This window comes from Cryobacterium sp. HLT2-28 (assembly GCF_004402495.1).
Classification (GTDB): domain Bacteria; phylum Actinomycetota; class Actinomycetes; order Actinomycetales; family Microbacteriaceae; genus Cryobacterium; species Cryobacterium mannosilyticum.
Genome location: NZ_SOFH01000007.1, coordinates 1 through 57,092 on the forward strand (window position 1 = coordinate 1; position 57,092 = coordinate 57,092).

Annotated in this window: 51 protein-coding genes and 1 pseudogene (1 of these 52 running past the window's edge); 33 read left to right on the plus strand and 19 right to left on the minus strand. The window is 68.8% G+C overall.

The genetic code is table 11. The features are described from left to right. Positions 1-185 precede the first annotated feature (185 nt). Positions 186-1,031, minus strand: coding sequence for a hypothetical protein (locus tag E3O48_RS02450; protein ID WP_134537187.1), 846 nt, complete (start codon positions 1,029-1,031; stop codon positions 186-188). Between the two features lie 451 nt (positions 1,032-1,482). After that, positions 1,483-2,094 (minus strand): MarR family winged helix-turn-helix transcriptional regulator, encoded by a 612-nt coding sequence (locus E3O48_RS02455; protein WP_134537188.1) that lies wholly within the window; start codon positions 2,092-2,094, stop codon positions 1,483-1,485. A gap of 143 nt (positions 2,095-2,237) precedes the next feature. Here E3O48_RS02455 and E3O48_RS02460 point away from each other — a divergent pair, with 143 nt between their 5' ends. Further along, on the plus strand, positions 2,238-2,822 hold the full coding sequence (locus E3O48_RS02460) for a protoglobin domain-containing protein (RefSeq protein ID WP_134537189.1): 585 nt from the start codon (positions 2,238-2,240) through the stop codon (positions 2,820-2,822). A 64-nt stretch (positions 2,823-2,886) separates the two neighbouring features. Further along, the gene (locus E3O48_RS02465; RefSeq protein WP_134537190.1) at positions 2,887-3,066 is read left to right on the plus strand and encodes a hypothetical protein; all 180 of its coding nucleotides are present in this window, start codon (positions 2,887-2,889) and stop codon (positions 3,064-3,066) included. A 160-nt stretch (positions 3,067-3,226) separates the two neighbouring features. On the opposite strand, the gene E3O48_RS02470 is transcribed toward E3O48_RS02465, so the two are convergent. From E3O48_RS02470 to E3O48_RS02485, 4 genes are read right to left on the minus strand one after another with little or no spacing between them, the layout of a single operon-like run. Then, entirely contained in the window at positions 3,227-4,207 is a 981-nt protein-coding gene (locus tag E3O48_RS02470; protein ID WP_134537191.1) for a C-terminal binding protein, read from the minus strand. Next, the gene (locus tag E3O48_RS02475) at positions 4,208-4,972 is read right to left on the minus strand and encodes an amino acid ABC transporter ATP-binding protein (protein ID WP_277612770.1); all 765 of its coding nucleotides are present in this window, start codon (positions 4,970-4,972) and stop codon (positions 4,208-4,210) included. It abuts the gene before it with no gap. Beyond that, positions 4,969-5,922, minus strand: coding sequence for an amino acid ABC transporter permease (locus E3O48_RS02480; RefSeq protein WP_134537192.1), 954 nt, complete (start codon positions 5,920-5,922; stop codon positions 4,969-4,971). Before E3O48_RS02480 ends, E3O48_RS02475 begins: the two co-directional genes overlap by 4 nt. Further along, positions 5,922-6,839, minus strand: coding sequence for an ABC transporter substrate-binding protein (locus tag E3O48_RS02485; RefSeq protein WP_134537193.1), 918 nt, complete (start codon positions 6,837-6,839; stop codon positions 5,922-5,924). Before E3O48_RS02485 ends, E3O48_RS02480 begins: the two co-directional genes overlap by 1 nt. Before the next feature lie 116 nt (positions 6,840-6,955). Here E3O48_RS02485 and E3O48_RS02490 point away from each other — a divergent pair, with 116 nt between their 5' ends. After that, the gene (locus tag E3O48_RS02490; RefSeq protein ID WP_241982368.1) at positions 6,956-8,569 is read left to right on the plus strand and encodes a thiamine pyrophosphate-binding protein; all 1,614 of its coding nucleotides are present in this window, start codon (positions 6,956-6,958) and stop codon (positions 8,567-8,569) included. Between the two features lie 44 nt (positions 8,570-8,613). Here E3O48_RS02490 and E3O48_RS02495 read toward each other — a convergent pair whose 3' ends face one another. The 4 genes from E3O48_RS02495 to E3O48_RS02510 form a co-directional block, all read right to left on the minus strand. Next, positions 8,614-9,288, minus strand: a complete 675-nt coding sequence (locus tag E3O48_RS02495) for a GntR family transcriptional regulator (protein ID WP_134508895.1) — start codon at positions 9,286-9,288, stop codon at positions 8,614-8,616. Between the two features lie 114 nt (positions 9,289-9,402). Next, positions 9,403-10,290, minus strand: a complete 888-nt coding sequence (locus tag E3O48_RS02500; RefSeq protein WP_134537194.1) for a hypothetical protein — start codon at positions 10,288-10,290, stop codon at positions 9,403-9,405. 43 nt (positions 10,291-10,333) lie between these two features. Beyond that, on the minus strand, positions 10,334-10,801 hold the full coding sequence (locus tag E3O48_RS02505) for a hypothetical protein (RefSeq protein WP_134537195.1): 468 nt from the start codon (positions 10,799-10,801) through the stop codon (positions 10,334-10,336). Beyond that, positions 10,798-11,019, minus strand: a complete 222-nt coding sequence (locus E3O48_RS02510) for a PLDc N-terminal domain-containing protein (protein WP_166788590.1) — start codon at positions 11,017-11,019, stop codon at positions 10,798-10,800. The genes E3O48_RS02505 and E3O48_RS02510 overlap by 4 nt, the downstream gene beginning before the upstream one ends. Positions 11,020-11,189: 170 nt before the next feature. Here E3O48_RS02510 and E3O48_RS02515 point away from each other — a divergent pair, with 170 nt between their 5' ends. Beyond that, entirely contained in the window at positions 11,190-11,849 is a 660-nt protein-coding gene (locus E3O48_RS02515) for a ScbR family autoregulator-binding transcription factor (protein ID WP_134537197.1), read from the plus strand. Here the strand turns inward: E3O48_RS02515 and E3O48_RS02520 are convergent. Then, positions 11,846-12,310 (minus strand): organic hydroperoxide resistance protein, encoded by a 465-nt coding sequence (locus tag E3O48_RS02520; RefSeq protein WP_134537198.1) that lies wholly within the window; start codon positions 12,308-12,310, stop codon positions 11,846-11,848. The genes E3O48_RS02515 and E3O48_RS02520 overlap by 4 nt on opposite strands. Before the next feature lie 87 nt (positions 12,311-12,397). Between E3O48_RS02520 and E3O48_RS02525 the strand changes: the two genes are divergently transcribed. Continuing rightward, positions 12,398-12,922, plus strand: a complete 525-nt coding sequence (locus tag E3O48_RS02525) for a MarR family winged helix-turn-helix transcriptional regulator (RefSeq protein ID WP_134508883.1) — start codon at positions 12,398-12,400, stop codon at positions 12,920-12,922. Here E3O48_RS02525 and E3O48_RS02530 read toward each other — a convergent pair. After that, positions 12,919-13,287: a TIGR02611 family protein gene (locus E3O48_RS02530; protein ID WP_134537199.1), complete on the minus strand. Its 369-nt coding sequence runs from the start codon at positions 13,285-13,287 to the stop codon at positions 12,919-12,921. The two genes, E3O48_RS02525 and E3O48_RS02530, sit on opposite strands and share 4 nt — an antisense overlap. 177 nt (positions 13,288-13,464) lie before the next feature. Here E3O48_RS02530 and E3O48_RS02535 point away from each other — a divergent pair, with 177 nt between their 5' ends. Further along, positions 13,465-15,549 carry a hypothetical protein gene (locus E3O48_RS02535; protein WP_134537200.1) on the plus strand — a complete coding sequence of 695 codons (2,085 nt, stop codon included), beginning with the start codon at positions 13,465-13,467 and terminating at the stop codon, positions 15,547-15,549. 191 nt (positions 15,550-15,740) lie between these two features. Here E3O48_RS02535 and arsB read toward each other — a convergent pair whose 3' ends face one another. Next, a complete protein-coding gene (gene arsB / locus E3O48_RS02540) occupies positions 15,741-16,865 on the minus strand; it encodes an ACR3 family arsenite efflux transporter (protein WP_134537201.1) in 1,125 nt (374 codons plus the stop codon). Positions 16,866-16,963: 98 nt separating this feature from the next. On the opposite strand from arsB, the gene E3O48_RS02545 reads away from it, so the two are divergent. Continuing rightward, on the plus strand, positions 16,964-17,323 hold the full coding sequence (locus E3O48_RS02545; RefSeq protein WP_134508875.1) for a metalloregulator ArsR/SmtB family transcription factor: 360 nt from the start codon (positions 16,964-16,966) through the stop codon (positions 17,321-17,323). 352 nt (positions 17,324-17,675) lie between these two features. Next, on the plus strand, positions 17,676-18,368 hold the full coding sequence (locus E3O48_RS02550; protein WP_134537202.1) for a M23 family metallopeptidase: 693 nt from the start codon (positions 17,676-17,678) through the stop codon (positions 18,366-18,368). Positions 18,369-18,393: 25 nt separating this feature from the next. Here the strand turns inward: E3O48_RS02550 and E3O48_RS02555 are convergent, their stop codons facing one another. Genes E3O48_RS02555 through E3O48_RS02565 form a run of 3 tightly spaced genes read right to left on the minus strand, consistent with a single transcriptional unit; the run spans position 18,394 to position 20,384 of the window. Further along, positions 18,394-18,720, minus strand: coding sequence for a CHY zinc finger protein (locus E3O48_RS02555; protein WP_134537203.1), 327 nt, complete (start codon positions 18,718-18,720; stop codon positions 18,394-18,396). 8 nt (positions 18,721-18,728) lie between these two features. After that, entirely contained in the window at positions 18,729-19,604 is an 876-nt protein-coding gene (locus E3O48_RS02560) for a thioredoxin domain-containing protein (protein WP_134537204.1), read from the minus strand. A 57-nt stretch (positions 19,605-19,661) separates the two neighbouring features. Next, positions 19,662-20,384, minus strand: a complete 723-nt coding sequence (locus E3O48_RS02565) for a TetR/AcrR family transcriptional regulator (RefSeq protein ID WP_134537205.1) — start codon at positions 20,382-20,384, stop codon at positions 19,662-19,664. A gap of 112 nt (positions 20,385-20,496) precedes the next feature. On the opposite strand from E3O48_RS02565, the gene E3O48_RS02570 reads away from it, so the two are divergent. Continuing rightward, complete coding sequence (locus E3O48_RS02570; RefSeq protein WP_134537206.1) at positions 20,497-21,525, plus strand: NAD(P)-dependent alcohol dehydrogenase; 1,029 nt, start codon at positions 20,497-20,499, stop codon at positions 21,523-21,525. Between the two features lie 39 nt (positions 21,526-21,564). On the opposite strand, the gene E3O48_RS02575 is transcribed toward E3O48_RS02570, so the two are convergent. Further along, entirely contained in the window at positions 21,565-22,890 is a 1,326-nt protein-coding gene (locus E3O48_RS02575) for a GNAT family N-acetyltransferase (RefSeq protein WP_134537207.1), read from the minus strand. 91 nt (positions 22,891-22,981) lie between these two features. Here E3O48_RS02575 and E3O48_RS02580 point away from each other — a divergent pair, with 91 nt between their 5' ends. The 7 genes from E3O48_RS02580 (at position 22,982) to E3O48_RS02610 (ending at position 31,456) form a co-directional block, all read left to right on the plus strand. Continuing rightward, a complete protein-coding gene (locus tag E3O48_RS02580; protein WP_241982369.1) occupies positions 22,982-24,232 on the plus strand; it encodes a glycerate kinase in 1,251 nt (416 codons plus the stop codon). A 52-nt stretch (positions 24,233-24,284) separates the two neighbouring features. Further along, positions 24,285-25,304 (plus strand): LacI family DNA-binding transcriptional regulator, encoded by a 1,020-nt coding sequence (locus E3O48_RS02585; RefSeq protein ID WP_134508860.1) that lies wholly within the window; start codon positions 24,285-24,287, stop codon positions 25,302-25,304. 233 nt (positions 25,305-25,537) lie between these two features. Then, complete coding sequence (locus E3O48_RS02590; RefSeq protein ID WP_134537209.1) at positions 25,538-26,878, plus strand: ABC transporter substrate-binding protein; 1,341 nt, start codon at positions 25,538-25,540, stop codon at positions 26,876-26,878. A 100-nt stretch (positions 26,879-26,978) separates the two neighbouring features. Continuing rightward, positions 26,979-27,935, plus strand: coding sequence for a carbohydrate ABC transporter permease (locus E3O48_RS02595; protein ID WP_231382741.1), 957 nt, complete (start codon positions 26,979-26,981; stop codon positions 27,933-27,935). Beyond that, positions 27,935-28,873 (plus strand): carbohydrate ABC transporter permease, encoded by a 939-nt coding sequence (locus tag E3O48_RS02600; protein WP_134537210.1) that lies wholly within the window; start codon positions 27,935-27,937, stop codon positions 28,871-28,873. Before E3O48_RS02595 ends, E3O48_RS02600 begins: the two co-directional genes overlap by 1 nt. Positions 28,874-28,943: 70 nt before the next feature. Continuing rightward, entirely contained in the window at positions 28,944-30,461 is a 1,518-nt protein-coding gene (locus tag E3O48_RS02605) for an alpha-N-arabinofuranosidase (protein WP_134537211.1), read from the plus strand. Then, entirely contained in the window at positions 30,458-31,456 is a 999-nt protein-coding gene (locus tag E3O48_RS02610) for an aldose 1-epimerase family protein (RefSeq protein ID WP_241982370.1), read from the plus strand. Before E3O48_RS02605 ends, E3O48_RS02610 begins: the two co-directional genes overlap by 4 nt. Positions 31,457-31,487: 31 nt before the next feature. On the opposite strand, the gene E3O48_RS02615 is transcribed toward E3O48_RS02610, so the two are convergent. Further along, entirely contained in the window at positions 31,488-33,008 is a 1,521-nt protein-coding gene (locus E3O48_RS02615; protein WP_134537212.1) for a xylulokinase, read from the minus strand. A 357-nt stretch (positions 33,009-33,365) separates the two neighbouring features. Then, positions 33,366-34,496, minus strand: a pseudogene (gene xylA / locus E3O48_RS02620) (xylose isomerase); the annotation flags it as partial. A 439-nt stretch (positions 34,497-34,935) separates the two neighbouring features. Between xylA and chvE the strand changes: the two are divergent. From chvE to E3O48_RS02705, 17 genes are all read left to right on the plus strand, one after another. Then, positions 34,936-36,057, plus strand: a complete 1,122-nt coding sequence (chvE, locus tag E3O48_RS02625; protein ID WP_134537213.1) for a multiple monosaccharide ABC transporter substrate-binding protein — start codon at positions 34,936-34,938, stop codon at positions 36,055-36,057. Positions 36,058-36,147: 90 nt separating this feature from the next. Further along, positions 36,148-37,677, plus strand: a complete 1,530-nt coding sequence (gene mmsA / locus E3O48_RS02630) for a multiple monosaccharide ABC transporter ATP-binding protein (RefSeq protein WP_134508846.1) — start codon at positions 36,148-36,150, stop codon at positions 37,675-37,677. Positions 37,678-37,683: 6 nt separating this feature from the next. After that, complete coding sequence (mmsB, locus tag E3O48_RS02635; protein WP_134522815.1) at positions 37,684-38,871, plus strand: multiple monosaccharide ABC transporter permease; 1,188 nt, start codon at positions 37,684-37,686, stop codon at positions 38,869-38,871. 31 nt (positions 38,872-38,902) lie between these two features. Then, positions 38,903-39,565, plus strand: coding sequence for a sugar O-acetyltransferase (locus tag E3O48_RS02640; protein ID WP_198413015.1), 663 nt, complete (start codon positions 38,903-38,905; stop codon positions 39,563-39,565). A gap of 72 nt (positions 39,566-39,637) precedes the next feature. After that, the gene (locus tag E3O48_RS02645) at positions 39,638-40,654 is read left to right on the plus strand and encodes a LacI family DNA-binding transcriptional regulator (protein ID WP_134537214.1); all 1,017 of its coding nucleotides are present in this window, start codon (positions 39,638-39,640) and stop codon (positions 40,652-40,654) included. A gap of 246 nt (positions 40,655-40,900) precedes the next feature. Next, on the plus strand, positions 40,901-42,169 hold the full coding sequence (locus tag E3O48_RS02650; RefSeq protein ID WP_134537280.1) for an extracellular solute-binding protein: 1,269 nt from the start codon (positions 40,901-40,903) through the stop codon (positions 42,167-42,169). 150 nt (positions 42,170-42,319) lie between these two features. Beyond that, positions 42,320-43,303: a carbohydrate ABC transporter permease gene (locus tag E3O48_RS02655; RefSeq protein WP_134537215.1), complete on the plus strand. Its 984-nt coding sequence runs from the start codon at positions 42,320-42,322 to the stop codon at positions 43,301-43,303. Between the two features lie 2 nt (positions 43,304-43,305). Then, positions 43,306-44,205: a carbohydrate ABC transporter permease gene (locus E3O48_RS02660; RefSeq protein ID WP_134537216.1), complete on the plus strand. Its 900-nt coding sequence runs from the start codon at positions 43,306-43,308 to the stop codon at positions 44,203-44,205. 2 nt (positions 44,206-44,207) lie between these two features. Then, positions 44,208-46,562: an alpha-xylosidase gene (yicI, locus tag E3O48_RS02665; RefSeq protein WP_134537217.1), complete on the plus strand. Its 2,355-nt coding sequence runs from the start codon at positions 44,208-44,210 to the stop codon at positions 46,560-46,562. Continuing rightward, positions 46,559-48,004: a GH1 family beta-glucosidase gene (locus tag E3O48_RS02670; RefSeq protein WP_134537218.1), complete on the plus strand. Its 1,446-nt coding sequence runs from the start codon at positions 46,559-46,561 to the stop codon at positions 48,002-48,004. Before yicI ends, E3O48_RS02670 begins: the two co-directional genes overlap by 4 nt. A gap of 46 nt (positions 48,005-48,050) precedes the next feature. Further along, on the plus strand, positions 48,051-49,220 hold the full coding sequence (locus E3O48_RS02675) for an ROK family transcriptional regulator (RefSeq protein WP_241982372.1): 1,170 nt from the start codon (positions 48,051-48,053) through the stop codon (positions 49,218-49,220). Between the two features lie 249 nt (positions 49,221-49,469). Further along, complete coding sequence (locus E3O48_RS02680; protein ID WP_241982373.1) at positions 49,470-50,747, plus strand: multidrug effflux MFS transporter; 1,278 nt, start codon at positions 49,470-49,472, stop codon at positions 50,745-50,747. A gap of 205 nt (positions 50,748-50,952) precedes the next feature. Then, a complete protein-coding gene (locus E3O48_RS02685) occupies positions 50,953-51,675 on the plus strand; it encodes a phosphatase PAP2 family protein (protein ID WP_134537220.1) in 723 nt (240 codons plus the stop codon). Positions 51,676-51,769: 94 nt separating this feature from the next. Then, positions 51,770-53,053 (plus strand): saccharopine dehydrogenase family protein, encoded by a 1,284-nt coding sequence (locus E3O48_RS02690; RefSeq protein WP_134537221.1) that lies wholly within the window; start codon positions 51,770-51,772, stop codon positions 53,051-53,053. Then, positions 53,050-54,423, plus strand: a complete 1,374-nt coding sequence (locus tag E3O48_RS02695; RefSeq protein WP_134537222.1) for an FAD-binding oxidoreductase — start codon at positions 53,050-53,052, stop codon at positions 54,421-54,423. Before E3O48_RS02690 ends, E3O48_RS02695 begins: the two co-directional genes overlap by 4 nt. Before the next feature lie 144 nt (positions 54,424-54,567). After that, on the plus strand, positions 54,568-55,386 hold the full coding sequence (locus E3O48_RS02700) for a GNAT family N-acetyltransferase (protein WP_134537223.1): 819 nt from the start codon (positions 54,568-54,570) through the stop codon (positions 55,384-55,386). A 67-nt stretch (positions 55,387-55,453) separates the two neighbouring features. After that, positions 55,454-57,092 carry the 5' portion of a helicase HerA-like domain-containing protein gene (locus E3O48_RS02705; protein ID WP_134537224.1) on the plus strand. The gene runs 221 nt beyond the window's last position, so 1,639 of the gene's 1,860 nt are visible here — the first part of the coding sequence; the start codon lies at positions 55,454-55,456; its stop codon lies off the right edge, out of view.

Sequence of the window (57,092 nt, forward strand, 5' to 3'; positions counted from 1 at the left end):
TACTCGCCCTCGCCGCCGGAATCTGGCACAACTGGCTCCTCGGAACACCCAACAAACGATCCCTCATCGCCTACGACCATTAGGACTCACTCATCTAGGTCCGGACCAGGTTCTGACGGGCCAAGGCCGACGGCCGGAAGCGCATTCGCGCTTCCGGCCGTCGGTGGTGTGTCGCGTCGGGAGGGCTAGTTCCCGGCCTTGGCGTGAACCCCGGTGTCGGCGCTGCCCGACTCGGTGTCGGTGTGCGCGTCGGCTCCGGCTTCGCCCTTGCCCTGCGAGTGCGACTCGGCGCCGGCCTGGATGCGCTCGACGATCTTCTGGATGTCCTTGCCGTAGTCGCCGTTGAGTGCGGCCTTCTCGATGGCCTGGGCGGCGGCATCCTGCTCAGCGGCCGGAGCGTTCTTCAGGTCGGTCAGGGCGGACTGCAGCTCGACTGGGAGCTTCTGGAACAGCGCCGGGTTGTCGGCGAGACCGAGGGCCAGCTTCGTCACCGCGGGGGCGGCATCCGTGCCCGTTGCGGTCTCCTCGCCGAGTGCGCTGTGGAGCGCGGCGGCGAGCGGGTGCTTCGGGTCGTTCTGCACGGCTGTGGCGACCTGGGCGATCTGGTCGCCGTAGCCGCCGTCAAGGGCGGTGGTCTGGATGGTCTGCACGGCGGCGGCCCGGTCGGCCGCTGATGCGTCCTTGAGGGTGGTCAGGTCGGACTGCAGGTTCGCCGGCAGGCTCGCGAACAGCTCGGCGTGGTCGACGAGCGTGGCCGCGAGCTTCTGCGCCTTCTCGTTCACATCATGCCCGTGGGAGAGGGCGGCGCGGAGTTCCTTCTGTACCGAAGCGAGGAATGTATCGCCCGAGGTGGACTCGGCGGATGCGCTGGAGCTGGCCGTGTGCTCCGGCGTCGGGGTGAGCGGGGCGGCGCTCGCACCCTGCACGCCGGCACCGAGCAGGGCCCCGGCGGCCAGGACGGATGCTGCGCCGATGGTGAGACGCTTCGAGCGGGAGGCGCGAGGCGTCTGGAAGATCTTGTTCTCGTTCATGGTGGTTCCTTTCGATTGCGGCGGCCGTTTCGGCGAAAAACCCGGGCGGGCCGCACGTAGTCACCGGGCGAGTCTAGGCAGGCGGCTTGTGCGGTCCGTCACTGCGGGCTGGGAACCGGGCTGCAGGGCGGCGGAGGATTCTCGGCCGAGTTGGCGGAGGCGCGGCGCACAGATGCGTCGCTCCGGAGGCCGAGAATCGGCTCTGACCGGGGAATGCACCTGGCGGCCGGGTCTGGAGAGCGGGAAGACGCACCGCGCACCTCGGCAGGCGCGCCGATCGGGGATTACGCTCTGCGCTGAGCGCCGGGCTGGCGTGTCGGTCGGGGAGTCCGTTCGGACCCGACGCGGGAATGCGACTCGAGGCCGCGTTTGCGGTCGATCACCCGAACGTGGGTGCTGTCCCAGGCGAGCGGGTCCGAGTCGCCTCCGGCGCACCTCAGGGATCAGGGCGTCATAGCCCCTTCGGCACGCCCCCCTCGTGCTCCGGGCAGTTGACGCGCAAGGCGTCTGTCGGCAGCGACAGGCCGAGCAACGCGCACCGGTGCTCGCCGCCGGCGACCTCATGGAACCGGCAGCTCGGGCACGTGCGGGCAACACCGACGACACCGGAATCGGCGAGACGGCCGATCACGGCCAGGAGCAGGTGGAGGGTCTCCGCCTGCGCCCGGGCGGGGAGGGCGGCGATGGCTTCGGCCAGCGGGTCGCCCTCCGACTCCAGCCGCGACGCGATTTCCCGGCCGAACGGGGTGAGTCGGAGTGTCAACGCGCGTCGATCTGCGGGGTCAGGGGCGCCGTCGACCAGGCCCTTCGCCTTGAGCGAGCCGATGGCCTCGCTCAATGTCGGCTCTGAGACACCGAGTTCGTGGCTGAGCGCGCTGGCCCGCGGCTTCGGCGGTGCGCCCGCGGCCAGGAGCAGGAGGGTCTGGGTCTGCAGCGAGCTCAGGCCGTGCCGCGAGGCCAGGTCCTGCACCACCCGGCGTTGCGCGTTCGCGAGGCGCTCGATCGCGGCGGCCACCCGCTGGGCGAGGGTGCGTCCGCCGTTGTCATGGGGGAACTCCTCCATCGCTTCTCCTTCGCCTGCGTGGATCGGACCCGTTGACAGCGAACCGTGAGTGCGCCACCCTATTGCTTAGGAGTCCCAACTAATCTCATGGTAGTCGTCGCGCCTGCTGAACACCGGGCACGCCTGCCGGAATGGAGCCACCAATGAACACCGACACGATTCCCGGCTACGGCTACGACACAGCCGCGCCTTCCCCGGTCAGCCCTGCAGAGCTCGCTGAACTCAAGCAGAGCCTCCTCTTCACCGACGACGACGCCGCGGCGCTCCTGCAGGCCGGCGATGTGCTGGAGGGCCAGGTCGACGCCATCCTCGACGTCTGGTACGGCTTCGTCGGCTCCCATCCGCATCTCCTTCGCTACTTCTCCACCCCGGACGGCGACCCGCTGCCCGACTATCTCGACCGGGTCCGAGCCCGGTTCGGGCAGTGGATTCTCGACACCTGCCGCCGCCCCTACGACGCCCGGTGGCTCGCCTACGCCGACGAGATCGGCCGGCGACATGTCAGGCCGCACAAGAATGAAACAGATGCGGCACCCTCCGTCCCGCTCGTTCCCCTCCGCCACATGATCGCGTTCATCTACCCGATCACCGCGACGATTGGCCCGTTCTTGGCCGGAGGCGGGCACTCCGACGCGGAGGTGGAGCGGATGCACCAGGCCTGGTTCAAGGCGGTGACCCTGCAGCTGGCGCTGTGGGCACGCCCCTACGCGGTGGACGGCACCTGGTAGCCCGGTTCGAGCCGGCCGGTTCGAGCGGGTCAGGGTCCGGGTCGGAGTTCCATGCTGCGGCACGGTGGGCGCCGTCTCGCTGAATCCGGATGCGATCACCCCGCACGAAGAGACACCCCGCTCGGAGGCCCTCAATCGGGCCATGACCCGGGATGCCGGTACCCGGTTCGAGCCGTTGGCGGCCACCGACAACGTGGGCCGGTACACCGGCCTGGTGCGGCTCGAACGACTGGTGCAGGTGTGAGGACCGCGCCTAGCCGATCGAGGCCCGGAGACTCCCGGGCGCATCATCGGCGTGCGATTGCTCGGCGTGGTCGCCCTGCCCGAAAACCTGCGTGGCATCCGCGTGACGTGGTCGCCGGCGGCGACCATCCCTGCGAAGAATTCGGGCCGGCCGCACGAAGTCAGCGCGGGTCGACCACCGGAACCGTCTCGGGCTCGCCCGTCTCCGAGAGAGAAATGACATTCTGGGCCTGGATGCGGACGTACTCCGCGAGCGTGTGGTCGGAGAGGAATCCGACGTGGGGCGTGACGATCGTGCGTTCGTGGGCGAGGAGCGGATGATCGGCGGGAGCCGGCTCGGCGTCGAGCACATCGAGTCCCGCCCCGCGGATCTGCCCGCTGTCCAGCGCGTGGGCGAGGGCGGGCGTGTCGATCAACTGGCCTCGGCTGACGTTGACCAGGTAGCTGCCGGGTTTCATCCGCGCGAGCGACTCGGCATTGATGATCCCGCGCGTTTCGGGCGTCAGCGGCAGGTGAAGGGAGAGCACGTCGGCGGAGGCGAGCACCTCCTCGAAGCCGGCCAGGCGCACGCCGAGCGACTCCAGGCGCGCAACAGCCTCCGGGTTCTGCGCGAGGTAAGGGTCGTAGCCGACGATCTCGCCGAACAGCGATGATGCGAACCCGGCCAGCTTCGCGCCTATTCGGCCCAGCCCCATCAGGCCGAGCGTCTTCTTGCTGAGGCGGGGCGGGGTCACGGCCGGACGCGCGTTCCAATCGACGCCGACGGCCCGCTCGAAGAACGGGAAATCCCGGGTCGTCGCCAGGATGAGTCCGAGCGCATGGGTGGCGACTTCTTCCGTCGCGACACCGGGCAGGTTGGTCACCCACACGCCGGCCGAGCGCGCCGCGTCGAGGTCGACGTGGTCGAATCCCATCGAGATGAGCGAGATGATCCGCAGGTCCGGCAGCCCGGCGATCACCCAGTCCGGAATCGGCGCGTAGCCGACCAGCAAGGCCTGGGCGCCTCGCGACTCCGCCAGTATCCGCTCGGGGTCGAGCGTTTCCAGGAAGCGCACCGTGAAGCCGCTCTGTTCCAGAAGGCGGATGCCCGGGGTCGGATCGATGTCCTCGTTGTCGGTGTAGATCGCCAGGGGCTTCGTCATCTACAGGACCTTCGACAGGAACGTCTGGGTGCGCTTGTGCTGCGGGTTCGAGAGAACGTCCCGTGGGGCACCCTGCTCGACGACGACGCCGCTATCCATGAAAACGAGGTGGTCGCCGACCTCGCGGGCAAAGGCGATCTCATGGGTGACGACGATCATCGTCATGCCGCTTGCGGCGAGGTCCCGCATGACGTCGAGCACCTCGCCGACGAGTTCCGGGTCCAGCGCGCTCGTCGGCTCGTCGAAGAGCATGAGCTTGGGTTTCATGGCGAGGGCCCGGGCGATCGCGACGCGCTGCTGCTGTCCGCCGGAGAGCTGCGACGGATATTTCTGAGCCTGGTCTGCGAGGCCGACGCGTTCGAGGAGCTGCATGGCGTGCTCACGAACCTCCGCCTTCGGCAGGCGCCGGACATCCACCGGCGCCAGCATCACGTTCTGCAACGCGGTCATGTGGGCGAAGAGGTTGAAGCGTTGGAACACCATTCCGATGTCGCGTCGCTGGTCCGCGACTTCGTTCTCGTTCAGCTCGTAGAGCTTGCCCGACCGCTCGCGGTACCCGACGAGCTGGCCGTCAACGGACAGTCGGCCCGCGTCGATGCGCTCGAGGTGGTTGATGCAGCGCAGCAAGGTGGACTTTCCCGAGCCCGACGGTCCGAGCAGGCAGAAGACCTGACCCGTGCGAACCTCAAGGTCGATGCCCTTGAGTACTTCAACGTGGCCGAAGGACTTGTGCACGTTTTCTGCTGTGACCATGGGAGTGCTCATGAGCCCGCTCCACCTTTCGCGTAGACGACGGGCCGGTCGCCCGGCGTGATCACCGGAGAGGTGGCCCGGCCTGGCTTGAGATTGAGCAGGATTCGACGACGGCGAGGCGCGACTCCGGCGACCCCCCTGGCGAACCGTTTCTCCAGTCGCATCTGGATCAGCGTGGAGATCGTCGTCAGGGCGAGGTACCAGATGCTGGCGACGATGAGCAGCTCGAAAATGTAGAAGTTGCGGGACGAAATGACTTGCGCTCGGTTGAGCAGGTCCGGCGCCGCGATCACGGTGACGAGCGAGGTCATCTTCAGCATGGTGATGAGCTCATTGCCCATCGGCGGAATGATGACCCGCATGGCCTGTGGCAGCACGATCTTGAACATGGTCGACCGGCGGCGCATCCCCAGTGCCATGGCGGCTTCGCTCTGGCCGTGGTCTACCGAGAGGATGCCGCCGCGAACGATCTCCGCCATGTAGGCGCCCTCGTTGAGGCCGAGCCCCAGCAGCGCGGCCACGAAAGCCGTGATGACCGTGTTCGTGTCGAGGCTGAATTCGCCCAGCCCGAGCCGCGGAAAGAACAGGGCGAGGTTGAACCAGAGCAGAAGCTGGACGAGCACAGGGGTGCCGCGGAAGGCCCAGATGTAGCCTCCCGCGACGGAGTTCAGCACCCGGTTCGGCGACAGGCGCATGACCGCCACGGTGACGCCGAGGGCGACACCGATGATCATAGACAGCACGGTCAGGGAAATGGTGACCCACAGCCCGCTCAGGATCGTCGGACCGAACAGGTTCGCCGCGATGATGGACCAGTCCAGGTTCTCATTCGTGGCGACGGCGTAGATGAAGGCAACCAGCGCGGCGAGCACGATGACGCCCGAGACCTGCTGTCCCCAATGTCGGACCGGGATGGCACGAATCGGAGTCTTCGCGTCAGTGGGCGCCGGCTGGTCGCTCATTACAGGGTGCCGCCGTTGACCATTACCTCGGTGACCGCGCCCGAGCCCAGGTCATGCTTGTCGAGGATGGACTGGTACGTGCCGTCGGCGATCAGTTTTTCGACGGTCGCCTTGACTGCGTCCCGAAGGTCGGAGTCTTCCTTGGTGAACATCGGCCCCATGACGACGGGCAGGAGTGGCTGGTCGTTGCCGATTTCAAACTTGCCCTTGCCGCCGTCCGCCGCGGCGTTGTAGCGCGCGACGGCATCCTGGGAGAAGGAGGCGTCGGCACGGCCGCTGTGCACTTGCAGCATCGCGTCCGCGTCGGTGGCCAACGCCGTGACGGTGATCGCGTTGCCGGCGCACTCTGCGGTGTTGAACTTCTCCAGCAGGCTGACCTGGGTCGAGCCCTCCAGCACCGCCACCTTCAGGCCGCACAGGCCTTCGACGCCCGTGATGGCCTTGGGGTTGCCGGCCGGGACGACGATGCCCTGCCCGGTGAGGAAGTAGTCGACGAAGTCGTACTTCACCTGGCGCGCCTTCGTGTCGGTCATGGCCGCAACGACGACGTCGATCCGTTTGGCGTCGAGGGCCGGGAGCAGGCCGTCGAAGGCCATGTTCGTAACGTCGACCTTGAGGCCGAGTTCGGCGCCGATCGCGTGGAAGAGGGCCATGTCGAGCCCGACGACGGTGCTGTTGTCGGCGTCCAGGTACTCGAACGGCGGGTAGAAGGCCTCGGTGCCGATCTTGAGCACACCCGCCTCCTTGATGTCCGCGGGGAGCATGGCGCGGAGGGTTGAGTCCGCCGTGGGGGACGGGTCAGTACCGGCCGCCTTGCCGTCTTCCGCCGAGCATCCGGCCAGCAGGGTCGCGGAAACCGCAAGGGTCACCCCGAGAACAATTGCCTTTCGCGTACCGCGCATTTTCCTGGACAGCATGGCTCCTCCTTGAGCGTGAAATCGGGATGATGATCAGACGATCATTGCATGAATGTAGAACATTATGACGTCTTTGCCGATAATTGTCCTACGATGGAGCAATGTTGACGACAATGATGACTGACGCACCCCCGACTACCCTTCACCACAACGGCGGGGCGGCGGTCGCTGAGACCCTGCAGGCGCACGGGGTCGATACGATCTTCGGCATCCCGGGCACCCACAACCTCGAGATCTACCGGCATCTCGTGCGCCTGGGCATCAGGCCGGTCACCCATCGCCACGAGCAGGGCGCCGGCTACGCCGCTGACGGCTACAGCCAGGTCGCAGGCAAGCCGGGCGTTGTCATCACGACCAGCGGCCCTGGCACGCTGAACGCCATGGTCGCCGCGGGCACGTCCTACGCGGAATCCCGTCCGGTTCTCATCATCTCATCGGGACTACCCTCCGGCACGGAGCACCTCGACGGCGGCGAGCTCCACGACACGAAGGACACCCTCGCCGCCATGGCGAGTATGACAGAGTGGAGCACCCGGGCGAGGACGCCGCGGGAAGCGACCGAGGCGATCGCCCACGCCTTCGAGGTCATGCGCACGGGGCGTCCGCGGCCGGTCTACGTGGAGATCCCGAGCGATGTGCTCGGCCAGGACTGGGACGGCGGGATCGCCAGAGCCGGTTCCACGCCCACCCCGTCGCTGGACGACGCGCTCGTGCATCGGGCTGCCCAGCTGCTCGGCGGCGCCAGCCACCCGGCGATCATCGTCGGCGGCGGCTCTCGCGGAGCCGACGCGCAGGTGCGCCGGCTTGCCGAGGCGCTCTCGGCACCCGTGATCTCCACCTGTAACGGCAAGGGGGTGCTGCCGGAGGATCACCCTCTCTCGCTGGGGGCGCAGATTCGCCTGAAGTCGGCCCAGGACTGGCTGAATGACAGCGACGCGCTGCTGGTCATCGGAAGCGAACTGGGTGACTCCGATCTGTGGGAGGGCAAGATCACGTCGCCCAATGTCATCCGCATCGACATCGCCCAGAGCCAGCTGGCCCTCAACGCGCCGGCGCGGATTGCCCTCCACGCGGATGCCGCCGAAGCGCTGACCGCGATCCAGGCGGCTCTCGACCAGCAGGGCGCCCTCGCTGAACCTTCCGATGCAGCGGCCGGCGATCTGGCCGAGCTCAAGGTGGCCCTCGCGGCCGAAGCTCGTTCCGACGGCGAACTCTGGTTTGACATCAACAATGAGCTCCGCCTGGCCCTGCCCGAGAACACAATCGTCACGGGCGATTCCTCGCAGGTGACCTACTTCGGAACCGTGCACTTCTTCCCGGTTCCGTCGAAGAACTCGTTCCTCTATATGCCGCGCGTCGCCACACTCGGTTACGCCCTCCCCGCCGCGATCGGCGCGAAGGTGGCCAGGCCCGACGCGCCGGTCGTCGCGCTCCTCGGGGACGGGGCGCTCATGTTCTCCATCCAGGAGCTGATCACCGCCGTCGAGCAGGGTCTGACGATAGTGGTCGTTGTCGCGAACAACGGCGGATACCGCGAGATCCGCGACCAGCAGGCGGCACGCGGCATCGCCCCGGTGGGCGTGGACCTGCATGTGCCTGACCTGGTGGCCCTGGCGAACGCGATCGGGGCGACCGGCGAGCGCGCCGCGAATGCCCAGGATGCTGCGGCCCGTGCCCGCGCGGCCCTCGGGCGCCCGGGTCCCACCGTCATCACCCTCGACTTTCCGTAACGGTGCGTCGTTCTTCCCGGGCGGTGGGGGTCCGGGAGGAACGGCTAGGCTTCGGCGGCGTCGAGCCGGGCGCGGAGCCGGCGTATGGTTTCGTTTATGTGATCCTGGACGAAGCGCGCGGCGCCCGCCCTGTCCCCGGCGGCTATCGCCTCGGAGATGCGCCGGTGTTCGTCCAGGAAAGACTCGTCCTCTGCGTAGTCGAGACGCGAGGCGGCGAGGGCGTTGAGGAAGAAGGAGAGTTCCACCGCGATCTGGGCGTAGAAGGCGTCGATGCGCTCGCTGCGGAAATTGCGAACCGTGGCGGCATGGAACGCGAGGTCCTTCGCGACGATCTCGCGGTCGTCGCCCTCCGTGGCGGCGCGCTCCAGGTCGTCGAGTGCTGACTTGATCCCGGCGATGATCTCGGCGTCGGCGGGGAGGGAGACCGCGCCCACCTCGAGTCCGCGGCGAGCGTCGTAGAGGTTGATCAGCGCATCCTTGGTCGGCTCGGCGACGATCGCCCCATGGTGCATCTCGTGACGGATGAGACGGCTTTGGCCGAGCAGCAACACGGCTTCGCGAACGGTGTTGCGGGACACGCCGAGAGTGGTGGCGATCGCGTTTTCCCGCAGGGGAGTGCCGGGTTTCAGCTCGCCTGCGAGGATCAGCGTCGTGATGTGGTCTCGCACGTGTTCCGCGGTGCTGACGCGCTGAACGGACATCTTCGTCAAACCTTGCATGCGCGCCAGTCTATTGCTCCTGCCCACATTGTTGTACGGTCCGACATTGGGACGCTTGGAGTGGGCTCCCGGTCCAGGCCGCACCGGCCATGCCCGAAGGGCGAGCGTGCTGCCTCAGCGCGGCCAGTACTCCTGCGCGCGGCACGGCTGGCCGCCGACCAGGTTCAGGCAGGACCCGAAGACGGTGGGATAGCCCTCCGTCTGCGCGGGGCCGAACCAGGCCGTGTAGAACAGCCAGAAATTCAGGTTGCCGTGGGTGGAGCATCCGTCGCCGTCGTCTCCCGGCTGGGCCAGGGCAGCCTTGTTGGGCTGGTACGGCGTGTAGTTGTAGAGGTTGGCCGTGGCCTGGTTGCGGATGCGCACCGGTGTCGCCCCACAGGTGGGGTCAGGGTTGTAGCCGACATCGACGACGCCCACCTTGTAGGCACGGTCCGGTTCCTGGGTGTACTGCCGGAACTGCCAGGCCGCCCGGTAGACCTGGTTGAAGAAGCCGAAATACTCCGTGTCACAGTCGGCGGTGTCGGGGCAGCCGTACCCGGTCGCGCGCAGGTAGCCGGATGCGCTGGGCCGGGTCAGCAGGGACTGCTCCTTCTGCAGGAGCACCAGAAGCACCCGCGGGCTGATGGTGCACGCCTCGGCGACCTTGGCGATGATGCGGCTCGCGCGTTCGTCGGCGGCCGGGCGGTAGGCCGCGCAATGGCCGGCGCCCTGGGCGGGCTGGGCCGTGGTGGCCTCCCTGTACTCCCAGAGGCACGGCGCGTCCGCCCGGGCGATGCAGTCGCGGTGCTCCAGGAACGACTGGATGCCGGCCTCGGTCATCGCGTCGGGGTTGAAGAAGTTGTAGTCGCTGATGATGGCGCCCGGGTCGAAGGCCGCCGGCGCCGCGATCGTCTCGATCCGGCGGATCGATCCGCCCAGAGCGAAGCCGGAACCCACGACGACCACGGCGATCGCGGTCACCAGCGCGAGCAGTTTCCGGCGCGGTGTGCCCAGGTGCGTCATGGGCAAACCCTATCGGCACCCGGCGGGAGAGTGCTGGGAGGAATCAGTCACCATCCCGCACGACGAGCTCGTCGCTGACCCGCACCCAGCGGCCCGGGATCATCTCCTCGTCGCCGCCCGGCTCCACGTACCGCACGGCCCCGCCGTGCGGGGTCGAAATCGTCAACGGGAACAAGGCGCCGCAGCCGAGGTTCGACTCGCCGGAGTCGGCGCGGAAGACGACGATGCAGACCCCGTCGGGACCGTCATCTCCGGTAAAGGCGGTGAGGAAGAAGTCGGCGCCGTTCCGGGACCCCACCAGACGAGAGGACTCGGCGTCCGCCCCGTGCGGCAGGGCGATCGCGACCGGCAGCCGGTCACGCTCCGCCTGGGCCGTGGCGCCGGTGGCGAACGGAGAATCCGGAGAACACGCGGAGAGCAGGAACAGCATCGACACGGCCGCGCCGAGCGCCGCCGCGCGCCGCGCAGGCGCTGCCCGGACCGGTGCGGTCGGCGCTGACGGCAGGGTCATTCCGTGTCCAGCCGGTTGCCGATGGCGAACCAGGCGATCGCGCCGAACAGGGGCGCGCAGACCACGGCCAGCACCCAGTTCGTGCGCGCTCCCGCCCGAAGGTGCACCGCTCGGGCGATCTGCACCAGGGCCGCCCCGATCAGGCCTACTGCGCCCACCGCGGCCAGGCCGGCCAGAGCCATGGCCGCCCACTCGATTGTGTCTGCACTGACTTGCACGTGCGGCCCCGCTAACGCTCGATACCCCCGGTGATGCAGTCGGCGAATCGATGGTGCCGCCAGGCAGCGCATCAACCTTCCCCCGCGAAAGCATCTTGTCCCTAAACCATACCAATTAGTATTCTTCTTGTGGGGAATGAGACCATACCGTTGTCGACCCGAGGAGTGGCATGCCGAAACAGCAACGGGCGATCGGAACGCGGGCGGCCATCCTGCGGGGCGCCGCGGAGGCGTTCGGCCGGAACGGCTACGGCAGCACCTCGCTCGCAGACGTCGCCACGGAAGCGGGGGTGACCAAGGGTGCGCTCTATTTCCACTTCGATTCCAAGGAGGCGATCGCGCTCGCCGTGATCGGCGCCCAGCACGAAGCTTCGATCGCGCTGGGCCACCGGATGCTCGACGGCTCCCTTCCCGGGCTGGAGGCCATCATCACGATGTCACTGGAGCTGGCGACACAGCTGTGCACCGACCCGGTCGTGGCCGCGGGCATCCGCCTCACCATGGAATCGTCGGTTTTCTCGTCGCCGATCGTCGGCCCCTACCGCGACTGGATGGCCGTCTGCGAGGAACTCCTGGGCCGCGGGATCGCCGAGGGGGACGTCGCCGTCGGCACGGATGTCGCGGCGGCCGCCCATTTCATCAGCCCGGCCTTCACCGGGGTGCAGCTCGTGTCCGAGGCGCTCACCAAGCGGGAAGACCTCGACCGCCGGGTCGACGAGATGTGGGCGCTGATCCTCCCGGCACTCGTGGCGCCGGACCGGCGCGAACGACTGCTCGGCCTGCCGACCCGGCTGCGCGCCGCCCGCGCCGCCGCCGCGTCCCGTTCCTAGTCCTCGTCGTCGACGACGACGAGGGTGACGGCGATGTTGCCCCGGGTCGCCCGGGAGTACGGGCAGACCTGGTGGGCGGCCTCGAGCAGTTCCCGGGCTACCGGGGCGTCGATTCCGGGCAGCTGGGCCTCGATGGTGACCTCGAAGTCGAATCCGGTGGCCATGCCTCCGACGAGGTGCACGGTGAGCGTGACCGCCGAATCGGCCACGTTCAGCTTCCGCTGCCGGGCGACCCCCTTGAGCGCGTTGTGGAAGCAGGCCGCCCAGCCGCTGGCGAACAGTTGCTCCGGGTTCGTGCCCGGCCCGCCGTCGCCGCCCATCTCGGCCGGCATCGACAGGTCGAGGTCGAGCTTGCTGTCGCTCGTGACGACCTTGCCGGTGCGCCCGCCCCAGGACGTGGCGGAGGCGGTGTAGACGGCGGTCGTCGGGGCTGCCGTGCCCAGTGCGGTGGGGATGCTCATAGTGGTCCTCTTTCAGTCGGGGGAGAGGGACACTAGGAACAGGCCCTCGAGGAAGTGCTTCGTATTCGAAACAACTAGGAGTGACCGATGAGTATTCCCCCGGATGAGCTCCAGCCGGCGGTGACCCCGGATGAGATGCGCGCCTGGGCGGCGATCTTCGAGACCTCCAACATCGTGCAATACGCCGCCGACCGGCAGCTGCGGGATGCCGTCGGCCTCACCCTGGCCCAGTTCGAGATCCTCGCCCGCATCGGCCAGGGGGCGGAGGACGGCCGGAGGATGACCGACATCGCCGACGATCTCACCGTGTCCCGCAGCGGCCTGACCTACCAGGTCGACCAGTTGGAGAGGAAGGGGCTGGTCATCCGCCGCCCGGCACGGGACGACGAACGGTCGGTCGTCGCAGAGCTCACCCCGGAGGGCGCCGAGTGCCTGGCCGCCGGCAGCCCCGGCTACGTGCGGCTCGTGCGCGAGATGCTCTTCGACCGGATCAGCCGGGCCGACCTCCTCGCGGTCACGGACATCCTCGACTCGGTGCGCACCCAACTCAAGTCCCAGCCGAAGCGGTCCACCCTCCGGCGGCCGCGCCGGCAGGCGGGACCGCCCGCCTAATCGGTGCTGGCCGTGCCGCGGGTCGCGCGGCCGGCCGGCCGAGTGGCGGCGCCCCGATTGCGCCACCAGGCCCAGAGCCGGGTCAGGATGCGCTTGAGGAAGGCACCGACCCGATGGGCCGCCGGGAATTCCGTGCCGAGGACCGCGAGCCCGAGGAAGACGATGAGCCAGCCGGGGCCTGGCAGGGGAACGAGGATGAGGCCGATGCCCACAATCACGGCCCCGAACAGACCGACCAGGACGCGGTAGACCCAGCGCACCCGGGGGTGGAGTTCGACCCAGGCGCGGCACCGCCGCAGCAGACGCCGGACCGGGTGACCCGGGTTGCTTCCGCTGTCGATCTCCTCCGGAATGCTCACTCCCATGACCCGAGGGTAGAACCGCCCGCTGGGAATGGACTGCGGGCTTCCGGGCGGGCCAACGGCCCCGATTCGTGCCGCGTTCGGGGGGTCTTTCTGGGTGTTTTCTCTTGACAGTAGCGGACTTAACCGGTTTAGTTGACACTACTGAACCGGTTCAGTGCTCGAACCAGGAGACCCACAATGACGTACACCGCTGTTCGCTCACCATCCGCCCTCAAGGTCGTCGCCCTCACGGCTGCCGTGTCGATGCTCCTGCTCGGAGCAGGCACCGCCGCCGCGGCCGCGTCGCCACCGACATCCGTCGCCCACAGAGGGCAGTCGGCCAGGGCTCCGCTGACCAACCTCGCGCACCTCGACTTCCTCCTCGACACCGTGCCGCTCCCGGCCGTCGAAGGCCACACGACCTACGGCATCGAGGCCATGCCGACCGCCCAGGCACCGTGGACCTACTCGGATAAGAAGGCCGACGGCAGCTACGGGCGGGTGGGCGGCGGGTCGCTCGACCCGGCCACCGGCCACTGGAGCCAGGGTGCCTACAACGCCGACGACATCGCCCGCACCGCGGTCGTCTACCTGCGCCACTGGCAACTGACCGGCGACGCCGCGAGCAGGGAGCACGCGCTGCAGACGCTCCGCTCGCTGACCTACCTGCAGACGGCCACCGGCCCGAACGCCGGCAATGTCGTGCTCTGGCAGCAGGCCGACGGAACGCTGACGCCCAGCGCCACACCTCGGGAGCTGCCCGACCCGAGCGACTCCGCCGAGTCGTACTGGGTGGCTCGAACGGTCTGGGCCCTCGGTGAGGGCTACGCCGCCTTCAAGGGCGCCGACCCGCAGTTCGCCGCATTCCTCCAGGACCGGCTGCACCTCTCCCTCGACGCGCTCGGTCGACAGTCCCTGGCCCGATTCGGTCAGTTCGATGTGGCCGACGGAGTGAAGGTGCCGGCCTGGCTGATCGCGGGCGGGGCGGATGCCTCGGCCGAGGCAGTGCTCGGGCTTTCCGCCTACGTCGCGGCGGCACCCACTGACGCCGCGGCCCGCACGACCCTCACCCGGCTGGCCGAGGGCGTCGCAGCGATGTCCTCCGGATCGGTCACCCAGTGGCCGTTCGGGGCGATCATGCCGTGGAACAAGTCGCAGACCCTGTGGCATGCCTGGGGCGGCATGGCCCCGGCCGCCGTCGCGACGGCATCCGCGGCGCTCGGCCGGACCGACCTGCTCGGTGCGGCCGTGAAGGATTCCGCCCAGTTCACGGCGCAGCTGCTCGCCGCCGGCGGACCGGACAACGCGTGGAGCCCCACCCCGGGTGAGGCACAGATCGCCTACGGGGTCGACTCGCGGGTGCAGGGTCTGGTCGCCACGGCCAAGGCCGCGAAGGCCCCCGGCCTGATCGACCTGGCCGCCGTCACCGCCGCCTGGTTCTTCGGAGCCAATCGGAGCGGGCTGGCTGCCTACAACCCGGCTACCGGCGCCGCCATCGACGGCATCGAACACGACGGCCGGGTCAACCCGAACTCCGGCGCCGAATCGACTATCCACGCCCTCCTCACCATGCTGGCGCTGGACGCGAACCCGGCACTGAAAGCGAAGGCGCTCGGCATCACCAGGACGGTCGGCACCAACGGCCTGAGCGTGGTCGAGGCCGAAGCCGGCACGATCACCGGGACCGGCACCGTGGTTCGGCCCGCGTCGGCGTGGACCGGCGAGGCCAACCTCTCGGGCGGGGCCTACGTCGCCCTGGCCGCGGGGGACACGCTGAGCATCCCCGTTCCGGCCGCCGACCAGGCGCGCAATGTGTACCCGATCGTGAACCAGACCGAGGCGCCTTCCGGCGGCACGACCTGGTCAGCGGGCACGGCGCGGCTGGGCAGCACCGCCAACGGGGGAGCGGGCGCGCAGGGCATCACGGATGCGCCGGGCCGGCTCTTCCCGCTCACGCTCACGCGCTCCCTGCCGGCCGGTGCCACCGCCGTCGTCGGGGCTGCCGACGGTCCTGCCGCCGTGGACGCCCTTCTGGTGCAGCCGCTCGTCTCCACCGTCTCGGTGACCGGGCCGGCCGGGGACAGCACCGTCTACGTCAGTGCTGCCGGTGAATCCAGCCGGCGACTGGTGGCCGTGCCGCGGGGCTTCCGGCTTCAGCAGGAGGCGTTCGACGCGACCGGCAGGCCCGTGGCCTCCGGGCGAGACGGCCGGAAGGACGCATCGTCGACCGCCGTCACGGTCGCGCCCGGCGGATTCACCGTCACAAAGCTCATGCGCAAGTAGGGCAACCTCCGCCGCACCGACCTGCGCCCGCCGCACCCGTGGGGGGCGGCGGGCTCAGTGCAACCCCGAGATCGACCCTTTCGGTCGAGACCGGCCGGCAGGGAGGTCGACCTCGACCGGAAAGGTCGATCTCGGCGGGGAGAGGGATCAGACGGGGCGGGGGCGGGGTGGGGGACGGGGAGGTGAAGAGACTAGACCCGGTCGGGGACGGGCTCGGCGACCAGCTCGGCGACGGCGACGGATGCCTGCGGCTCGGTCCCCGGGAACAGTCGGGGACGCAACCAGAGGGCCACGTAGACGAGGGCGACCAGCGCGGGGACCTCGATCAGCGGGCCGACGATGCCGGCCAGGGCCTGGCCGCTGGTGGCGCCGAAGGTGCCGATGGCCACCGCGATGGCCAGCTCGAAGTTGTTGCCCGCGGCGGTGAACGCCAGCGTCGTGGTGCGCTCGTAGGACAGACCGATCAGCTTGCCGAGAAGGAAACCGGTGAGGAACGTCACCGCGAAGTACACGAGCAAAGGCAGAGCGATGCGTGCGACGTCCAGCGGGCGGTCGATGATCTGCCGGCCCTGCAGAGCGAACAGCAGAACAATCGTGAACAGCAGGCCGTACAGGGCGAACGGGCCAACCTTCGGCAGGAACCGGCTCTCGTACCAGGCGCGGCCGCGGGTGGCCTCGCCGATCCGGCGGGACAGATAGCCGGCCAACAGCGGAATGCCGAGGAAGACGAGGACGCTGGCGGTGATCGCCCAGATCGAGAACTCCGCGCTCGTGGTCGACAGCCCGAGCCAGGCCGGAAGGATCTGAAGGTAGAACCAGCCCAGGGCACCGAACGCGAACACCTGGAAGACCGAGTTGACGGCGACGAGGAACGCGGCCGCTTCCCGGTCACCGCAGGCGAGCTCGTTCCAGATCAGGACCATGGCGATGCAGCGGGCGAGGCCCACGATGATCAGGCCGGTGCGGTACTCGGGCAGGTCGGGCAGGAAGATCCAGGCGAGGGCGAACATCAGGGCGGGGCCGATGAGCCAGTTCATCACCAGCGAGGAGATCAGCAGCCGCTTGTCCCCGGCGACCGCTCGCGCATCCGAATAGCGCACCTTCGCGAGCACCGGATACATCATGACCAGCAGCCCGATCGCGATCGGCACGCTGACCGAGCCGATCGTGAAGGCGCCGAGGGCGTCACCGACGGCGGGAGTGAAGACCGCCATCAGCAGCCCGCCGCCCATCGCCGCGAGGATCCACACCGGCAGGAACCGATCGGTGAAGCCGAGGCGGACTGAGACTGCGGTCGTCGGTTCGGGGGATGGCATGCGGCTCCGTCGATCTGAGCCACCCTGGATCGCGTGGCATCGGTAAGGAGTCTGGCGAATGCATCGATGGATGTCAATTTATGGGGGATACTGTTCTCATGTCGTTCATCGAGATCCAGACCCCCGTGATCACCGGGGCGGATGCCGCGTGTTGCGCCCCGGCGAGCCGGGACGCGATCGGAGCGGAGGCCGCGGAGGCGCTGGCCAGGTCCCTCAAGGCGCTCGCCGACCCGGCCCGGCTGCGCCTGGTCTCGATGGTGGCTGCGCACCCGGATGCCGAGGCCTGCGTCTGCGACCTGACCGAACCGCTCGGACTCAGCCAGCCGACCGTGTCGCACCACCTCAAGGTGCTCGTCGAGGCCGGACTGCTGACGCGGGACAAGCGCGGGACCTGGGCTTACTACCGCCTCGTGCCGGGCGCCCTCGACTCGCTCGCGGCGCTGCTCGCCGCCGTCTGAGTGGGGGCCTGAGGGCGGGGGTCTGAGGGGCGGACGCCTGAGGGTGCCTGTCGGCCGCCGTCGGGCGATCGCGGCTCAACCCGCTCCGCGCGGGCGCGGGATGGCCGGCCCGGTCATGGCTTTCACAGGATGCCGAGATATTCTCAAGTCTTGCGCGCCTGGCCCGATGCCGACCCAGGTGTGCCCCAGGACACTTCCCGACGAGGGAGCGTCGTTCCCTTGGGCCAGCTCCACGCCGTGAACGCATCTCCGTCTGAACGAGGTATCCGCTCCCCGACCCCCGACGAGAGATCCCCGATGACCCTTCGCTCTACTCCTGTGCCCTGCCCGACCACTTCGCTGGAAGGCGCCTATGCGGACGCGTAGGCCGGCCGCGTTCGCGTTCCTCTCGATGGTGCTCGCCGCCCTGCTGACCACGGTGCTCGCGATTCCGGCCCAGGCCGTCGAACGCGAAGGCTCGTCCGGCCCGTCGCTCATCGCGGCGGCGGCGGCGTCGACCGGTCCGGCGCAGAGCCTTGACGCGGGCAACGTGCTCGTGGCCGCGATCGCGCGGGACGGCTACTCCGTCGGCCAGACACCGGCCGCCGTGGCCAGCGCCGCGGCCGCGGCCCGACCCGCCGTGCAATGGCCGTTCCCGACGGCGGTGCGGCTCTCCGACCGCTTCGGCCCGCGGGACTCGCCATGCGCCGGCTGCTCGTCGTTCCACAAGGGGCTCGACCTGCTCCCCGGCGAGGGAACGCCCGTGCACGCGATAGCCGACGGCGTCGTGCGCGAGGTGTCCGCCTACGACGACGGCGGACTGGGCGTGCACGTCGTGCTCGACCACACGATCGACGGGCGGCTCGTCAGCAGCGTCTACGCGCACTTCCAGGAGGGCTCGCTCGCCGTGGCCGTCGGGCAAGCCGTATCCGTCGGCGACCAACTCGGCGCCGTGGGCAACACCGGGCAGAGCACCGGGCCGCACCTGCATTTCGAGATCCTCCTCGACGGGGTCACCCCCACCGATCCGTTCGCCTGGCTGACCGACCGGGCCGGGCCGCAGTAGGCGCAGACCCGGATGCCGCGCGCGCTCAGGCGGTGGGCGCCGGAACCTCGAAGTACAGGTGAGCGTGGGCGCGGCATCCGTCATTGAACGGGGCCGAGCACTGCGGGCACCGGGTGACCTGCCGGTAATCGGTGATGCTCAGGGTGCCCCGGCAGGCGCCGCAGAGGATGGCCGGCTCAGACCACTCCGATGCCGGCCATTGCCGGGCCGGGTGCATCTCCCCGGCCGTGTGACAGAGGAAGCAGGGGTAGAACCGGCCGCAACAGGCGAACTTGATCGCCACGATGTCCGCCGGCGTGCGGTAGTGCACGCAACGGGTCTCGTCGTCGACGGTCTGGCCGAAAACCTGCATGCGGGACTCTACTTCGCGGCGACCTGGGCGGTCACGAAGTCAGAGAACGTTGTGGCGTTGTCGAGGGCGCCCGTGTACGCGACGCCGTTCACCAGCACGGTCGGCGTGCCGCTGATCTTCTTGATGTCGGCATCCGGCAGCGGGCCGGCCAGGGCGCGCTTTGTGGCGGCGCCCAGCCAGCTCGCGAAGGCGCGGTCGGTGATGCAGGAGGCCACCTTCTTGTCGGTGACCCCGGCGGTCTTGACCAGGCCGGCCAGTTCGGCGTCGGTGAGCCCGGTGGTGCTCTCCTTGGGCTGGCTGGCGAACAGGGCCATGTTCACGGCGAGGAAGTCGTCCGGCTGGTAATTCGCCACGCAGGCGACCGCGTTGGCGGCCCGGGTGGAGTACTTGCTGCCCGCGGAGTTGGAATCGAGGATCGAGATCGGGTGGAACTCGAGCGTGGCGGTTCCGGCGGTGACCCAGCTCGCGATCTGCGCGCCGTTGGTGGCCTCGAACTGGCCGCAATACGGGCACAGGTAGTCGACGTAGACGGCGATGTTCGCGGTGCCGGTGAGGGCGGTGCGGTCGGTCGCGATCGGCTTGGCGTCGGCGGCGAGGGCCTTCGTCGGCGTGGCCGTGATCGCCGAACCGTCGCCGGTCAGCAGGATGCCGTCACTGGCCATGTTGGCCGGGCCGGCGGCGGCAGGTCCGACGCTGTTGACAATCACCAGGGCGACGATCGCCGCAACGGCGAGCAGGCCGGCCCCGATCCCTCCGCGCATGAAGAGGCGCTTGCGCTTGTCGCGCTTCTGCTGCTCCTCGCGCATGAGCCGGGCGCTTTCGCGCGCCTGCTCGCGGCGGTCCTTCTTCGGGGGGACTGGCTTGCCGTAGGCGTTGCTGTTCATCTGGCTGTGCACCGTTTCGTCTGGGCTGACTCTTCGGTTCAAGGTTACGGCGTGCGCCTATCGGCGAAGTGCGGCGCGGCTGTGAGGCGGCTGTGAGCCAGGGTGCTGGTCGGCGCCCAGCATGGTCGCGAGCCCGTCGAGTACGAGGTCGAGCCCGACCAGGAACTCGTCACCGTAGAAGTACCCCGGCTTCAACACGTGGTCGGCCGTGAGCTCGGCCAGGTAAGGGTATTCGCTGCGAGGCAACTGCGCCAGCATGATCGCGGCCATCGCCGCTGTTTCCTCCGATGTGGTGAAGGGCAGGCTCTTCTCCTGCATCGCAAACCCGTAGATGTAGCTGTCGACGGCCGAGAACGCGTGGGCCGTCTTCTCCACCGAGAACCCGCCGTTGCGGAAGGTTCCGATCACCCGGTCATGGTGCCGGAGGGTGGCCGGTCCCGGATTGGTCCCGGAATCTCGCACGGTGGTCGCCCAGGGGTGACGGGCCAGGACCTCACGGAAGGAGATCGACCGCTTGCGGATGGCGCTCTTCCAGTCGTCGCTGTGCGACGGCAACTCGATCTCGCCGAAGATCGCATCGGCCATGCCGTTGATCAGGTCGTCCTTGTTGGCCACGTGGTTGTAGATCGACATGGCCTCCACGTTCAGGTCGTCGCCGAGGCGCCGCATGGTGAGGGCCTCGAGCCCCCCGGTGTCGGCGAGGACGATGGCTGCGGCGATCACCCGCTCGCGGTTGAGGCGGATTCGAGGCGCTGGCGTTGCCTTGCGCGGTGATGCCATGTCGGTCTCCTGCACTTTTCGGTTGACAAACCTTACCACGTACGCATAGAGTGCTTACAAAATAAACCTACAACGTAAGTTGTAATTACATACAACGTAAGGAAGTGAAGCCATGGAACCCACACCCCCGGCCGGCGATCGCATGAGGGCCGTCGTCTCGCGCAGCTACGGTCCGCCGGATTGCGTGGAGATCGAGGAGATCGCCAGGCCGGTCCCCCGTGCACATGAGGTGCTCGTGCGCAACCGGGCCTCGGTCGTGACCGCGGCGATGGTCGAGGCCAGACGAGGGGCCGCGATGGCGCGACTCTACTTCGGGGTGACCCGGCCCAAGTGGCCGGTGCTCGGCACGAACTTCGCCGGCACCGTGGAGGCGGTCGGTGGTGACGTGACCCGATTCGCGGTCGGCGACCGCGTCACCGGTGTCAACGTCGTCGGCTTCGCCGCACACGCTGAATACGTCGTGGCTCCCGAGGCGGGAGTGATCATTCGAACCCCGGATTGGTTGAGCGACATCGACGCCGTCGCGGCGTTCGACGGTTCCGTCACCGCGCTTCCGTTCCTGCGCGACCGCGCGCGGCTCGCGCCGGGACAGTCGATCCTCATCAACGGCGCCGCCGGGGCGGTCGGCTCCGCAGCGGTCCAGCTCGCCAAGTACTGCGGCGCACGCGTCACCGCGGTGTGCAGCGGCGCCAACGGCGAAGCGGTGCGCGCACTGGGAGCGGACGTGGTGATCGACTACGCGGCCGAGGACTTCACCGACGCCCGGGAGCGCTATGACGTGATCTTCGACGCCGTGGGGAAGAGCTCCTTCACCCGCAGCCGCCGGGCGCTCACGCGCGACGGCCTGTTCCTCACGACGGTGCCCTCACCCGCGATCCTCGGCTGGATGGCCTGGACCTCCCGGTTCGGCCGGAGGAAAGCCGCGATCGAGTTCACCGGCCTGGCCGGGCAGGACGAGATGGCGAAGAACCTGGTCTTCCTCGGGGCGCTCGCCGAGTCGGGCGCACTCGTGCCCTTCATCGGCCGGACGGACCGGATGGAAGACGCCGCCCTGTCCCACCAGTACGTGGAATCCGGGCACAAGAGAGGAAGCGCCGTGATCACGTTCGGCCACGTCGTCAGACAGCCCGCTCCGCGATAAGGCGGGCTCGACGACGATGAGGTCCCACCCCCGCGCGGCTCAGAACCAGGTGCTCAGGTGCGGCGGCTGAATGGTGTGGAACGCGGCGTCGAGGCGCGCGGCGGCATCCGTGCTGCCCTCGCTGAGCCGGCCTGCCCTGGCGAGGGTGGCCGCGCTCGTGCCGCCGAGGTAGAGGCTGGCCAGGTCCGCGGCGGACAGGGAGACCCGCACTCCGTCGGATGCGGCCGGTGCGGTCACCGGTCGGGCGTCGCCGCGGCCGTGTTCGTCCACCGTGAGCCGGAACTCGCCGTCGGCGAAGCCGAGGTCGTCGCTCACCGTGAGGTGGAAGGTGCCGGGCGCGGAGTAGCGGCGCCGGCCGAGCACGACGGGCAGGTCGAGGATGCGCAGCCAGAGGTGGTCGCGCTCGTCGGTCTTGCGCAGGGCGCGCGGGTCGGCGACCTGCCAGCGGACGGGCTCGGCCACGCTGCGGAGCGGGGCTGCGATCTCGCTGACCAGGTCCATCTCGAGCAGGAATCGCCAGAGGCCCGCGTAGGCGTCGTCGGTCGCAGCGACCAGGTCGGCGAGATCGAGCCGGGCCGGGTAGCCGTTGGGCCCGAGGGCCACCCGATAGAGGGCGAAACCCTGGGGGATGCCGTCGGCGTCGTCGAAACGCACGGCGCGGAGGGTGAGCTCGGGGGTGCCCGGCGCTGCCGGCATCAGGCCGAGCGCCTGCCGCCACCAGCCTTCCCGCCGGTCGACCTCGCCGGCCGCCCCGGCCAGCTCTCGCGCCCGGGCGAAGACGGGCGGCCCGTCGGTCAGGAGGGTCTCCGGCGCGACCAGGTGCAGGCGGCCGGCCGACCCCGGACCGGCCCAGCGGGCCCTGGTCGTGTCGATCGTGTAGCCGGCCTGGTGCGCGGCAGGGCCGAATCCGTAGCGGGCGTAGATGGTGGCCTCGGAGACGGTCAGCATGGCCAGCGGCAGGCCGAGCCGCGTGGCGGTGCGAAGTTCGGCGGTGAGCAGGGCGCGAGCTATGCCCCGGCGCCGGTGGGTCGGTGCCACCGTGACCGAGCTGATCGCCCAGGCCGGGAGGCTGCCGCCGGGAACGGTGACGTCCATCGGCCAGCACCGCACCGTGGCGACGGGCGTGCCCGGATCGGCGGCCGCCGGGTCGAGCACGGCCGTGATCCGGTCGCCGGCCACCTCCGCGGCCTGGGCGGCGAGCGACTCCGCGCCGGGCGCGGAATCGTGGAAGCCGCGGGCATCCGCCTGCAGCCAGCGCGTCACGGCGGAGTCATCGGCAGGGTCGATCAGGCGCAACTCGAGGCCGTCGGCCGCCAGGGCGGCGTGGGAATCGGCGTCGATGGGGAGCGCGGCGTAGTCGGTCACGGCCTCACCCTAGCCGTGTTGATCGCGCCGGGGCCGGGCGTTCCGGCGCATCAGGAGCAGAATGGCCACGCAGCACCATCGGAGGTCACCAGTGTCGAATCCCCCTTCCCGGACCGCTGCCCGTGCCGGCGGCCGGGTGGTTGTGATCGCGCCGGATTCGTTCAAGGGCACGATCGGGGCGAGCGACGCCGCGCGCCGGATCGCGGCGGGCTGGGCATCCGTCCGCCCGCAGGACCGGCTGCGGCTGCTGCCGATGGCCGACGGCGGCGAGGGAACCCTCGACCCGTTCGAACTCGCTCTGCCGGGCGCGACCCGGATGCCGGTGACCGTGTCGGGACCGGACGGCCGGCCGGTCGACACGCACTGGCTGCTGCTGCCGGACGGCACCGGCGTTGTCGAGCTGGCGGCGACGAGCGGGATCACCCTGCTCGACCGGCTGCGGCCGCTCGACGCGCACACGCTGGGCTTCGGCCAGGCCATTGCCGCCGCCCTGGACCAGGGAGTCACCCGGCTGCTGCTCGCCATCGGCGGCAGCGGCTCGACCGACGGCGGCTCGGGCATGCTCCGGGCGCTCGGCGCCGTGCTCCTCGACTCGGCGGGCCGACCGGTGCCGCCGGGCGGCCACGGCCTCGCCCGGCTGGCCGCCGTGGAGCTGTCCGGCCTGCGCCCGCTGCCGCCGGGAGGGGCGCTCGTGCTCACTGATGTGACCAGTCCGCTGCTCGGCGAGCGGGGTGCGGCCGCCGTGTTCGGCCCGCAGAAGGGCGCGAGCCCGGAGCAGGTGGCGGGTCTGGAGGCCGGGCTGGCCCGGTGGGCGGCCGCCGTCGGGGACGCGCGGGCCGGGGCCGAGGTTGGGGCCGCCGATGCGGGTGCTGGTGTGGGTGCGAGTGCGGCGGCCGTGGGTACGGGTGCGGCGGCCGCTCCGGGTGCGGCGGCCGCGGAGATCCCTGGCGCAGGGGCCGCGGGCGGAACGGGCTTCGGGCTGCTGGCCTGGGGGGCGACTCTCGCCCCGGGGGCCGATGCCGTGGCGGGGGCGCTGGGGGTTCCGGCGGCGGTGCGGGGGGCATCCGTCGTCGTGACCGGAGAAGGCCGGTTCGACTCCCAATCGGCGGCGGGGAAGGCGCCGGGCTACCTGGCCGCGCTCGCCGCCGACGCCGGGGCGCAGGCGATGCTCGTGGCCGGGCTGATTGAGGCGCCGACCACCGGTTTCACGGCTGTGGTGTCCCTCACCGACCTCGCCGGCGGCCGGGAGAGCGCGACCCGCGACGCGGCCGCGTGGCTCGAGCGGGCCGGCGCGCGCCTCGCCGCTTCGTACCGGCCCGATGAATTCGGTACAACGTTGTAACATGCGAAGAGAACGGATGCCGACCATCCGTCAGTGAATGAACGGGGACTTCATGGCGGCAACGCTTCACGACGTCGCCCGGATCGCCGGGGTGTCGATCAAGACCGTCTCCAACGTGATCAACGACTACCCGCACATCCGCCCGACGACCAAGCAGCGGGTGCTCGACGCGATCGCAGAGCTTGACTACCGGCCCAATCTCTCGGCCCGCAGCCTGCGCTCCGGGCGCACCGGGGTGATCGGACTTGCCGTTCCCGAGCTGTCGCTGAGCTACTTCGCAGAACTGGCGGATGCTGTGATCCGCTCTGCGGAACGCCACGGTGTCACTGTGCTGATCGAACAAACCGGCGGCGACCGCGCCCGCGAGGTCGAGCTGCTCACGAGCCCGCGTCGCCAACTCACGGACGGGCTGATCTTCAGCGCGCTGGGCATGGACAGCGACGATTCCGAATACCTGCGGGTGGGCTATCCGCTTGTACTCCTCGGCGAGCGGATCTTCGGCGGGCCGACCGATCATGTCACCATGCGAAACGTCGATGCCGCCCGGGCCGCCACGGAGCACCTGATCGCACTCGGACGGCGTCGGATCGCCGTCGTCGGCGCCCATGAAGGCGAGGTCATCGGGTCGGCCGGCCTGCGCCTACGCGGTTACCGCGAGGCGCTCGAGGCCGCGGGGATCCCGTTCGACCCTGCCTTGATCGGTTACACGACCCTGTGGCACCGCTCCAACGGCGCCGACGCGATGCGCGCGTTGCTTGCCTCCGGAGTGGACTTCGACGCGGTTTTCGGGCTCAACGACACCCTCACCCTGGGTGCCATGCGGGTGCTGCAGGAGGCCGGATTGCGTATCCCGAAGGATGTCGCGGCCATCGGCTTCGACGACCTGGATGAGGCACAGTACAGTCTGCCGACCCTGACCACGATCGACCCGGGTCGGGAGGAGATCGCCGAGACGGCCGTGCGGGTGCTTCTGGAGCGCATCGCGTCGACCGACCTGGCGCTGCCTCCACGGGAGATCCTGGCCGACTTCCGGATCGTCGAACGCGAGTCCACGGCCCACGCCGCCGCCTGATCCTCACGCAGGGATTCGTTCGGCCGAATTTTTCGATTTCACTTGACAGCGGGTCGCCAGGCTCGCATGATGAATTTACAACGTTTACCTACAACGTTGTAAACGCGTCGACGATGACTCGCCTCTCGCGTTGGTTCGTCCCACGCACCATCTCCCGCATGACTCAGTCGCCCCGGCACTGACCACAGCATTGAACAACGGTGTTCACGCACCGTGAGAGGAAACTACACGACATGAAGACCAAGCTCCTGGCCACGATCGGCGTCATTGCCGTCGCCGCGGCCGCCCTCACCGGATGCTCCGCCGGCACCGCGGCCAAGACGGAAGCGTCCTGCACGAACAAGATCGTCAACAAGACCGCACCGCAGGTCACCGTCTGGGCCTGGTATCCCGCCTTCGAAGAGGTCGTCGACCTGTTCAACAAGACCCACGAGGACGTGCAGGTCTGTTGGACGAACGCCGGCCAGGGCAACGACGAGTACACCAAGTTCTCCACCGCGATCGAGTCGAAATCAGGTGCGCCCGACGTCGTCATGCTGGAGTCTGAGGTGCTCTCCAGCTTCACCATTCGCAAGGCGCTCGTGGACCTCACCGAGTTCGGCGCCAATGACGTGAAGGCCAACTACACAGAGGGGTCCTGGAAGGATGCCTCCAGTGGCGATTCCGTGTACGCCATCCCGGTCGACGGCGGCCCGATGGGCATGCTGTATCGGAAGGACCTCTTCGACAAGTACTCGATTCCCGTGCCCACCACCTGGGCCGAGTTCGAGACTGCCGCGCAGACCTTGAAGACGGCCGGCTCCGATGGGGTCCTGGTCAACTTCCCGACCAACGGCCGTGCATTCAACCAGGCCCTCTTCGCCCAGGCCGGATCCGTCCCGTTCGTTTATGACTCGACCAGCCCGACCGACGTCGGCATTGCCGTCAACGACCAGGGGTCGAAAGACGTGCTGAACTACTGGAACGGCCTCGTGCAGAAGGGCCTCGTCACCACCGACGACGCCTTCACCGCCGATTACAACACGAGCCTCGTCGACGGCACCTATGCCGTCTACCTCGCCGCTGCCTGGGGCCCCGGCTACCTGCAGGGCCTGTCAGACGCTGACGCGGATGCCGTCTGGCGCGTCGCTCCGCTGCCACAGTGGGACGCCGCCAACCCGGTCCAGGTCAACTGGGGTGGCTCGACCTTCGCAGTGACCAGCCAGGCCACGGACAAGAAGCTCGCGGCCGAGGTCGCCATCGGAATCTTCGGCACCGACGAAGCCTGGAAGATCGGCGTGGAAAAGGGAGCCCTGTTTCCCTCCTACACGCCCATGCTCGATTCGGACTACTTCACCAACCTCGAGTACCCCTTCTTCGGCGGGCAGCAGATCAATAAGGAAGTCTTCCTGAATGCGGCTGCCGGCTACACAGGCGCCACCTTCAGTCCGTTCCAGAACTACGCGTACGACCAGCTGACCGAAGAGCTCTACTCGATGGTGCAGGGCGAGCAGGACGGTTCGAAGGCCCTCGACGACCTCCAGGCCAGCCTCGTCAAGTACGCGACGGAACAGGGCTTCACCGTCGCCAAGTAGGTCATCCGGCGATCCAGCCGTCCCCGCTGCCGGTCGGTCGACCACCACCGGCCGGCAGCACCTCACGCTCTGCCCCGGCAGCCCAGCAAAGGACACGAACATGGCACTCACGACCGCGGCAAACGCGAAGAAGGCATTGTCGCCTCCGAGACGCGCGCCGCGACGAACCGGCATCGACCGGATGGACCGCAAACGCCAGAGGTGGGGCTGGCTCTTCGTGGCCCCGTTCGGGGTCGTCTTCCTCACTTTTCTCGTCGCGCCGCTCGCCTACGCGTTCTGGATGAGCCTGCAGACGAACACCCTCGCCACGGGCACGACGTTCACCGGGCTGGCGAACTACGTCAAAGCGTTCAGCGACCCGATCTTCCTGGGTGGCCTCGGCCGGGTCGGCCAGTTCGCTCTGATCATGATCCCCGCCCAGATGATCGTCGCGCTCGTTGCCGCGCTCGTCCTCGACAATCTTTCCACCGCGCTGTCGAAGTTCTCCCGGCTGATGATCTTCGTGCCCTACGCCATCCCCGTCGTGATCGGCGCGCTGATGTGGGGATTCCTGTACAGCCCCCGGTTCGGTCCCGCAACCGACATCTTCGGCCTCATCGGGCTGGCAGCGCCCGACTTCCTGGCGAAAGGAAGCATTTTCGCGAGCCTGGTCAACATCGTGACCTGGCAGTGGGCCGGGTACTACATGATCATCATCTACGCCGCCCTCCGCGGCATCGACCCGGCAATCTATGAGGCCGCGCGCCTTGACGGCGCGAACGGTCGCCAGATCGCCCTCCGGGTCAAGGTACCCATGATCTCCTCGTCGATGGTCATGGTGCTGATCTTCTCCCTGATCGGCACTCTGCAGTTCTTCACCGAACCGCAGGTGCTGCGCGCCGTCGCCCAGGGTGCCATTCCGGTCTCGTACACCCCGAACATGTACGCCTATTCGCTCGCGTTCTCCTACAGCCAGTTCAACTACGCCTCGGCGATCTCGTTCTCGCTCGGAATCGTGGTCTTCATCGGCTCCTACCTCTTCCTCTTCGTCACCCGCAAGCAGAGCGGACTCAAATAATGGCAATTCTCACGCCCCGGCCGGATGCCCCGTCGGATCCGGCCGGCATCGGCCCCACCGTGATCGTGCGACGGCGCAACTCGGGCCGCGACGGCGGCCGACGGATCGGGTCGCACGTGCTGCTGCTCGTGCTGGTGATCTACTTCATCACCCCACTGTGGTGGTTGGCCGTCGCCGCGACCAAGGACACGTCGGGGCTGTTCAGCGGCACCGGCGGCCCGCTCTGGTTCGACAAGGACTTCAACCTGTTCAGCAACATTGCCGGGCTGTTCGAACACCAGGGCGGGATCTACTGGCGTTGGCTGGGAAACTCGTTCTTCTACGCGATCACCGGCGGCGTCGGCGCAACAATACTTGCGGTGCTGGCCGGCTACGGGTTCGCCAAATACCGGTTTCGGGGCCGCAACGCGTTCTTCTCGTTGCTGCTCGGCGCCGTGATGGTGCCTATGACCGCACTTGTCATCCCGACCTTCGTTCTGCTGAGCAACATCGGCCTCGTCAACACGATCTGGGCAGTCATCCTGCCCTCGCTCCTGAGCCCCTTCGGCGTCTACCTGATGCGGGTGTACACCCAGGACGCGATTCCAGACGAACTGCTCGACGCTGCCCGAGTCGACGGAGCCGGTGAGTTGCGAACTTTCTTCCAGGTGGCGTTGCCGCTCCTGCGGCCGGCGATCGTCACCGTACTGCTGCTCTCCGTGGTCGGCACCTGGAACAACTTTTTCCTGCCGCTGGCCGTGCTCAGCGACCCGAACCTGCTGCCTGTGACCGTGGGATTGAACAACTGGCAGGCGCTCTCGAACGCCGGGGCCGGCGGCGAGCAGGTCTGGAACCTGATCGTCACGGGCGCTTTCGTCTCGGTGCTGCCGCTCATCATCGCATTCCTCTCCCTGCAGAAGTACTGGCAGGGCGGCCTGTCCCTCGGCGCGCTCAAGTAGTCGCCGATCCCGGCCCCGGGCATCCGTTTCTCATTCTTTTCCACCTGACCCGCACGATGAAAGAAACCCCATGTCTACCGCTCGCCTGACCCTCGACCCTCACTTCCAGGTCGGAGCCATCAACCGTCGCCTCTTCGGATCGTTCGTCGAACACCTCGGCCGGTGTGTCTACGACGGCATCTACGAGCCAGGACACCCCACGGCCGACGCTGAGGGCTTCCGCGAAGACGTCATCGACCTTGTCAAGGAGCTTGGCGTCTCTGCGATCCGGTACCCCGGCGGCAATTTCGTCTCCGGCTTCCGCTGGGAGGACAGCGTCGGGCCGCGGGCCGAGCGCCCCACGCGGCTGGACCTGGCCTGGCATTCCACCGAGACCAACCAGATCGGCCTGCACGAGTTCTCGTCATGGCTCGAGAAGGTCGGCAGTGAACTCATGCTCGCTGTCAACCTCGGCACCCGGGGTGTGGCCGAGGCCCTGGACCTGCTCGAGTACGCCAACCTCGGCAATGGCACCGCCCTCGCTGAGCAGCGGATCAAGAACGGAAAACGGGATGCCTTCGGCATCAAGATGTGGTGCCTGGGCAACGAGATGGACGGGCCGTGGCAGCTCGGCCACCGCTCGGCCGATGATTACGGCAAGATCGCCTCGCGCACCGCGAAGGGAATGCGCCAGCTAGACCCGTCGATCGAGCTGGTTGTCTGCGGGTCGTCGAGCGCACAGATGCCGACCTTCGGCGAGTGGGAGCGCGTCGTGCTCGGCCACACCTACGACGACGTGGACTACATTTCCTGCCACGCCTACTACGAAGAGAAGGACGGCGACCTCGGATCGTTCCTGGCCTCCGGCGTGAACATGGACCGGTTCATCGAATCGGTGGTCGCCACGGCCGACCATGTGAAGGCCGTCAACGGCAGCGACAAGACCATCAACATCTCCTTCGACGAGTGGAACGTCTGGTACATCGACAGGTTCGAGGGTGTCGACAAGATCACCGGGATCGACAACTGGCCGGTCGCGCCGCGCCTGCTCGAGGACGCGTACACGGTGGCGGATGCCGTGGTGTTCGGCAGCCTGCTGATTTCGCTGCTCAAGCATGCGGACCGGGTGACGAGCGCGTCGTTGGCGCAGTTGGTCAACGTGATCGCGCCGATCATGACCGAGCCGAACGGCCCGGCCTGGCGGCAGAGCACGTTCTTCCCGTTCGCCCTCACTTCGCGGCTTGCCACCGGGGTCACGCTCGAGGTGAAGCTCGAGGCGGACAGCTACGACACCGCCGTGTACGGGACCGTGCCGCTGGTCGACGCGGTGGCGACGCACGATGCGACGAGCGGGGCGACATCCGTCTTCCTGGTGAATCGTTCGCAGACCGAGGACGCCCTGATCACGATCGACATCGCCGCTCTCGGCCCGGTCGGGATCGTCGACGTCCAGACGCTGACCGACGCGGATGTCCACGCTGCGAACACGCTTGACGCGCGCGACCGCGTAGGGCTGGCAGTGAACGCATCCGCCGCGCTCGGCACAGGCGTGGTCACTCTGACCCTGCCGCCGGTGTCGTGGACGGCGCTGGCGCTGCGGACGGAGTGACGCTTGTGGCCGGGGTCTCGGCGAACGGCATCCAGTACGAGTTCGAGTGGCACGGGTACCGGGCCGTGGTGACCGGGACCGGGGCTGGCCTGCGATTGCTTCAGCACGACGGGCGGGACCTGATCGTCGGCTTCCCCGCCGACGAGCCGATGCCGAACTTCCGCGGCGCCCTCGCGGCGCCCTGGCCCAACCGGATCGCCTCGGGTCGTTACCCGGTCGACGGTGTCGACCGGCAGCTGCCGGTCAACGAACCGGGCCGGGAGTGCGCCCTGCACGGGCTCGTCTTCGACCGGAACTGGCGGCTACTCGAACGAACCACGGCAGAGGTCGTCCTCGGGCTCCGGCTGCCGTCAAGCGCCGGCTACCCGTTCGACCTGGATCTGGTCGCCCGGTATGAGCTCGGCCCCGACGGGCTCACGACGACCGTCGAGGCTACGAACGTCGGCGGAGGCACGGCACCCTATGGAGTGTGCCCGCACCCCTACCTCAGGGCGGGGGACTCGCCGCTCAACAGCTGGCTGCTCACCCTGCCGGCCGACAGCTACCTGCGCGTCACGCCCGATCGGCTGCTGCCCGCTGGTCTCGCCGAGGTCGCCGACGGTCCCGACGGATCATTCGACTTTCGCAGGCCCCGCTCGATCGGCGCCACGAAGATCGACCATGCCTTCACCGGGATCGTGCGAGAGCCGGCGAGGAAGGGGTCCGGCCGCGATGGACTGGTCGGGGGAAGCCTCAGTGCCGAGCTCGGCACTGGCCTGGTAACCGTCGAGCTGAGGGAAGTGTCCGGCCGTGGGGTGGCGATGAGTTTCGGCCCCGAGTGCGGGTGGCTGCAGATTCACACGGCCGATCTGCCTGCCCCGGGACTCAACCGTCTGGGACTGGCCGTCGAACCGATGACATGCCCGCCGGATGCCTTCAATTCCGGGACCGACCTGATCCGCCTGGCGCCGGGGGAGTCACATCGGGCGAGCTGGAGCATCCGCGCGCTGGAGTGACCCGCCGCGGGCGGAGGGCGGAACGGGCGGGTCAGCCGGTGACCCGGTGCGCCGCGTACTGTGCTCGGATGACAGGCTGGAAGTCTTGCGCCGGCTGGGCGGCGATGGACAGCGGCCAGTCCGGCCGGTGATCGGCGAGTGCCCAGGCCGCCTGAACGGCGGCGCCGTCCGCGACATACTCGCCGGGGGCCGGCACTATGACCGGGTTCTCGAACAGCTGGGCGGCGATCGTGCGCACGGCCGGGTTTTGGGCCGCACCGCCGATCAGCAGGATGCGGGACACCGCCACGCCCTGGGCCCGCACGGCGTCGAGCCCGTCGGCGAGCCCGCAGAGGAGCCCCTCGACCGCCGCGCGGGCGAGGTTCGGCCGGGTCGCCCCGGCCAGGGTCAGGCCGAACAGGGTGGCGGTCGCGTCGGGCAGGTTCGGGGTGCGCTCACCCTCGAAGTAAGGCTGGAGCACAAGCCCGCCGGCACCGGGCTCGGCCTCGAGGGCGAGCCGGCCGAGCTCGTCATGGTCGACGCCGAGCAGCCCGCGCACGGCGTCGAGCACCCGGGCGGCGTTGAGCGTGGCGACGAGGGGCAGGAAGAGCCCGCTGGCGTCGGCGAATCCCGCGACTGTGCCGGAAGCATCCGTCGCCGGGTGGTCGGTCACCGCGAACACGGTGCCGCTCGTGCCGATCGACACGATCACGTCGCCGTCGGATGCGCCGAGGCCGAGCGCGGCGCCGGCGTTGTCGCCCGCACCGACGCCGACGACGATCCCGGCCGGGACGTCGGCCCTGGCGGTGTGTGCCTGAGGCGGAGTTTCTTGGCCGGAGGCGGCGTGTCGCGCCACGGATGCCGGCGTGTCGCCGAATTCTCCGTTCGAACGGGCCGGCAGGTGCACGGTCGTGCCGGCGGTGGCGCCGGGGCCGAGCACGCGGGGAAGGACCGCGGCGTGGCCGAGGGCGCGCTCGAACAGCTCGAGGTCGTAGTCGCCGGTGACCGGGGACCAGTAGCCGGTGCCGCTCGCGTCGGACCGGTCGGTGGTCAGGGCGGAGAGGTCGGGACCGAGCGGGCTTCGGCCGGCCGGGCCGTAGCCGAGCAGCCGCCAGGTGAGCCAGTCGTGCGGGAGCGCCACGGCGGCGACGCGCAGGGCGTTGGCGGGTTCGGCATCCCGGAGCCAGCGCAGCTTGGTGGCGGTGAAGGAGGCCACGGGCACGACGCCGGTGCGGCGCGCGTACTCGCCGGCGCCCACCTCGGCGGCGAGGTCGGCCGCGGCCGGGGCGCTGCGGGTGTCGTTCCAGAGCAGGGCCGGGCGGATGACCTCGCCGTCGCCGTCCAGCGCGACCATGCCGTGCTGCTGCGCCGCGATCGAGAGGGCGGCGACATCCGCGAGCCCGCCGGCGTCGGCGAGGGCGGCGTGCAGCGCGTCCCACCACTGCTCCGGATCGACCTCGGTGCCGTCCGGATGCGACGCCCGCCCGCTCCGCACCAGGGCGCCCGTTGCGGCATCCCGGATGACGACCTTGCAACTCTGCGTCGACGAGTCGACTCCGGCAACCAGTGACATGGCTTCATTCTCCGCTCAATGGGGCGTTCTCAGTGGGGGTGTGCTGCGGGTCGGTCTGCGCCGGGGCTGTCGCGGGGCTGCGGCGGGGGGCCAACTCAGGAGATTCCGGAAGCCACCGGGCGCGTGCGGCGGAATTCCGGGCCGCGCGGCGGGGCATCCGCCGGATTTCCTGAGTTAGCCCCGACGACCCGGCTGGCCGGGGCAGGTGCCCCGGCGGAATGTCGCGCCCCCCAGATGAGCGTGACATGCCGCACCGGGGGGGGGGGGGGGGGGGGGGGGGGGGGGGGGGGGGGGGGGGGGGGGGGGGGGGGGGGGGGGGGGGGGGGGGGGGGGGGGGGGGGGGGGGGGGGGGGGGNCCTTGCCGCCGAAGTAGGCGTCCGTGTCGAAGTCCTCGTACGAGGCGCGGTCCGCGAGCAGGTCGTCGTAGCTCTCGCCCGCGGCGAGCGTGGGCTGGGCGAGCTCGGGCACCATCGACGCGGCGAGCATCTGCTGCACCTCGGGGTCGGCGCGGAAGGCCTTGGCGCGCTCCTTGAGCAGCAGGTAGGTCTGGATGTTGGCGGCCGCCGAATCCCAGACGCCGGTGATGTCCTCGGTGCGGCTCGGCTTGTAGTCGAAGTGGCGCGGCCCGTCGTAGGCCGGTCCGCCGTTCGGTCCGCCGTTCTCGAGCAGGTCGACGAGGGCGAACGCGTTGTGCAGGTCGCCGTGGCCGAAGACGAGGTCCTGGTCATACTTGATGCCGCGCTGGCCGTTGAGGTCGATGTGGAACAGCTTGCCCTGGTAGAGCGCCTGGGCGATGCCGGCGGCGAAGTTGAGCCCGGCCATCTGCTCATGGCCGACCTCGGGGTTGACGCCGACCAGTTCGGGGCGCTCGAGGGTCGTGATGAAGGCCATCGCGTGGCCGACGGTCGGCAGCAGGATGTCCCCGCGCGGCTCGTTCGGCTTCGGTTCGATCGCGAAGCGGATGTCGTAGCCCTTGTCGGTGACATAGTCGCCGAGCAGGTTGACGGCCTCGCGGTAGCGCTCGAGCGCCGAACGGATGTCCTTGGCAGCGTCGTACTCCGCGCCCTCGCGTCCGCCCCACATCACGAAGGTCTTCGCGCCGAGCTCGGCGGCGAGGTCGAGGTTGCGCAGCACCTTGCGGAGCGCGAATCGGCGCACGCTGCGGTCGTTCGAGGTGAAGCCGCCGTCCTTGAACACCGGGGCGCTGAACAGGTTGGTGGTGATCATCGGGATGATCAGGCCGGTGTCGGCGCAGGCCTGCTTGACCCGGTCGATTTGCAACTGGCGGGCGGACTCGGTGGAACCGAAGGCGAACAGGTCGTCGTCGTGGAAGGTGAGGCCGTAGGCACCCAACCGGGCGAGGTTCTCGACCCCGTCGACGACGTCGAGCGGCGGCCGTGTCGGTCCTCCGAACGGGTCGGCGCCGTTGTAGCCGATGGTCCAAAGGCCAAAGGAGAACTTGTCTTCGCGGGTGGGCGTGATTGCCATGGTGATCCTTGTCTGTCAGCGACGTTGATGATTTGTTGTTGCTAGAAACATATTAGGGCAGAATCCGAGCCGGCGCGACTGCCTGGCCGGAATTGGCGAGCGAGTTGGGGGCGCGACGATGCAATCGCCGTCCCGCCCGGTGAACGAGGCCAGGTCGGCGTTCGGTTCACCGGGCGTACGGCGGATACCGCGTAAGGGCGGAGTTGACGCATTCGCAGGCACGGGGAAGGCCTAGTCAGTCGAAAAACGATCCTGTTTGGCGCCCCGGCGACCGTCTCGACGCGCAGTCTCGCCTGGGGGTTGTCAGACCGCTCGCAATTGCTATATGTTGTGCTTGTCAACATACCGGTTCGACCGTATGTCGACCCAGCGTTACAAGGAGGTGATCGGCAGTTCTGCCTCCTCGTGCGATCACAGCATTCAGAGCAGAAAGCAGATCATGACGACAACCAAGAGGCTGTTCACCATCGTTGCCACGGGAGCCGTCGCGCTCTCCCTCGCTGCGTGTTCAGGTACTACCACCGGCTCAACCGGCGGCACCGGCGCGGCCATCGCCGACTGCAACGTCGGCATTTCGATGCCCACCCGCAGCCTCGAGCGCTGGATCAACGACGGTGAGGGTCTCAAGACCCAGCTCGAAGACGCCGGCTGCACCGTCGACCTCCAGTACGCCGACAACAAGACCGACCAGCAGATCAGCCAGATCCAGAACCAGGTCGCCGGTGGTGCCAAGATCCTGGTCGTTGCATCTATCGACGGCAAGGTGCTCTCGCCCGTGCTCGCCGAGGCCAAGAAGCAGGATGCCACGGTGATCGCCTATGACCGGTTGATCAACGGCACCAAGGACGTCGACTACTACGCCACCTTCGACAACTACAAGGTCGGGCAGCTGCAGGGCGAGTTCATCGAAGCCCAGCTCGGCCTGGCCGATGGCAAGGGCCCGTTCAACCTCGAGCCCTTTGCCGGCAGCCCCGACGACAACAACGCCAAGTTCTTCTTCTCTGGCGCCTGGGACGTGCTGCTGCCCTACGTCGAGAGCGGCCAGCTCGTCGTGCCCAGCGGCAAGGCGCCCAAGTCCAACGACGAGTGGACGACGCTCGGCATCCAGGGCTGGGCTTCTGACAAGTCCCAGGCCGAGATGGACAACCGTCTCTCCTCCTTCTACGGCAACGGCGCGAAGGTCAACGTCGTGCTCTCGCCCAACGACAGCCTGGCCGTCGGGATCGAAGCCTCGCTCAAGTCCGCGGGCTACAAGCCCGGCGCTGACTACCCGCTGATCACCGGGCAGGACGCCGACAAGGCCAACGTCAAGGCGATCCTCGATGGCGCCCAGTCGATGACCGTCTGGAAGGACACCCGCACCCTGGGCAAACAGGTCTTCACCATGATCCAGTCCATCGCGGCGGGCGACACGGTCGAGGTCAACGACACCAAGACCTATGACAACGGCAAGAAGGTCGTGCCGTCGTTCCTGCTCGCCCCCGAGGTCGTCACCAAGGACGACGTGCAGACCAAGCTCATCGATTCCGGGTTCATCAAGGCCTCGGACGTCGGCCTCTAGGTCGACTCCCCGGGTGGCGGGGCCGGCCGGTCCCGCCACCACTACGGCACGTTGCACCACCGATGAAACACGCTGACAGGAGCGCCAGTCATGAATAGTCCGATTCTTCGGATGCTCGGCATCGAGAAGGACTTCAGTGGGGTCAAAGCCCTCGACGGGGTCTCGATCGAAGTGGAACGCGGCAAGGTCCACGGCATTTGCGGGGAGAACGGGGCCGGGAAGTCCACGCTGATGAAGGTGCTCAGCGGCGTCTACCCGCACGGCAGCTACGACGGCAGGATCGAATTCGAGGGCGAGGAAGCCACCTTCCGCTCGATCAACGACAGCGAAGCCGTCGGCATCGTCATCATCCACCAGGAACTCGCCCTGAGCCCGTACCTCTCTATCGCGGAGAACATCTTCCTCGGCAACGAGAACTCGAAGCGCGGCGTCATCGACTGGAACAAGACAAACCTCGAGGCGTCGAGCCTGCTCGCGAGGGTCGGGCTCGACGAGAACCCGGCCACCAAGGTACTCGAACTCGGCGTCGGCAAGCAGCAGCTCGTCGAAATCGCCAAGGCCCTCTCCAAGCGGGTCAAGCTGCTCATCCTCGACGAACCGACCGCCGCGCTCAACGACGAAGACTCCGATCACCTGCTCGACCTGATCGAACACCTCCGCGGGCAGGGCATCACCTGCATCATCATTTCCCACAAACTCAAGGAGATCCGCCGGATCGCAGACACCGTCACGGTGATCCGTGACGGTAAGACGATCGAGACGATCGACATGCACGGCCCGGATGCCACCCAGGCCCGGATCATCCGCTCAATGGTGGGCCGCGACCTGAACAGCATGTTCCCGCCGCGCGAACCCAAGATCGGCGCGGAGATCCTCCGGGTCGAGGACTGGACGGTTTACCACCCGGTCGACACGGCACGCAAGGTCGTCGACAACGCCTCCTTCACGGTGCGGGCCGGCGAGGTGGTCGGCTTCGCCGGACTGATGGGGGCCGGCCGCACCGAACTCGCAATGAGCCTGTTCGGCCGCTCCTACGGCACCAACATCTCCGGTCGGGTCTACAAGAACGGCGAGGAAATCTCCGTGCGGACCGTTGACGAGGCCATCCGGAATGGGATCGCCTATGCCACCGAGGACCGCAAGAAATACGGCCTCAACCTGATCGGCGACATCACCGTCAACGTCTCGGCCGCGGCCCTGGCCACCCTCGCGAAGTACGGGGTGATCGACCGCCACCGGGAATACAAGGTCGCCGAGAGCTACCGCACCCGGATGAACATCAAGGCGCCGACCGTCTCGGCCATCACCGGCAAACTCTCCGGCGGCAACCAGCAGAAGGTGGTCCTGTCGAAGTGGATCTTCGCCGGCCCCGACATCCTCTTCCTCGACGAACCGACGCGTGGAATCGACGTCGGCGCCAAGTACGAGATCTACGGAATCATCAACGAACTCGCCGCCGCCGGCAAGGCCGTCGTCGTGATCTCCTCTGAACTGCCGGAGCTGCTCGGCATCTCCGACCGCATCTATGCGATCTCCGACGGCCGGATCACCGGCGAAGTCGCCGGCGTCGACGCCACCCAGGAATCCCTCATGCACTACATGACTGCGGGAAAGGACTAAACCGCAATGACAACCACCACTCCCGCCAAGCGCAAGCCGCGGCTGGCCATCAACTTTCGCCAGTACGGAATCCTCGCCGCCCTGGTCGTCATCGTCGTGCTGTTTCAGGTGCTCACCAACGGGCGCCTGCTGCTGCCGGGCAACGTCAACAATCTGATCCAGCAGAACGCCTACGTGCTGATCCTCGCCGTCGGCATGGTGGTCGTGATCATCGCCGGCCATATCGACCTGTCGGTCGGGTCGGTGGTCGCCATGGTCGGTGCGGTCTCGGCGATCGCCACGAACGTGTGGGGTCTTCCCTGGTGGGCGTCCGTGCTGCTCGCTCTGCTCGTCGGTGCGCTGGTCGGGGCCTGGCAGGGTTTCTGGGTGGCGTTCGTGGGCATCCCCGCCTTCATCGTGACACTGGCCGGCATGCTCATCTTCCGAGGTCTCACCCTCGTCCTGCTGACGGGCGGCACCATCAGCGGGCTTCCCGACCAGTTCACCGCGATCGGGGCCGGCTGGCTGCCGGGCTTCCTTGGTGAACTCGGTGGACGCGACGTGCTGACCCTGGGTCTCGGGCTGGTCACCTGCGTGGCGCTCGTGCTGCAGCAGCTGCGCACCCGGGCGACCCTCCGCCGGCTGGAGTTGCCCCGTGAGACGCTCACCCAGCTCTGGCTGAAGAACGGCATCGCGATCGTCGCCATCATGTGGCTGGCTTGGCTGCTGTCGGGCTATAGCGGCACTCCGATCATCCTGATCATCCTTGCCGTGCTGATCCTGCTCTACACGTTCATGCTCAACCAGACCGTGTTCGGCCGGCACGTGTACGCCATCGGCGGCAACCTGTTCGCGGCCATGATGAGCGGCGTGAAGACGAAGTGGGTCAACTTCTACGTCTTCGTCAACATGGGCGTGCTCGCCGGCCTCGCCGGGGTCGTCAGCACGGCCCGCGCGGGCGGTGCCGTGGCATCCGCCGGCCAGAACTACGAATTGGATGCCATCGCGGCCGTCTTCATCGGCGGTGCCGCGGTTCAGGGAGGCATCGGCACGGTCGTCGGGGCCATCGTCGGCGGCCTGGTGATGGGCGTCCTCAACATGGGCCTCTCGATCCTCTCGGTCGACGCGGCGTGGCAGATGGCGATCAAGGGGCTTGTGCTTCTGCTCGCGGTCGCCTTCGACATCTTCAACAAGCGCCGCAGCGGCGGACGCTGATTCGGCGGGCGGCCACCGATAGGATATGTTCATGTCTCAAACAAATAGGCCGACGCCGGACCCCGGTCGCTCGGAATTCGACAAGATGGTGGCGGGGGACTGGTACCGGTACCGCTCCGGCCCCGAGCTCGCCGAGCTGACCATCGGCACCCAGCGCACCTGCCGGCAGATCACCGCCCTCTTCGACGAGGACAGGGATGCCGCCCAGGAACTGTTCACCGGGATGCTTGGCACGGCCGGCGAGGGCGTCGAATTCCGGCCGCCGCTCTACCTGGACTACGGCTCGCGCCTGCACGTGGGGTCCGGCACCTTCATCAACGCCGACTTCCTCGCCCTCGGCGGCGGGGAGATCACGATCGGGAAGAACGTGCTCGTCGGGCCGAGCGCACGCCTCTACACCCCGATCCACGCCCTCGACGTCGGCGAACGCCGGGCCGGCTACGAACGGGTGCTGCCGATCCGGATCGGCGACGACGTCTGGCTCGGCGGGAACGTCGTCGTCTGCCCCGGTGTCACGATCGGCGACGGCAGTGTCATCGGCGCCGGCTCCGTCGTCACCAGGGATGTGCCTCCGGGGGTCATCGCCGTCGGCAACCCGGCCCGCGTTATCCGCACCCTCGCCGAGGCCGAGCAGGCAGACCAGGCCGAGCGCGTCGGGCAGTACCGGTCGGAATCAGGCGCACCCGCACGGTAGCCTGCACGACCTGGCCGGATGCCGGGCACGGCTTCATGCGGCAGACTGTGGCACAAGGGATTCGAGGGGTTCATGGCGAGCATTCACGACGTGGCGCGGGTGGCCGGCGTGTCGATCAGCACGGTGTCGTATGCGCTCTCGGGCAAGAGGTCGATCGCGGATTCCACCCGGCTCCGCATCACCAATGCCGTCGAACAGCTGGGCTACCGGCCCAACGCGGGAGCGCGCATGCTTGCCGGGACGCGCACCAACATCTTCGCGCTGACCGCGCCGTTCCATGCGGAGACCTACGCGCCTGCGCACATGGCCTTCGTGCTCGCCGTGGCGCAGGCCGCCCGCGCCCACGACTACGACGTGCTGCTGCTCACCCAGGATGAGGCCACCAGCGGACTGCGGAGAGTCGCCTCCAGCCGGCTTGTCGACGGCATCATCGTGCTCGACGTCGCGGCCGAAGACGACCGGGTGGGGGTGATCAGAGAACTCGGCACCCCGGCCGTCTTCATCGGGATCCCGCGGGACACCGAGGGTCTCGTCTGTGTCGACCTCGATTTCGAAGCCGCCGCAGCCCTGGCGATCAGTCGACTCACCGACGCCGGCCATCGGTCGATCGGGCTCATCGGTCACTCGCCCGGCGTGTATGCGCGCGGCTCCAACTTTCCGCCCCGGTTCCGGGACGGCTTCTTTAGCGCCGCGGCGGCGGAGGGGGTCGCGACCGCGTTCGCCATGCCCGAGCGCGACGGTCCGAGCGTGCGAGCGGCCCTCGACGAGCTTTACCGGACGTTGCCGGGGATGACCGCCCTCGTGCTGCACTGCGAGGAGACGGTGCAGGCGGCCGTGATGGACATCTTGCGCGAACGCGGTCTGCGCGTGCCGCAGGACCTGTCGGTGATCTCCGCCTGCGCGAGCTTCGAGACGGATCACTTCGAGCCTGCCCTCGACACCATCCCCCTGGTCGCGGCCGATTCCTGCACGCGGGCCGTGGAGCTGGCGATCGAGCAGGTCGCCGGGCCGATCGCCCCCCGGGTCGAGCTCGTGCCGCCGCGCTACCTCGAGCGCGGATCGATCGCGCCTCCCGCGCCGCTCCGCTGACGCCGAACCGGGCCCGCCGCCCGCGCGCGGATATGTTGCAAATCTAAACAAACCCCTTGCGCGCGGGTCGCCCCCGCCCTTATGCTTCAAAGCGACCCACTGTCGAAGCGTTTCGGCAGGCGATAGGCATTGCAACTATCGAAGCGTTTCGATTGCGTTTCGCTCAGGGTTTCGGGGCGGCCGGCGTCGCCCACTACAAGGAGGTAGAACGTGAGATTAGGTAAGCGCACTCTCGCCGTCGTGGCGATGGCGGCAACGGCGGCCCTGTTGTCGGGCTGTGCAAGCGGCGGGGGCGGCGGCGCGGCGGACGACGCGAGCAAGACCCTCACCCTGTGGGACTTCGAGAGCGACACGAGCGCGATGGGCATCGCCTGGAACCAGGCGATCAAGACCTTCGAGAAGGAGACCGGCGCGAAGGTCAAGTTCGAGGCCAAGAGCTTCGAGCAGATCCGCTCGACCGCGAGCCAGGTGCTCAACTCGGACAAGGCCCCAGACGTGCTCGAGTACAACAAGGGCAACGCGACCGCCGGGCTCCTGGCCAGCCAGGGCCTGCTGAGCAACCTCGACGACGCCGTCAAGAAGTACGGCTGGGCCGACAAGCTCGCACCGTCGCTGCAGACCACGGCGAAGTATGACGAGAACGGCATCATGGGCTCCGGCTCCTGGTACGGCGTGCCCAACTACGGCGAATTCGTCGAGGTCTATTACAACAAGGACATGTTCGCGAAGTACAACATCGCTATCCCGACCACGCAGGCCGAATTCGAGGCGGCGCTCAAGACCTTCGCCGACGCCGGGATCACCCCGCTGGCCGAGTCGGCCGCCGAGTACCCGCTGGGCCAGCTCTGGTACCAGCTCGCCCTCACCAAGGCCGACCGAAGCTTCGTCGACGACTACCAGCTCTACAAGGGCAAGGTCGACTGGCAGGGCAAGGAACTGAGCTACGCCACGGAGACCATCAAGGACTGGACCGACAAGGGCTACATCAGCAAGGACGCCAGCGGCACCAAGGCAGAGGATGCCGGCACCGCCTTCATCGCCGGCACCAACCCGATCTTCTTCTCCGGCAGCTGGTGGTACAACCGCTTCTCGACCGAGGTCAAGGGCTTCGACTGGGGCACCTTCCTCTACCCCGGCGCGAAGATGTCGCCCGGCTCCGCCGGCAACATGTGGGTCGTCCCGGAGAACGCGAAGAACAAGGACCTCGCGGCGAAGTTCATCGACATCACCATGCGACCGGAGATCCAGGCCCTGATCGGCAACAACGGTGGCGTGCCCGTCGCGGCGAACGCGGCAGACATCACCGACCCGAAGAGCAAGGAACTGATCGACAACTTCAACACCCTCACCGGTGAAGACGGCATCGCGTTCTACCCCGACTGGCCCACCCCGACCTTCTACGACCAGCTCAATGCCGGCCTGCAGGAGCTCATCAACGGAACCAAGTCGTCCAAGGACGTGCTGACCCAGCTCGGCGGCCAATACGAAGACGGCATCAAGGACATTAAGAAGTAGTCCGCCCGGCCGCTGAATTGCGGAGAAAACACCCTTGACCCGAGGGTGAAGGCGTTTTCTCCGCAACTCGGGGCGGCTCGAGGCCCTCGTGGGGTCTCGACACGCTCGACCACCGGGCGCGAAGCCCGACAACCCAAGAAAGGCACGACGATGGCCACACCAGCCCCGTTTGCCGGCACGAAGACCGCCTCGCGGAAGGCGCCCGCGGGCGCCGCCCCGATCACCAGCCTCATCCCCGGCGCGACCGGCCGTGGCTTCTGGATCTACCTTCTGCCCGGCCTGCTCCTCCTCACCATCATCGTTCTCATCCCGCTGGGCTGGAACCTGTACCTGACCTTCACCTCCTACCGCGGCATCCGCCCGCCGGTCTGGAACAACTTCGAGAACTGGAGGAAGCTGTTCGGTGACGACGTCTTCTGGACCTCGTTCGGCAACTCGGTGGCGATGATCGTCGCGATGGTGATCGTGCCGACGCTGCTCGGCCTCGTGCTCGCGGCCATGCTCTTCGACCTGGTGGGCAAGAAGTTCGGCAGCAGGATCGCCAGCTTCCTCCGCGCCACCTACTACCTGCCGCAGATCCTCCCCGTGGTCATCGCGGCGATCGTGATCGGCTGGATCCTCCGCCCCGAGAACGGCGCGCTCAACCAGGTGCTCGGCGCCGTCGGCCTCGAGTCGCTCCAGCACAACTGGCTCGGCAGCCCCGACACGGCCCTCGCGAGCATCATGGTGATCATGGTCTGGGTGCAGCTCGGCTACCCGATCGTCATCTTCATGGCCGCGCTGCAACGCGTCGACCCCGAGCTGTACGAAGCCGCCGAACTCGACGGGGCCAACTGGTTCCAGCGATTCCAGGCCATCACGGTCGGCATCATCCGGCCCGAGATCTTCGTCGTCACCCTCACCTGCACGATCGCCGCCCTCAAGGTGTTCGGCCCGATCTACGCGCTCACCCGCGGCGGCCCCGGAACGTCCACGATCGTGCCCAGCTACTACTCGTACAGCGAGTTCTTCCAGAACCAGCAAGTCGGCTACGGCGCCACGATCGCGACGGCACTCACCGTCGTGGTCGCGATCGTCGCGATCGTGTTCATCACTTTCCAGACCCGGCTCGAGCGCCGGGACGAGGAGCGCTAGGCATGTCCACCCTGACCGAGAAATTCCGCCCGGCCCGCGCCGCGGCGCCCCGCCCCCCGAAACTGCCGAAGGTGCACACCCGCAAGTCGGCAGGCGACTGGGTCATCCTGGTCGTCGCGATCCTGATCGGCTTCTTCATCGCCGTCCCGTTCCTGATGATCCTGATCAACTCGTTCAAGTCGCCCGCGGACTACAACAGCTCAGGCCCGCTCACCCTGCCGACCAACCTCTACTTCGACGGCATCGTCAACTTCTGGACCAGGGTGAACTTCCCGGAGAAGCTCTGGAACAGCATCCTGATCTCCACCGTCGTGGCGGTCGCCGCCGTGGGCATCTCGATGTTCAACGCCTTCGCGATCGGCATCGGCCGGGTGCGCGGACGCACCTGGATCGTCGTGCTCGTGCTGCTGGCCAACATGGTGCCGCAGGAGGCCCTGCTCTACCCGCTGTACTACATGTTCAAGCAGGTCGGCCTGTACGACAACGTCTGGGCCGTGATCATCATCTTCACGGTCATCCAGAGCGCGTTCGGCACCTACCTGCTCGCCTCGGTCTACGGCACCTTCCCCAAGGAACTGCTCGAGGCCGCGTCGCTCGACGGGGCGAGCCGCTGGCAGATCCTCTGGCGGGTCGTCTACCCGATCAGCCGGCCGACGCTCTCGGTGCTTCTGATCTTCTTCTTCATCTGGACCTGGAACGAGTTCCTCATCCCGCTGACCTTCCTGGTCAGCAACGCGAACCAGACCGTGCCGGTGGCGATCAGCGTGCTGCAGGGCGACCGGCTGATGGACGTCACCACCACGAGCGCCTCGGCCCTGCTCGGCCTGCTGCCGACGCTCATCTTCTTCCTTATTTTCCAACGCACGCTGACGCGTGGCATCACCGCGGGAGCAGTCAAGTAATTATGAAATTCACCGATGGATTCTGGCATGTCCGCCCCGGAGTGACCCCCCTCTACGCCCAGGAGGCGTACGATCTCGAAACCGTGACGGATGCCGGCCCCGACGGCGACGCGCTGCGGATCGATGCGCCGACCAGGGTCATCGCCCACCGTGGCGACGTGCTCAACCGGGCGCTGCTCTCGGTGACGCTCTCGTCACCGCTGCCCGGCATCATCCGGGTGCGGGTGGCCAAGGACACCGGCGGGCACACCGAGCCCGGGTTCGAGCTCGACGGCCAGACCCGCGGCAGCGGCATCGTCTCCGTCGACGAGACGGGCGGATCGGTGACCAGCGGCCCCCTGACCGCCCGGATCGATCGCGGCAGCCCCTGGAACCTCCGGTTCGAGGCCGACGGCACGACCCTCACCCAGAGCGGCCCGAAGTCGATCGGCCATATCTCCCTCGCCGACGGGGCCCCCATCGCCACGGAACCCACCGGGGTCTCCGGCGTCACCGCGACCGGGCTCGCCCCGGCATCCGCCTACACGCACGCCCGGCTCGGGCTCGGGGTCGGCGAACTCGTCTACGGGCTCGGCGAACGGTTCGGTCCGCTCGTGAAGAACGGCCAAACCGTCGACATCTGGAACGCCGACGGCGGCACCTCGAGCGAACAGTCCTACAAGAACGTCCCGTTCTACCTCACCAACCGGGGCTACGGCGTGCTCGTCAATCACCCGGAGCACGTCTCGTTCGAGGTGGGCAGCGAATCGGTCGAACAGGTGCAGTTCTCGGTCGCCGGCGAGCACCTCGAATACCTCGTGATCTACGGGCCGACGCCCAAGGAGATCCTCAGCCGCTACACCGCGCTCACCGGGCGCCCCGCCCAGGTGCCGGCCTGGTCGTACGGCCTCTGGCTGTCGACCTCGTTCACCACGAAGTACGACGAGGCCACGGTGAACTCCTTCATCGACGGCATGGCCGAACGGGACCTGCCGCTCACCGTTTTCCACTTCGACTGCTTCTGGATGCGCGAATTCAACTGGACCGACTTCGAATGGGACCCCCGCGTCTTCCCCGACCCCGAGGGCATGCTCGCCCGCCTGCACGGCAGGAACCTGCACGTGAGCGCGTGGATCAACCCGTACATCGCCCAGCGCGCCCCGATCTTCGCCGAGGCCCAGGCCGCGGGCTACCTGTTGAAGAAGGCCAACGGCGACGTCTGGCAGTGGGACTTCTGGCAGGCCGGCATGGGCCTGGTCGACTTCACCAACCCGGATGCCGTGACCTGGTTCCAGGGCAAGCTGCGCCGCCTGCTCGCCCAGGGCGTCGACGCGATCAAGACCGACTTCGGCGAGCGGATCCCGCTGGACGTGGTCTGGCACGACGGTTCGAGCCCCGAGCGGATGCACAACTGGTACACCCAGCTCTACAACGCCGCCGTGTTCGAGGTGCTGCAGGAGCAGCGCGGCACGGGCGACGCCGTGCTCTTCGCCCGCTCGGCCACCGTCGGCGGCCAGAAGCAGCCTGTGCACTGGGGCGGGGACAACTCTTCCAGCTACGAGTCGATGGCCGAGACCCTGCGCGGCGGGCTCTCCCTCGCCCTCTCCGGCTTCGGGTTCTGGAGCCATGACATCGGCGGCTTCGAGGGCATGCCCAACGCGGCCGTGCTCAAGCGCTGGCTTGCCTTCGGGCTCATGTCCAGCCACTCCCGGCTGCACGGCTCCACCAGCTACCGGGTGCCGTGGCTCTTCGACGACGGCACCGAGGCGCCGGGGGAGAGCACCGTCGACGTCACCCGCCGGTTCACGAAACTCAAGCTCTCGCTGATGCCGTACCTCTACGAGGTCGGCCTGGAGGCGCACCGCACCGGCATCCCGTTCATGCGGCCGATGCAGCTCGAATTCGCCGGCGACCCCGCGGTGGACTACCTCGACCGCCAGTACCTGCTCGGCCACGATCTGCTCGTCGCCCCGGTGTTCAGCGAGGCCGGCGACGTGTCCTACTACCTGCCGGCCGGAATCTGGACGAACTATTTGACCGGCGAGACCCAGGCCGGCCCGGCCTGGCGCCGGGAGACCCATGCGTTCTCAACCATCCCGCTCTGGGTGCGGGAGGGTGCCGTGCTCGCGACCGGGGCCAGGGACGATGTCCCGGACTACGACTACACCGAGAACGTTCTGCTCACCGTCTACCCGGGCGGAGCGCCGACTCGCACCGTGCAGGTGTCGAATCCGCTCGGCACCATCGTCGTGACCTTTACGATTGTGGATGACGGCGACGGTGTCACCGTGCACAGTGACTCGACCGCGGCATTCCGCGCTCGGCGCGCGGGAGGCGACACCACGGAATCCGCCCACGGAAAGGCAACCCTCTCATGACCGTATCCCGTCAGGGCAACCCCGACTACCGCGACTCCGGACTCGAATTCCCGGAGGGCTTCATCTTCGGTTCGGCCACCGCCGCGTACCAGATCGAGGGGGCCTTCGACGAGGACGGCCGGGGTCCGTCGATCTGGGACACCTTCAGCCACACGCCGGGCAGGGTCGAGAACGGCGACACCGGCGACAGGGCCAGCGACCACTACCACCACCTCGAGGAAGACCTCGACCTGATGGAGTCCCTCGGGCTGCACGCGTACCGGTTCTCGATCGCCTGGTCGCGCATCCAGCCGACCGGCCGCGGCCCGGCCAACGAGAAGGGTCTCGCGTTTTACGGGCGCCTCGTCGACGGGCTGCTGGCCCGGGGCATCCGCCCGATCGCGACCCTCTACCACTGGGACCTGCCGCAGGCGCTGGAGGACGAGGGCGGCTGGACCAACCGGGACACCGCGTACGCCTTCGCCGACTATGCGCGCATCATGGGCGAGGCCCTCGGCGACCGGATCGACACCTGGACCACCCTCAACGAGCCGTGGTGCTCCGCCTACCTCGGCTATGCCTCCGGCGCGCACGCGCCGGGCCGCACCGAGGACGCGGCGGCGCTCGCCGCGGTGCACCACCTCAACCTCGCCCACGGCCTCGCGATCACCGAGCTGAAGAAGGTCGTCACCAACGACCCCGACTTCTCGATCACGCTCAACCTGCACGTCATTCGCGGTGAGGGCGAGACCGGGCCTGAAGCGGTGCGGCAGATTGACGGCCTCGGCAACCGGGTCTTCCTCGGGCCGCTCCTGACCGGGGAATACCCGGCGGATGTCCTCGCCGACACCGCGGGCATCACCGACTGGTCGTTCGTGCGGCCCGGTGACACAGCGATCATCCACCAGCCGCTCGACGTGCTCGGCGTCAACTACTACTCCACGACGCTCGTGCGGCTCTGGGACGGCGTGTCGCCGTTCCAGCATTCCGACGGGCACGGGGACGCCGGCGCCTCGCCGTGGCCCGGCGCCGGGCGGGTCGAGTTCCTCGCCCAGCCCGGTCCCTACACCGAGATGGACTGGAACATCGAGCCGGCCGGCCTGGAGGAACTGCTGGTCAAGCTGCACGACGAGTTCCCCGACCAGCCGCTGATGATCACCGAGAACGGCGCGGCCTTCGCCGACGTCGTCGTGCAGGAACCGACCGGCCCGGCGGTGCACGACCTGGAGCGCACCGACTACCTGCGCCGGCACTTCACGGCCGCGCACCGGGCGATCCAGCGCGGCGTCGACCTCCGCGGCTACCAGGTCTGGTCGTTCATGGACAACTTCGAATGGGCCTACGGCTACTCCAAGAGGTTCGGCATCGTCTACATCGACTACGAGACCGAGGCGCGCATTCCCAAGGACAGCGCGCTCTGGTACCGGGGCCTCGTGTCGACCGGCACCATCCCGGAGGGTTAGCGGCAGGACGGTATTCTGAGGTCCAACGAGTGGAATGGAAGGCGCTGTGCAGGGGAGCAACCATGACGACGTGCGCCGGCACAACCTCTCGGCGATCCTGCGCATCGTGCACCGCAACGGGCCGACCTCCCGCGCGCAGCTGACCCGGCTGACCGGCCTGAACCGGTCCACGATCGCGGCCCTCGTCGGCGAGCTCGGCCAGCTCGGCCTCGCCGGCGAACGCGACCCGGATTCCACCAACCAGGTCGGCCGGCCCAGCCCGGTGGTGTTCTGCGCCGAGCAGGTCGTCGCGCTGGCCGTGAACCCCGAGATCGACGCCGTCACGATCGGGATCGTCGGCCTCGACGGCATAGTGCACCGGCGCATCCGCTACGCGACCGAACGCTCGCCCAGCGCGAGCGAGGCCGTGAACATCGCCGGCGCGGTGATCGAGGGGATGCGCGGGGAGCTGGAGTCCCGGTTCCGGGTGGTCGGGATCGGCGTCGCCGTGCCCGGCCTCGTGCGCGCCCACGACGGCCTGGTGCGCTTCGCCCCGCACCTCGGCTGGACCGACGAACCGCTCAAGGAGATGCTCGAACAGCTCACCGGGTTCCCGGTCTTCGCCGCCAACGACGCAAGCCTCGGCGCGCTCGCCGAACAGTATTTCGGGGCGGGCAAGGGCATCACCGACCTGATCTACCTCAACGGCGGAGCGAGCGGCATCGGCGGCGGAATGATCGTCGGCGGCAATCCCGTCGGCGGCATCGCCGGGTACGCGGGCGAGTTCGGCCACACCCGGGTGAGCGGCGGCTCCCGCACCGACTCCGCCGGGATCACGGGCACCCTCGAGGCCGAGGTGACCCGGGAGGAACTGCTCGGGGTGCTCGGGCTCGAGAGCGCGGATGCCGACGAACTGGAACAGGCCCTGCTCGCCTCCGACTCTCCCCAGGTCAGGGACGAGGTCAACCGTCAGCTGGACTTCCTCGCGGTGGCCCTGGCCGGCGCCATCAACATCCTCAACCCGCAGCTGGTCGTGCTCGGCGGGTTCCTGGCCGCTCTGTTCGCCGTCGACCCCGACCGGTTGCGCGCCGCCGTGGCGTCGATGACGCTCGTGTCCTCGTTCGGCAGCGTGCGGGTCAGCGCGGCCGAGCTGGGCTCCAATCTGCTCATGATCGGCGCGGCCGAGCTCGCCTTCGAGGGGCTGCTCGACGACCCGAGCGGTGTGCCGACCTCCTGACCCGGCCGGCCGCGTGTCCCGCCCGCCCGCACGGTGCGCGATCCGGCCGATTCGCGCAATCTTCGGCGCGGATCCCGGCCGGGGGGAATAGGAACGGCCAGGGCCCGCTTGTCCCAGACAGCGGCTCCGTGTTCCGCTGCCGGTAGCGTCGCCCGTGACCCGGTGCCCGAACGCCGTCTCAGCCCCGGTCAGCCCCGCCCGGCCGGCCCCACCAGACACCTCCCCATCGACACCGAGGAACTCCACTACGTGACTACCGCCGTCATTCCCGTGATCACCCAGGCCCAGCTCCGGTCGACCGCCCCGCACCCCGGGGACGCCCTCACCCGGCGCCAGCGCCTCGTCTACGTGCTCGTGCTCGGCGCGCTCACCGCGCTCGGCCCGTTCACGATCGACCTGTACCTGCCCGCCTTCCCTACCCTGCAGAACGAGCTCGGCGTCTCGGCCGCGGCCATCCAGCTCACCCTCACCGGCACGATGATCGGCTTCGGCTTCGGCCAGCTGATCGTCGGCCCGTGGAGCGACAAGGTCGGCCGCCGGCTGCCGCTGATGCTCGCGACAGGGTTCCACATCCTCGCCAGCGTCGGAGCCGCGCTCTCCCAGGACATCGTCTGGCTAGGTGTCTTCCGCCTGCTGCAGGGCTTCGGCGCCGCGGCCGGTGCCGTCGTCGCCCTCGCCATGGTGCGTGACCTGTTCGGCGGCAAGCCGCTGGTGCGGATGCTGTCCCGCCTCGCCCTGATCAGTGGCCTCGCCCCCGTGCTCGCCCCGGTCATCGGTTCCCAGTTGCTCCTCGTGATGAGCTGGCGCGGGATCTTCTGGGTGCTCGCCGCGTACGGCGCCGTCGTCATCCTCGCCGTCGCGTTCTGGATCGTCGAGACCCTGCCCTCCGCCGAACGGCACACAGCCGGGCACAACACCCTCGCCCAGCGTTACCGGGCCGTGCTCAGCGACCGCGTCTTCGTCGGCGTCGCGATCATCGGCGCCATGACCTTCACCGGGCTGTTCTCCTACCTCTCCGCGTCGTCGTTCCTGTTCCAGGAGGTCTACGGCTTCTCCGCGCAGCAGTACGGCATCCTCTTCGCTGTCAACTCGCTCGGCATCGTCACCGGTGTGCAGCTGAGCTCCCGGCTGATGCACCGCTTCAACATCGGCCCGCAGTGGATCGTGGCGGTGTCGACGGTGGTGCTGGTCATCACCTCGGCGGCCATCGTGCTGCTCGACCTGGCCGGCGCCGGGCTCTGGGGCACCCTGGTGCCGCTCTGGTTCTTCATCGCGGCCTGCGGGTTCACCCTGCCGAGCGTGCAGGTGATCGCCCTCAGCGCGCACGGGCACGAGGCGGGAACCGCCGCGTCCCTGCTCGGCGCCGCGAACTTCGGCGTCGCCGGCCTGATCTCGCCGATCGTCGGCCTGCTCGGGGTGGGCAACGCCATCCCGATGGGCGCGGTGATGGGAACGACCGCCCTGATCGCGATCATCGTGCTGTGGACCGTCGTGCGCCCGCGCTCCGTACCTGCCCTGGAGCACTAAGGCCCCGCCCCGCCCCGCGCCCCCCTCGCGCGCCGTGCCCCCGCGTCGCGCCCCTCCCGTGTCCCCGCGCCCGAGCCCGAAGGTGGCTAACTCAGGAGAAACGGGAGTGACGGATGCCGGACCCGCGTCTTCCCGGCATCCGTCGTCGGCCGGTTCCGGATTCTCCTGAGTTAGCCCCCGAAGCGCCCCGACCTAGGATGGACGGATGAGCAGCGAGAGACCCCCGGAGACCGCAGCCGCCCCCGCCGCACGCCGCATCGCCAGGCGCTGGCCGCTCGTGAGCGCGCTGGCCGCGGTGGCCCTGGCATTCGGGCTCGGAGCACTCATCGTCTACCGGGACAACGGCAGGCCGCTGCGGATCGACGCCGCGTGGATGGATGAGATCATCGAGCACCGCGCTCCCGTCTGGGAGTACCTGTCGCTGGCGATGAACTTCCTCGGCGCCGGCATCGCGGGCGTGGTCGTCATCCCCCTGCTCATCCTCGCCGCCTTCCTCCTCCTCCGGCGAAAGTGGGCGGCCGGGTACTTCCTCACGGCGACGATGGTGAGCAGCGGGCTCGTGCAGGTGCTGAAGAACCTGTTCGGACGCGCCAGGCCGGAGGACATGCTGGTGACCAGCGACTTCGGCTCGTTTCCGTCCGGCCACGTCGCCAACGCCGCGACCATGGCGGTCTGCCTGGCCATCCTCTTCCCGCGGGTCTGGGTCTGGCTGGCCGGAGCGCTCTACACCGCGGTGATGATGGTCAGCCGCACCTACCTCGGCGCGCACTGGCTCACCGACACCATCGGCGGCCTGCTCCTCGGCGTGGGGGTGGCCGTGCTGCTCTGGGCGCCGGTCGCCGCGAAACTCGACGGCGAACGGCACCTCGCGGCGCAGCATCCGTCACGCGGTCGAATTCGACGGAGAAATGCCGGAAAAGACGCCTGAAGCACCCCAAAACCTCATTTTTTCCCAAAATCTCCGTCGAATTCGACGGGATGCGGGGCAGACACGGGCGGATGCCGCAGGGTAGCGTCATGCCATGAGAATCCTCCTTGTCGGGGCGGGCGGCGTCGGAGACGCGTTCGCGAAGATCATCGCCCGTCGCTCGTTCTTCGAGCACGTCATCGTCTGCGACTACGACCTCGCCCGGGCGGAGCGCACCGTCGCCACGGTCGCGGCTACGCACGGCCCCACCGTCGCGAGCCGGTTCACGGCGGAGCAGATCGACGCCGGCGACCCGGACCGGGTAGCGGCGGTGGCGAAGGAACACCGGGCAACGCACGTGATGAACGCGGTCGAACCCAAGTTCGTGCCGACGATCTTCGCCGGCGCTCTCGCCGCCGGCTGCGACTACCTCGACATGGCCGTGAGCCTGTCCGAGCCGCACCCGACCCACCCGTACACGGAGACCGGCGTGAAACTCGGCGACGACCAGTTCGCGCTCGCCGCCGACTGGGAGACCGCCGGTCGCCTCGCCCTGGTCGGGATGGGTGTGGAGCCGGGCCTCTCGGACGTCTTCGCCCGCTACGCCTCCGACCACCTGTTCCGCGAGATCGACGAGCTCGGCACCCGCGACGGCGCCAACCTGGTGGTGCGCGACGTGGCCGGCAACGAGATCTTCGCGCCCTCCTTCAGCATCTGGACCACGATCGAGGAGTGCCTGAACCCGCCGGTGATCTTCGAGAAGGACCGCGGCTGGTTCACCACCGAACCGTTCAGCGAACCGGAGATGTTCGACTTCCCCGGCGGCATAGGTCCGGTCGAGTGCGTCAACGTCGAGCACGAGGAGGTGCTGCTGATGCCGCGCTGGCTCGACGCGAAACGGGTCACCTTCAAGTACGGACTCGGTGAGGAGTTCATCGGCGTGCTCAAGACGCTGCACCTGCTCGGCCTGGACAGCGTCGAACCGGTGCGGGTGCGCAGCGCCACCGGCCCGGTGATGGTCGCTCCGCGCGACGTCGTCGCCGCCAGCCTGCCCGACCCGGCGACGATCGGCCCGCGGATGACCGGCAAGACCTGCGCCGGGGTATGGGTCACCGGCACGGGACCGGACGGCGAGCCGCGCGAGGTCTACCTCTACCACGTGAGCGACAACGAGTGGACGATGCGCGAGTACGACGCCCAGTGCGTGGTCTGGCAGACCGCGCTCAACCCGGTGATCGCGCTGGAACTGCTCGCGGCCGGCACCTGGGGCGGCATCGGCGTGCTCGGCCCGGAGGCCTTCGACGCGAAGCCGTTCCTCGACCTGATGAGCGCCCCGATCGAGGAGGGCGGCTACGGCGAGGCGTGGGGGATGGAAGACCGGCTGGCCCCGCGCCCGTGATCAACGGTGACGTCTCCTTCTGGTGGAACCAGATCGGCCGGGGCGCCCCGCGCCCGCCGCTGCCCGGGCCGATCACGGCCGACGTGTGCATCGTCGGCGCCGGGTACACCGGGCTGTGGACGGCCTACTACCTGAAGAAGGCCGCCCCGGCGCTGCGGATCGTCATCCTCGAGCAACGCTTCGCCGGCTACGGCGCGTCCGGGCGGAACGGCGGCTGGCTGACCAACTCGATCACCGGCGGGCGTGAGCAGTACGTTTCGTCGCACGGGCACGACGCCGCCGCCCGGTTCCAGACGAGCATGAACGAGACCGTCGACGAGGTGATCCGGGTCGCCGCACTCGAGGGCATCGACGCCGGCATCGTCAAGGGCGGCGAATTCACCGTGGCCTACGACCAGCCGCAGCAGCGGCGACTCGAGGCGTCCGCCCGGGCCGAGCAGCGGTGGGAGATGACGGATGTCGAACTCCTCTCCCCGGCGGCGGCCCGCGCCCGCATCGACGTGGCCGGCACCACCGGGGCGATGTGGCACCCGCACTGTGCGCGCATCCACCCGGCCAAACTCGCCGCCGGGCTCGCCCGGGTCGTCGAGACGCTCGGCGTGGAGATCTACGAGAACACCCGGGTGGGCGAGATCACGCCGGGACGGGCCGTGACCGAGCACGGCCCGGTGGACGCGGAGTTCGTCGTGCGCGCCACGGAGGGGTTCACGGCCGGGCTGAAGGGCCTGCACCGGGCGTGGCTGCCGATGAACTCGTCGCTGATCGCGACCGCGCCGCTCAGCGACGCCGTCTGGGAGAGCATCGGCTGGACCGAATCCGAGACCCTCGGCGACATGGCGCACGCGTACATGTACGCGCAACGCACGACGGACGACCGGATCGCGATCGGCGGCCGGGGCGTGCCGTACCGCTTCGGCTCGCGGACTGACTCCGACGGGCACACCCCGGCGAGCACGGTCGAGGCGCTCCGCGGCATCCTCACCCGGTTCTTCCCGGCGACGGCGGGCGTGGCGATCGACCATGCCTGGTCGGGGGTGCTCGGCGTGCCGCGGGACTGGGCGGCGACCGTCGGGCTCGACCCGACGACCGGGCTGGCCTGGGCCGGCGGGTACGTGGGCACCGGCGTGGCCACGACGAACCTGGCCGGGCGCACCCTGACCGACCTGATCCTCGAGCGGGACACCGGGCTGACCGGACTGCCCTGGGTGAACCACAGGGTGCGCAACTGGGAGCCGGAGCCGCTGCGCTGGCTCGCCGTGCACGCCCTGTACCGGGCCTATTCGTTCGCCGACCGCGCCGAGCTGACCCGGCGACAGACCACCTCGCCGGTCGCGAGCATCGCCGACGTGGTCTCGGGCCGCGGCCACTAGCCGGCCCCCGGCCCGCGGCATCCGCTCGCCCCGCGCATAACTCCTGCAGATTGTGCCGGAATACCCTCTTTTCGGCCGGAATCGGCGGGAATTGCCCACAGTGCAGGAGTTATGCACAACGGGCGGATGTGGTCTACTCGTTGCATGAGCGTTGAGCCCGAGGTCGTCGCCGAGGCGTACCGGCTGGCGGATGCCGCGGCCGCGGCCGCCGGGGTGTCCGTGCGGATGGCGGAACCCGGCGACATGACCCCGGTGATCGGCCTGTTCGAGCGCACCTGGGGTGCCGGCCGTAGCCCCGACCGCTCGATGCTGCTCGCGCTCGACTACGCCGGGAACACCGTGCTCGTCGCCAGCGAGGCAGGCAAGGCGGTCGGCGCGACGCTGGGCTTCCTCGGCTGGAGCGACGGCATCCACCTGCATTCCCACATGGCGGCCGTGGTGCCGTGGCGGCGCAGCGGCGGCGTCGGCTACGCGCTGAAGCTGTTCCAGCGCGCGGTCTGCCTCGAACACGGGATCGTCGAGATGCGCTGGACCTTCGACCCCCTGATCCGCCGCAACGCGCACTTCAACCTGGTCAAGCTTGGCGCGGAGGTGGTGCGGTTCCTGCCCGACTTCTACGGCCGCCTCGACGACGTCATCACCGGCAGCGACCGGAGCGACCGGTTCGAGGTGCGCTGGCTGCTCGAGTCCGACCGGGTGCGGGCGGCCCTCACCGGCACACCCCGGCCGGTCCCGCACGCCCCGCTGCGGCTCCCGCTCGACGTCGACTTCGAGCGGTTGCGGGCCGACGACCCGGAGGCCGCCGACCGGCTGCGCGAGCGGTCCCGGGCGTTGTTCACGGAGGCCCTGGCCCAGGGACTGCGCCCCGAACTGGACGCCGGCAACGACTACGTCTTCGTGCGGCCGGAGACGGATGCGACGGAGCAGGGATTCGCGCCGGGACCGACCCCGGGACCGACCTGACCGGTTGGTCCGATCCGGCCCGAAACGACCTGACCGCGCCGGTCCTCTCGGCGCTAGGATTCAGGCCATGACCCCGAGCGAACCCGTGGACCAGGTATCCGAGCTGAAGGCCCAGGCGGAGGCCGCGGTCGCGGCCGCCCGGGCTGCCCAGGCCGAGGCGGAGGCAGCCATCGCCCGGGCCGAAGCCGCCCAGGGCGCGGCCCTGGCCGCCGCTGCGGCCGCACCGGCTGCTCCCGCACCGGCTCCCGCACCGGCTCCCGCCGCCGCAGCGCCCGCAGCACCGCCGGTCGCCGGCCCGCTCACCGTCGCGCAGGTCGAGACCATCCGCGCCGGGTACGCCTTCGCCGGGCCGGCGCTGGAGATGGGGGCCCTGGTCAACGGCGACGCCCGCCCCGACGTGCCCGTGCGCATCCCGCTGGCGATGACGAACCGGCACGGCCTCGTCGCCGGAGCCACCGGCACGGGCAAGACGAAAACCCTGCAGGTGCTCGCCGAGCAGCTCTCCGCACACGGGGTGTCCGTCTTCGCAGCCGATATCAAGGGCGACCTGTCGGGTGTCGCCACGGCAGGCACCGCGAGCGAGAAGCTGCTGGCCCGCACCCGAGGCATCGGCCAGGACTGGTCGGGCGTGGCGTCGCCCACCGAATACTTCTCGCTCGGCGGGGTCGGCCGCGGCATCCCGGTGCGCGCCACGGTCGCCGGCTTCGGCCCGCTGCTGCTGAGCAAGGTGCTCGGGCTTGGCAATATCCAGGAGTCCAGCCTCGGCCTCGTCTTCCACTACGCCGACCAGGCCGGCCTGCCCCTGCTCGACCTGACCGACCTGCGAGCCGTGCTCAGCTTCCTGATCAGCGACGCCGGCAAGGGCGAACTCACCGGCCTCGGCGGGTTGTCCCCGGCCACCGTGGGCGTCATCCTGCGCGAACTGATCACCTTCGCCGACCAGGGCGCGGACGTCTTCTTCGGCGAACCCGAGATCGACACCGCCGAGTTCCTCCGCCGCACGCCCGACGGCCGGGGCATCATCAGTCTGCTGGAGGTGCCCGGCGTCGCCGACAAGCCGGCCCTGTTCTCCACCTTCCTGATGTGGCTGCTGGCCGATCTGTTCAACGACCTGCCCGAGGTCGGCGACCTGGACAAGCCCAAGCTCGTCTTCTTCTTCGACGAGGCGCACCTTCTGTTCACGGGCGCGTCGAAGGACTTCCTCGCCTCGATCACCCAGACGGTGCGGCTGATCCGCTCCAAGGGCGTCGGCATCTTCTTCGTCACCCAGACCCCCAAGGACGTGCCGAGCGACGTGCTCGCGCAACTCGGTTCCCGGGTTCAGCACCAGCTGCGGGCGTTCACCCCGGATGACGCCAAGGCCCTCCGGGCGACCGTCTCCACCTACCCGAACTCGGGTTATGACCTCGAGGAGGTGCTGACCGGGCTCGGCACCGGTGAGGCGATCGTCACGGTGATGAACGAGAAGGGCGCTCCGAGCCCCGTCGCCTGGACCCGTCTCCGCGCGCCGCAGGGCTCGATGTCACCGACACCGCCGGAGCAGATCGACGCCACCGTCGCCGCCTCCCCGCTGCTCGCCGTCTACGGCGCCGCGATCGACCGCGACTCGGCCCGCGAGATGCTGGCGACGAAGTTGGAGGCAGCAAACCGGGTGGCGCTCGCCCAGCAGGTCGCCCTCGACCAGGCGAAGGCCGCCGCCGAGCTGG

Bases quoted from the DNA above. Each gene is read 5' to 3' on its own strand.
- chvE (WP_134537213.1), top strand. From the start codon at position 34,936: ATGACGACAACCAAGAGGCTGTTCACCATCGTTGCCACGGGAGCCGTC.
- E3O48_RS02545 (WP_134508875.1), top strand. From the start codon at position 16,964: ATGTCGTTCATCGAGATCCAGACCCCCGTGATCACCGGGGCGGATGCC.
- E3O48_RS02650 (WP_134537280.1), top strand. From the start codon at position 40,901: ATGGCGGCAACGGCGGCCCTGTTGTCGGGCTGTGCAAGCGGCGGGGGC.
- E3O48_RS02570 (WP_134537206.1), top strand. From the start codon at position 20,497: ATGGAACCCACACCCCCGGCCGGCGATCGCATGAGGGCCGTCGTCTCG.
- E3O48_RS02655 (WP_134537215.1), top strand. From the start codon at position 42,320: ATGGCCACACCAGCCCCGTTTGCCGGCACGAAGACCGCCTCGCGGAAG.
- E3O48_RS02505 (WP_134537195.1), bottom strand. From the start codon at position 10,801: ATGACCCTGCCGTCAGCGCCGACCGCACCGGTCCGGGCAGCGCCTGCG.
- arsB (WP_134537201.1), bottom strand. From the start codon at position 16,865: ATGCCATCCCCCGAACCGACGACCGCAGTCTCAGTCCGCCTCGGCTTC.
- E3O48_RS02560 (WP_134537204.1), bottom strand. From the start codon at position 19,604: ATGAACAGCAACGCCTACGGCAAGCCAGTCCCCCCGAAGAAGGACCGC.
- E3O48_RS02495 (WP_134508895.1), bottom strand. From the start codon at position 9,288: ATGCAAGGTTTGACGAAGATGTCCGTTCAGCGCGTCAGCACCGCGGAA.
- E3O48_RS02595 (WP_231382741.1), top strand. From the start codon at position 26,979: ATGGCACTCACGACCGCGGCAAACGCGAAGAAGGCATTGTCGCCTCCG.
- E3O48_RS02490 (WP_241982368.1), top strand. From the start codon at position 6,956: ATGACTGACGCACCCCCGACTACCCTTCACCACAACGGCGGGGCGGCG.
- E3O48_RS02565 (WP_134537205.1), bottom strand. From the start codon at position 20,384: ATGGCATCACCGCGCAAGGCAACGCCAGCGCCTCGAATCCGCCTCAAC.
- E3O48_RS02520 (WP_134537198.1), bottom strand. From the start codon at position 12,310: ATGAGCATCCCCACCGCACTGGGCACGGCAGCCCCGACGACCGCCGTC.
- E3O48_RS02605 (WP_134537211.1), top strand. From the start codon at position 28,944: ATGTCTACCGCTCGCCTGACCCTCGACCCTCACTTCCAGGTCGGAGCC.
- E3O48_RS02530 (WP_134537199.1), bottom strand. From the start codon at position 13,287: ATGGGAGTGAGCATTCCGGAGGAGATCGACAGCGGAAGCAACCCGGGT.
- mmsA (WP_134508846.1), top strand. From the start codon at position 36,148: ATGAATAGTCCGATTCTTCGGATGCTCGGCATCGAGAAGGACTTCAGT.
- E3O48_RS02670 (WP_134537218.1), top strand. From the start codon at position 46,559: ATGACCGTATCCCGTCAGGGCAACCCCGACTACCGCGACTCCGGACTC.
- E3O48_RS02660 (WP_134537216.1), top strand. From the start codon at position 43,306: ATGTCCACCCTGACCGAGAAATTCCGCCCGGCCCGCGCCGCGGCGCCC.
- E3O48_RS02475 (WP_277612770.1), bottom strand. From the start codon at position 4,972: ATGAGCACTCCCATGGTCACAGCAGAAAACGTGCACAAGTCCTTCGGC.
- E3O48_RS02515 (WP_134537197.1), top strand. From the start codon at position 11,190: ATGCCGAAACAGCAACGGGCGATCGGAACGCGGGCGGCCATCCTGCGG.
- E3O48_RS02480 (WP_134537192.1), bottom strand. From the start codon at position 5,922: ATGAGCGACCAGCCGGCGCCCACTGACGCGAAGACTCCGATTCGTGCC.
- E3O48_RS02640 (WP_198413015.1), top strand. From the start codon at position 38,903: ATGTCTCAAACAAATAGGCCGACGCCGGACCCCGGTCGCTCGGAATTC.
- E3O48_RS02690 (WP_134537221.1), top strand. From the start codon at position 51,770: ATGAGAATCCTCCTTGTCGGGGCGGGCGGCGTCGGAGACGCGTTCGCG.
- E3O48_RS02700 (WP_134537223.1), top strand. From the start codon at position 54,568: ATGAGCGTTGAGCCCGAGGTCGTCGCCGAGGCGTACCGGCTGGCGGAT.
- E3O48_RS02615 (WP_134537212.1), bottom strand. From the start codon at position 33,008: ATGTCACTGGTTGCCGGAGTCGACTCGTCGACGCAGAGTTGCAAGGTC.
- E3O48_RS02590 (WP_134537209.1), top strand. From the start codon at position 25,538: ATGAAGACCAAGCTCCTGGCCACGATCGGCGTCATTGCCGTCGCCGCG.
- E3O48_RS02450 (WP_134537187.1), bottom strand. From the start codon at position 1,031: ATGAACGAGAACAAGATCTTCCAGACGCCTCGCGCCTCCCGCTCGAAG.
- E3O48_RS02685 (WP_134537220.1), top strand. From the start codon at position 50,953: ATGAGCAGCGAGAGACCCCCGGAGACCGCAGCCGCCCCCGCCGCACGC.
- E3O48_RS02525 (WP_134508883.1), top strand. From the start codon at position 12,398: ATGAGTATTCCCCCGGATGAGCTCCAGCCGGCGGTGACCCCGGATGAG.
- E3O48_RS02645 (WP_134537214.1), top strand. From the start codon at position 39,638: ATGGCGAGCATTCACGACGTGGCGCGGGTGGCCGGCGTGTCGATCAGC.
- E3O48_RS02550 (WP_134537202.1), top strand. From the start codon at position 17,676: ATGCGGACGCGTAGGCCGGCCGCGTTCGCGTTCCTCTCGATGGTGCTC.
- E3O48_RS02470 (WP_134537191.1), bottom strand. From the start codon at position 4,207: ATGACGAAGCCCCTGGCGATCTACACCGACAACGAGGACATCGATCCG.
- yicI (WP_134537217.1), top strand. From the start codon at position 44,208: ATGAAATTCACCGATGGATTCTGGCATGTCCGCCCCGGAGTGACCCCC.
- E3O48_RS02500 (WP_134537194.1), bottom strand. From the start codon at position 10,290: ATGACGCACCTGGGCACACCGCGCCGGAAACTGCTCGCGCTGGTGACC.
- E3O48_RS02585 (WP_134508860.1), top strand. From the start codon at position 24,285: ATGGCGGCAACGCTTCACGACGTCGCCCGGATCGCCGGGGTGTCGATC.
- E3O48_RS02485 (WP_134537193.1), bottom strand. From the start codon at position 6,839: ATGCTGTCCAGGAAAATGCGCGGTACGCGAAAGGCAATTGTTCTCGGG.
- E3O48_RS02455 (WP_134537188.1), bottom strand. From the start codon at position 2,094: ATGGAGGAGTTCCCCCATGACAACGGCGGACGCACCCTCGCCCAGCGG.
- E3O48_RS02555 (WP_134537203.1), bottom strand. From the start codon at position 18,720: ATGCAGGTTTTCGGCCAGACCGTCGACGACGAGACCCGTTGCGTGCAC.
- mmsB (WP_134522815.1), top strand. From the start codon at position 37,684: ATGACAACCACCACTCCCGCCAAGCGCAAGCCGCGGCTGGCCATCAAC.
- E3O48_RS02600 (WP_134537210.1), top strand. From the start codon at position 27,935: ATGGCAATTCTCACGCCCCGGCCGGATGCCCCGTCGGATCCGGCCGGC.
- E3O48_RS02460 (WP_134537189.1), top strand. From the start codon at position 2,238: ATGAACACCGACACGATTCCCGGCTACGGCTACGACACAGCCGCGCCT.
- E3O48_RS02535 (WP_134537200.1), top strand. From the start codon at position 13,465: ATGACGTACACCGCTGTTCGCTCACCATCCGCCCTCAAGGTCGTCGCC.